Origin of the sequence: Bradyrhizobium sp. CCBAU 53351, from assembly GCF_015291745.1 — a bacterium.
Lineage (GTDB): Bacteria > Pseudomonadota > Alphaproteobacteria > Rhizobiales > Xanthobacteraceae > Bradyrhizobium.
This window is the reverse complement of record NZ_CP030060.1, coordinates 630,880-688,550: the sequence shown is the minus strand read 5'-3', so window position 1 is coordinate 688,550 and position 57,671 is coordinate 630,880. Positions and strand designations below refer to the sequence as shown.

Sequence of the window (57,671 nt, the reverse complement as noted above, 5' to 3'; positions counted from 1 at the left end):
CAAGCCCTCGTGCTTCAAACAGATAAGTGCCATAGACCCAACTGCCCGATCCGATGGCCGTGGCCGCGATGATCGGCTTGGCCCCGTCTGGGCGCTTGTAGGCCGCTAGCTTCTCGAGCGACGTGATGCCGCTTTCATAGAGGTCTTGCCGCACAACAACATTGGCGTACGAGCACGCCATTTCAGTTGCGAGCAGAATTTTGCATGCCTTGCCGCGCGCCGTGAGTTGAAGGGGGTGACTGGCGTCACCGTGGGCGAACATCGCTTGGTCCGAAGCGAGCATCTGGCGACCGAAACTGCCCGAGTTGCCTGTAATCAGTTTCGAATTGAGTCCTTCATCCCTGAAATAGTTCTTGAGCTCGGCGATCATGCCGATGGCATAGATTGGCGTTGTGGGGCCGAAGGCGAGGGTGACCGGCTTGCCTTGAGCGCGCGACTGGCTCGGCAGCAACGAGGTGCCCGCAAATGCGGAGCCCGAAACAAGGACTCGGCGCCGTGTGATGGTCATGCATTACTCCCCTGCTGCTTGTTGCGAACCAGGCGCTTAAGATCCGTCATACGGCCGACGAGGCGATTGTCCCCGCTTTTTCTAACGCAGCGATTTCGTTTGTCGAAAACCCGATATCGCCGAGGATGTCGTGTGTATGTTCGCCGACCTGAGGCGGGTCATTGCCATTTGCGAGGCGGCGGCCGTCGAGCGATATCGGCAGCAAGGGGGTTTTGGTGTTACGGCCATCGGGCAAGCGGATCTCGGTCAAACCACCCGATTTATTGAGGTGGGGATCGCTGAACAAATCACCCGGTTTGTTCACGGGCGCATAGGGCAGCTCAAGTTCTTCCAGCTTCGCGGCAAGTTCGGCCTTGTTCCAGCCGCCAAATATCTTGGCGACTTCCGGGATCAGCCAGTCGCGATGATCAACTCGACCTTGAGCCGTGATGAAACGCGGATCGCTCAGCCAGGCAGCCCGATCAAACGCGAGGCAGAACGCCTGCCATTGCTCCTCCCCAACGACAGTGACGAAAAGCTTTGATCCGTCCTTTGTATCGAACAGGTCATAGATCGGCCAAGGACTGTCCTTCACCGAGTACGGAATTGAAGGGCGTCCGGTGACGACCTCGCACATCATCGCCTGTGCCATTAGAAAGACGTTGTTCTCGAAGAGGGCGCTTTGGATGTAACGACCGCGGCCGGTGCGCTGTCGTTCGGCGAGCGCGGCTTGGATCGCGATCACCCCAAACATGCCACCCATGACGTCATTCACTGAGGCGCCCGCGCGCATTGGCTGGCCCGGCAGGCCGGTCATGTAGGCGAGCCCGCCCATCATCTGAACGACTTCATCGAGCGCAAGACGGTTCTCGTAGGGTCCGGGGAGATATCCCTTGAGTGAGCAATAAATCAGCCGCGGCGCGAATGCGGCCACTGAATTGTAGTCGAGACCGACCCTCTTCATCAAACCCGGTCGGAAGTTTTCGATCAAAACATCGCTGCGCTCAGTGAGCCGGCGCGCCACCTGTTTGCCTCCCGGGCTCGACGTGTCGAGCGCGATGCTGCGTTTGTTCCTGCTGTATGTCGCAAAAAAACCCGCGGCAGGCCCCTTGAAATAGCGAGTGCGATCGCCCTTGAGCGGCTCGACTTTGACCACATCGGCGCCCAGGTCGGCGAGGATGAGCCCACAGGTAGGGCCCATGACCATCTGACTGAATTCAACGACGCGCACGCCTTCGAGGGGGCGGGGAATTGTCGGCCCTGATGTGGGATTGCCGCCCATCATGCCACCCTCCGCAACACCCTTGGAATTCCAGCCTCGTGCAGATGACCTGTCAGGTGCTTCTGCTCAACGTGCCGGGCGAGAATTTCGCGTGTCGCCATCAACCGATCCAGATCGATCCCAGTGGAGAGGCCCATCCGTTCGAGCATGAACACGAGATCCTCAGTCACAATATTGCCCCGTGCGCCCGGTGCGAAGGGACAGCCGCCAAGCCCCGAAACAGCAGCATCGAAGCGCCGGACATCCGCTTCGAGCCCCGCGACGACGTTGGCAAGACCGGCGCCAAGCGTGTCATGCAGATGTAGCCTGAGCATCATTTTTGGGCCGGTCTCGTTGCGAACCGCGCGTACGATCCGCTTAACCTGCGTTGGGGTGCCGTAGCCGACGGTATCTGCTAGTCCGATCTCGTCCGCACCCGCCTCGGCGAAACCCTGCACAAGGCGACACACCGCGGCCTCACTGACGTCGCCTTCCATTGAGCAGCCAAAAGCTGTCGCTACAGCGCCCACAAGATGCGGCCGCTCAGGAGCTTTTTGCGCGTTGATCCTCGCACGAACTACACGGAATGCTTCGAGCTGTTCCTCAATCGTGCGGCGCACATTCGCCCGGTTGTGCGTTTCGCTCGCCGAGATCACGAAATACATGCTGTTGACTCCGGCCGCGAGCGCGCGCTCAGCACCTTTAACGTTCGGTACGACCGCGCCGATGGTCGTAGACTTATGGGTCAACGCGTGCGCAACAACTGCTCCAACGTCGCCGAATTGCGGCACGACCGTAGCCGGTACAAATGAGCCCGCATCGACCTCGCTCACCCCCGCGGCGACGATCGCACTGATCAGCTCGCATTTTGCGCCTGTTGGCACAATGACATCCAAGTTTTGAAGGCCATCGCGCGGTGCAACTTCGCAGATGTGCACATCCGGTGAATTGTCCATTGGCGCCCTATTGTATATTCTTGCATTAAAGAACAATATGTGACATCATCTGTCAATGAAGATTCCGAACCGCTTCGGGGGCCCCGGAACGAGGCTCTGCCGGTGGGCGGCCAGGACATGATCCGCTCGCATTCCGCGGAATTCTATTTTCGGGTGAGGTTTGCATGGATTATCCTGTTGGCTGAACTGCCTGGCGCTGCCTGTTCGCGCGCCGCGCGGCGATATTCATCGGGCGTCCGCTTCAGGGGTGCATCCCGACGGAATCCTTTCGCCCTGCGGTTCTGGCGTAAGCCAAATAGCGTTCTTGGTGAAACGGAAGCGCCGCACCAAGAATGCCTTTCGTCCACGAAGCCACGCCCGTGCCCGATTGAAGAGGCGCGCCAACTCCAGCCCTCATTGCATAGAGCCAATGAGCCGCACAAACGATCGTTCAGTAAGGAGAAGCTATGTTTCAAGCCCTGCCTGATCTGCCGGCCGACGCCGTGTTGGCGTTAGCCGAGGCATGCCGCAACGATCCTCGGCGGGACAAGATCGACCTGAGTGTGGGGGTCTATCGAAACGATAACGGCGTTACGCCCGTCCTGTCCGCGGTGAAGGCCGCCGAACATCTCTTGGTCGAGGGACAGGACACCAAATCATACGTAAGCCCACTCGGTGACACAAAGTTCGTCAGCCTTATCCGCGAGCTCGCGATCGGAAACATCGAGGTGGATCGACTAGGTGGCGTTCAGACACCTGGCGGCGGCGGTGCGGTCCGGTTAGCTTGCGAGGTCATAAAGCTGGCGGCACCCTTTAGCCGGATATTTGTGGGCCTGCCGACATGGGGCAACCACATTCCAATCTTTGAGGCCGTGGGATTGGAAATAGGTACGTACACCTATTACGACGTCATTTCTCAAACGCTTCGCTTCGACGAAATGCTCTCATCGCTCAAGAGCGCAAGGAGAGGGGATATCGTGCTGCTTCACGCGACTTGCCACAATCCATCGGGCACGGATCTTAGCCTTGATCAATGGCGGGCGATCGCGCAACTTGTGGAGGAGAGAGGCCTCATTCCTCTCATCGACTTTGCCTATCAGGGATTCGGTGATGGTTTAGAGCAGGATAGAGAAGGACTAGAAATAGTGCTGTCCAGCGTGAGCGAAGCGTTCGTCGCTTATTCTTGTAGCAAAAACTTCGGACTGTATCGGGAGCGGACCGGAGCGCTCTTCGTCTATGGCACGAACCCGGTCTCAGTAGGGCGGACTGTTCAAGCCATGGCTGCCCTAGCGAGAGTTAACTGGTCCATGCCGCCCGACCATGGTGCTGCGGTCGTCGGCACTATCCTGTCGAACACCGCCCTTCGTCAGGATTGGCTTCGCGAGCTCACGACGATGCGGGAAAGAATTTTAAAAATTCGTGCGGCCGTCGGACGGGGTATGCCCGAATTTTCTCAGCTCGGGGCGCAAAAGGGAATGTTCTCCACCTTACCCTTGCATTCTGCCACGATCGACCGTCTCCGCAAGGATGATGCGATCTATATCGTTGGAAACGGCAGGATCAATCTGGCCGGCCTTACAACTGACGACGTGCCACGCTTTGTCGACAGTGTCCGGCGAGCAGTTTAAGCTGTCGAAATGCAACTCGGAAACGGATCCGCCTGTGGCACCTATCTGAAGACGTACACCTTAAGCGGGCGTCGAATATGACGCATCATCAGAGCCGATGCATCAGCATACCGGCGGGCCTCCAGGACGTCGAGCAGCCTCAGGTGTTCCTTCACGTGCCGGCGCATGCCGTCGCGATCAGCGAAGCTTCGGTATGCAAACAAGCGACGAATCGAATTTACGCGCTTAAGTGACTCGACGAAGAAGGGATTCTTGGCACCGCGCGCGATCTCCTCATGGAAATCACATCCCCATTGAAACACTTCACCTATCGTGAATTTTTCCAGCTCGCCATCAAAAATGCGCAGCTGGCGCTCGCGAAGTCGCTCGATGACCTCTGGCGCCAGAGCGTAACCAGGTTGAGCAATTGCTGCTGGTTCGATCACCGCGCGGAACGCCATAACTTGTGTCTGCGCTTCGGGACTTGATACAGTTTCAGCAAAACGCCACCCGTAGCCCGGTGAGCGCGCGATCCACCCTTCCGCTGCGATCCGATCCAGCAGTCGTTGTAATTCGGTGCGTGTTAGATCGTAACGGCGCAGCAATTCGGCTTCCGTGACATCGGCGGGAAGGCGCTTTGCGACCACGTCCGTTGCAATCGTCGCGTAGGCCTCTTCCGCGCGGCTTACCGCCGCCAGTGTGGATTGTGCGGCTACGCTCGTAGGGTCTCTTGTCAAGACAAAGCCGCGGTGCAATTCACCGCGCGCGAACCCCGCCTCTTCTAGAGCCTTTAAGCCTAGGCGAATTGGCGCGCGCGACAGGCCAAGCGCATCGGCAAGCTTTTGCTCGATGAGGCGATCGCCGGTCTTCATCCCATCGCGACGGACAACGGACAAAATGAGCCCAGCCAAGTGCTCGGCACGACCGAGCGGGCTCTTTTTCTTGGGCCGTCGTGAGATGGGCGACAACGGCCGAGCATCTCGATTCAAAGGTCTTTCTTTCCCGTTTGCCAGCATGTGGATGTAACTCGTGGCCAAGAGCGAAGTCAACTTGGAGCTATTGTACTAAGGATGCGAACATTGCCGCTGTGGCAAGGCTCCAAGTCCGCCGCCTTCCAACTTAAGGAGGCGCAACGCGAAGTTTGGCGAAGCCAGTTGCGGCTTTCGGATGGACGCGTCTGATTTCGCGCTCAATCTCGTCGAGGCGCACTTCGATCCGGCGTACTCCTGGTTCGCGTCCTCCTTTCTACGTAGATGCATCGACAAACTCGGTAACAATCTTATGCGCGAGATGCTGGCATAGCCCTCCTAATCTTGAACGCCTCAAGCCCATCGAGGTAGATTGCGCGACCGTCAACACAAGCCTTCGTCCATGGATCGAGATGAAGCGTCGGCAGATAGAACAGCCGGCGTTCCAGTTCGATGTCCTCTGATGCGGTACTTCCGGCTGCGCTCATGGCACCCCTCAACGTAACCTAATTTTTTGCGAGCAGCGTCAGCTATTTCCCGGAAGGGTATTGCTGCGGCAAGATCGCCAAGAAAGTGCCAGATCCCGAGCTGTCGTTCCAGGAAAGCGGACTTGAGGATGTCAACCATCTGGTTCGGCTGCACCCGTCCTCGGAGCTTGGGTTGCGTCTATGGACTTCTGGCCTGGGCTGCCATTCTTAATGCCGCCCGACCCGCGGGCGCGTCTCACCGCGCCCCAAATACAACCCTCCGCGGACGCACACGCCTGAAGGGGCGGTCGGCTCGGCGAGCCACGGTGAGGAGCAGCCGAATAGTCGCCACTGGTCTGCTGATCTTTCACCGGGAAAATACGGGACCGACGGCATTCATCTCCTGCTGAAATGGCCAAGATTCTGGAGAGGGTAAGATCAAACCGGAAATCAAACGGAATATTTACGCTTCGCCGAAGTGGTCCGGTAACGCATAGAAACTATACTGCCGCTTGTCCGAGTGGCAGGTTGGAATGAACGAGATCGCAGTAACATTAGCTTCCGTCGACGCCTGCGTGAACGGGCGACGGACGCGATCGATCAGATTCCCCCCGGACATCGAACGGCAATTTGAAGCCGACATGCACGACAAGCGGTGTAAGCGCTTGACGATCGGACTGCTCGTTTCGGCTCCCCTCTATAACCTTTTTCTGCTCGGAGATTGGCTGCTGGTCCCGGACGTCGTGCGGCTGGCCATGTGGGTACATTTCTCAATAGTGACTCCGTGGATGCTATTGGTCGCCTGGCTCGTATCGCGCAAACCGAGGCCCTTCGTACGGGAGCTCCTAGCAGCCAGTGTTCCGCTACTCATCATCTTGCAGATCGACCTCGGTTTTGCCCTGACGGCGAGCGAGAGCGCTGCGCACTACCAGTACGTGGTGATTCCAACTTTGCTCTACACCAATGTCTCACTGCACAGACTCGAATTCCGCTTCGCTCGTGTCGTGACTGCCGCGATCCTGTTGCTTCACACCGCGTTCGTCATATCCGCAAGCTACATCTCCGCCCCGATAGCGGTGACCATCATCGTTCAGCTCCTCATCTGCGGTTACATCACTCTGATCGCAAACTATACAATGGAGCGCGATCTCCGTAGAGCCTACCTCTATTCGCTGAGAGATCGGCTCAGGCACGCCGATGCGGACGCCGCTTCACGCCGCGATCCATTGACGGGGTTAGCAAACCGGCTGCATCTTGATGATGAACTGTCGCGAGTTTGGTCTCGCCCCGAGTGCCGAGCATCGCCCGTTTCAGCTGTCATGATCGATATCGACCATTTCAAGCACTTGAACGATCGCTACGGACATGCTGCAGGCGACCTCTGCCTGAAACGAGTCGCCGCCATACTTCAGGCAGAGATACGAAGGACGGGTGACCTCGTCGCCCGATATGGAGGCGAAGAATTCCTGATAATCCTGCCGGATATGGCGATGATGGATGCCGTGCGGCTGGCCGAACGCATTCGCCGATCGATCGAAATTGCTGCGATCCCCAATGAAGGCCGGAGCCTCTTAGGCATCGTCACCGCCAGTTTTGGCGTCGCAGCTTGTTCGCCGTCGGATTTGTCTCCTCTGGAATTAATTGCTGCGGCCGATCACGCCCTGTATGCCGCCAAAGGCAAAGGACGTAATCAGGTCTGGCCTCCACTTGTGGCCGACGCCACCGTTCGCTCGTTGACTGAACCATTGACGTTTATGGCGTCGTCCTCAGAAGCAGCACGAGGGGTTTGATTTTCCTGCTTGGGCAAACCCGTGGGAAGCTGCGTAAGCCAGGGACATACGCTAAGCTCTCGATTGCTTCCGTGCCTCCCCCGATCCGGGCTGGGGTAGCCGATCTCGCGTCGAGTCTGATCCACTTGAGCAGTCATATTCAGATTCCAGGATCTGAAAAAGCGATACTCGCTCGCTGCACGGCAGAGACTTGGCTACGGCTCTGCTTTGCCAAATGAACCTGCGTATAACTGTTCAATCCTCTCGACTTCCTCTTGGGTCAGCGCCGCGAACTCATTGGCTCGTGCGCGGTTTGATAGCTTACCTTGATTTTGCCGAAGAAAGCCGAAGAGGTTATTCAGCGTCCTCTCGGGCATATCGACTAAACGCTCGACGCCGGCGCAGAACGTGTCGAACCCTTGAAGAACTCTGGCTTCATTCGGAAGATCTTTCTCAGTTCAGCTCTCGACCGAGCAGCCACTCATACAGGAACCAGATGCGACGCCTGTAAAGACCGGTCAGCTTCTGTTTGACCAGCTCGACGATTTCGCCTTCGGCCACAGCAAGAAAAAGCCGCTTCAGGACGGCAAGATCCACGCCCTCGTATTTCAGCGCAATGTTAGATGCGCCTCAAGGGAAGCTTCTGGGGCGTGCCGAGGTGTGTAAAGGCGCCAGCCATCCTGCTCTAGGATACGATGCTTGGTCCCGATCGCCGAGAGCGTCCGTGGAATTGGAGCGGAGAGGTGATAAGCGTCGATGAGGGCGGCATAGCCGGCCGGAGCACCGGCTTCGGGCAAACGCCGGTCATGAAAAATCGTCCCTGCTCCTGAAAACTGTGCGCTCAACGACATATTCCCGAAAGTTCAGCGGCATTAGAGGAGGCGGACGTCGCCGATCTTACGAGATGAGATTCTTCAAGGCCGGATAGCTCGCGCCGAACACGAAACCGTCCACGCTGCGGGAATCGAAGGCGAGCAACCAGAGACCTTGGGCTTCATTGCCTGAGAACCTGAGAATTTCAAAGGTGCAAAAGCTGCGCCGTTTGGCCCGGGATTTCAACCTCTTGGATTGATGCGGCACCTCCGGGCACCTTAGGCAGGCCCATCGCTGGTGAGATCCGTCTTTCAAAGGTCGAGCACAATCGAGCTAGCGGACCGGAACGGCAATGGGCGGCGCAATCCGCGCTCGAGCCTCATTGTAGACCTCAATGATGCCTGGCATGGCTACGGTTACAGCAACGCCGAACGGAACTTGCTCGTCTATCTTGCTGCCTCTGTCAGGCTCGCGTTGAATGATCAGCTCGATTTCAGAATCGACTGTCAGAGCCGGCGCCTTGTCGCCCAGCCAGCGCCGAGAGAAAACGGTCCCCTTGCTTGCCTGATTGACATCAGGCTGCGTCTTGGATGGCTGCACGCGGAACTGATCGATCTCATCTGAACTCGCCAAAAGCGAAAGCTTCACTGAGCGATACGATTGTCGACCGGGATGCACGGGCGTGAACCATGCAAGCGTTGCGGTCACCGAGTGGGGGAGAGATTGGCCGCTCATGCAAGCCGGTAACGGAACAACAACCGAACGTCTTGTCTCCTGCGCCAGCGTTCCGACGGCCCAAAACGTCGCCCTGTCGGAAGCGCAATAAATTGCATCGTCCGGACTAACAACGCCGTAGCCTAAGAAGCGCCGGATATTATCCTTCTGCCTGACGAATTGCTTTGCATCAGCTGGACCTAGCACGCTCTTGATGAGCTCGGCGCTATCTTGCGGCCACGAGGCTGTATGCACTAACAGCGCCTTGAGAAGCGCGGCGCGCTGATGGTGGGGCAGGGACAGAAAGTCCTGCCCGTACGTGTCTTCCAAAGCGTCATGAATTCTGTGAGCCGTCCTGGAGGCCAGAGCTGCCGCAGCACTTGTGCCGGAAGTGTAATGCTCCCAATTGCTGCTGCCCTCGCGCGGCGGAGCTGCAACCTTGAGCCCATGCGGTCGAGCAGGTCCACTTGGCCTTACAGCAAGCGCCGTTCCACTGGCCACCATGGTTAAATGCTCACGAGAGCCAGGCATCAAAATATCCGGTTTGACGCCGTTTGCAAATCCTGGACCCAATCCGCTGGATGGATTGGTGATGATCATCGGATGATACGGATCGACCCTGCCTCTAGCGCTACGGCGATCGGCTGCGCTAACGGCGTCGATATTGGCGGAGCCTACCGTGATCCCGTTCACTGTTTCCGACGGTGAAAGCAGCCGGCGAGAAGTGATCAATCGCGACAGCGCGGACAACGTATGTCTGGCCCGATCGGGCTGGTCCGTCGCTTCATAAGCAGCCATGGTGGGGATGGATGCTATCTCGAATGAGCCGGCGTGATTGCCGGCACTCACGCAGAACAGAATTCCATATCGATGGGCCAATCTGTCGACCAACCTCGCCCAGGGCGACAGCCGCCCATGAAATGGCTTTCGGACATTGCCGAGCGAAAGATTGACGATCACAACTGACGGAGCGCTCGGATCGTCGTTGCGCCGCATCGAGACCACAGCTTGATAAACCAGGTCGACAATCAGCCGGTCCTCAGGAAATTGATCAGCAGCCCCCAAGAGCGGTATGCAATGGATGCGGCGCGCCAGCGGCGGCTCATTGGTGTTTCGGTCGCCATGCACGATCAGAGAAGCCATAGCTGTGCCGTGAGCCCTTTCAGCCACGACGGCTGCGCCCTCTAAATCGAATTGATCGTCGACATTCATTCGATCACGAAGCAGAGGGTGCTGGGAAACGGGCACGCCATCCAATAAGGCCAAAATTGGTTGGCCTTCAGAAGGAAGCGGTCCCAGTCCGCCTTGGAGCTGACTGGCGTCTTCGACTTGCACCGGCGCAACAATACTCTGTGGCCGAATGTGCATGACCGGGTCCATGCCGCTCAACCCGGTCGCGGAGCGCTCGGTAATTTGCCGGATCGCGGCAACTGGCAGGTTAGCCAAAAGGGCATGATAGGCGATGTCCGGGATCCGGCACTGCGTCACAAGAGTGCCACCGACCGCCCTAATCTCGCTGATGACTCCTTGTTGGTTCGAAGCCGCCATGTCCTCCGACGATCGAAACACAAGCTCGATCTCAACGGGGAGAATTTCCTCATCTCCCATGAGCTCGATCTCGTGCGCAAGGATCTCTCGATCACCATCTTGAACACGATCTCCCGGCCCCCATACTCTGATGTCACGGAGCGTCGCAAAGACATCCCGCCAGGGTGCGAACCCCTCCCCAATTGCTTGCCCGGATACCCATCTCTTCCAGAGCGACAGGATGTTCTGCAAAGCCGTGACATCTGGCACAAGAAGATAGGCCTCAGGCGACTTGTCCTTCTCATCGCCCTCCAGCTCCTCTTCATCGATGAGCTCCAGACCAGGCACTCTTCGGATCGCATTCGCAAAATTCGCAACTGCCCCCCGAACCTCAAAAACCAGCAGCCGCTCTGGCGCCAGCGCGGACGGGTCTGATCGCAAAGTTAAGCCGCTTGGGTCTCGACCCAAGACTTGTTCGAGGCGACGGAAGCGGGGGCCAAATGCTGCATTCTGTGCAGCAGCCGTGAATTTAGCCGGCCTGGGGATCGGTTGCGGCCTGCCTTTTGGTCTTGCCGCCTGATTGCCTGGCGTCAGTCGCAGCAGAGGCTTCGTTGGATCGGCCGCCATGCAGGTTCTCTGGCTTTACTCTCGATGACCAAAATTCGAGTTCAGTCTTGACCGCAGAATCGATCGAGATCTCACCAAGACCAAGAATTTGTCGCCGTCGAACGTTCTGACAGAAATCAAGCACTTCAGCATAGGAGGTTGCGTCAATCTTTTGCGCGAGTTCAAAAGCCGACAGCGAAGGGCGCTCGGGCCAGCCCATATAAATTCGTTCTATGAAATGTGCGATTTCCGCAACTTGCGGAGCGGGAAATGCAATCTTTATCTGAAAACGTCTCCATACGGCTCGATCAAGCAATTCAGCATGATTCGTAGCCGCTATTGTTACCACGTAACTGGGAAGTTTATCGATCTGCATCAAGAGAAACGAAACAACGCGCTTGATTTCGCCCGTTTCGTGATCATCTCCACGCTCTTTTCCAATCGCATCGAACTCGTCGAAAAACAAAACGCAAGGTTGGGTTCGCGCATAGTCGAATAGCGCGCGAAGACGCGCGTTTGTTTCGCCTAGATAGCTTCCTACGAGCGCGTCGTACCGCACCACGAAAAACGGCAGAGAAAGGCCCTCTGCAATCGCTTCTGCAAAGGAAGTTTTGCCGTTGCCTGGAGGACCAGACAGGAGAACCCGATGCCGCGGCTCATATCCGCTTGCCCGCAGCACGTCTGCCCGCACATGCTCCTCGATCAGCTGCATCCCTTCGGCGCGCGCAGGCAAGGGTAAAACCAGCTCATCGAGAGATATGCGTGGCGTAACTTCTAAAATCGTGTCGCGCCCAGCAGCTTGCGGAGACCGCTGAGAGGCAACCAGACTTGGCGGCGTCACAGCTATCGTCTGCAGCGCTCGCTCAAGCCGATCGGCCAGCGCGTGATGACTCTTTGCGCGCTCATCAGCCACAATCGCTTCGACCGCCGAGCGCATCATTGGCCGATCGCCGGTCACACCGGCGCGCACGAGAGATATGAGTAAGTCGCTCTTGGCCATGACAGACAGCCTATTACAGGATTGCGCGCCCACGCTGCTAGAAATGGTCCCAGCTTGTGAACAACTCGCCGATAACCAAGGTTCCTTGCCGGGGTCGCTCGGCGAGCCTATCCGGCGGGGATTAACATATTGAAAAGCTGCAACAAATAAGACTTCTCGTCCGCCGTCATGACTGGTCGAGTCTGTTCTGCCTGCTCAAGCATTCCCCGTCATCCTGTTGACTGCCTGCCTCTGACAAAACTAGCCAGCCTTCATAGCTAGCGCCGACCGAAAGTCCGGCAGAGCCTTCGAGCACTCGCCTCGCGCGCTTTGGCGCTTTATGCCCATCCGAGAGGGGTCGTCAGGGGATTGTTCACTTTTTGTTCAATGCCGTCAAGTCGCAGTCCAATACCGGCGTTCGACCTGTTCCGGAGCGAGAATCGTGAGCAAATGGATCAAGCCCACCGGGGGCGCCGATGCTCGTATCCGTGCATAGTCGAGCTGCTGCAAGCAATGGATGACCCTAATCCCTAAAAGGCGTTGGAATCGCATGCGCTGAACTTTCTCGCGTCGATGCAAATATTCACGGCCGCCGAGCAAAGTAGCCCCCTATCGAAAGTCATGGTCCCGATTGACCTAAGCCGCAACACTTCCGCTCGCGGAGATCAGCAAATCCGCTGGAATATGGAAACGTTCGCGCAGACGCTTCACCATCGTCATGCTCAATTCGCGCTTGCCGGACATGACCTCACTGACGCGACTAGCAGTGCCCAGAAGCGGCACAAGATCAGCGCGCGTCAAACCATGTTGTTCCACCAGATAGGTTAGCAAATCGGGCAACGGCGGCGCTTTGCGCGGCCAGCGTGCGCGTTCATAAGCCTCGATAAGGCGAGCCTGAGCTACCATACGCGCTCGATCGGCAGCCTCGTTAGATTGCATCAGCTTGCCGACAAGCGCCTTGGCCGCCTCATGATCGGCCTGGTTCTGGATAATTATCAATGTTGCCTTCATCACACCGTCTCCGCGTCCACCTTGTCACAGTCTTCATGACTGCCGAAAAAGCGGATCATCAACACGCCATCACGATATTGAACCATGGCGATCAGGCGGTAGTCATTGGCCTTGATGTTGAACACCACGCGTCCGCCTTTCAGGATGCTTGCCTTGGGATGCGATCGCTTCACCTGTTGCGGCGTCCGCCAGTCCGAAGCCTCAGCAATTGCCAGCCATGCCCTGTATTGAGCGCGCGCTGCATCGATGCCCCGATGACCAGAGCGTTCGGCAAAATAGCGCTCACCAAGGTCCGTGCCGACCACCAGCATGAAGGGATACTACCGTCGATTTCCCAAAAATGGAAGAGGGGAATTTCCATTTTTGGGAAACGCATGCCGCCCGCCGACAGTAAGATAGTCTTGCCACTCGGGGCTAATTCACGATCCGATCGGCTCGCACTTTCGCGGCGAAGCCGAAGCCCGCCGCGAACGCTTCTAGGCACGCCCCGCGGTTGATAAATCAAAATCGCATTTCGAACTCAGAATGACGCGGTCAATTGCGACTGGACAATTTTGTGCGTTAGAAGCAAAAGAATCGTCTCGCCGCAGATGCTCTCAAGACTTCCGCTAGGGAAGATTGGGCGGCTGACCAATTCGCTCCAGATCGGCGAGACACTTGTCCAGGTTGCTTTTGGCGTCCTGCAGGAACCTGCTCGTTTCGGCAAGCCGCCTGAGATCAGGCTTGACCGGTCCCTCGCTCACAGCGCTCAGCTGGTGGCAAACAGTTGCAAGATCACCCGAGATGTCTTCGAGGACGAAGGCGAGGTTTTCCAGCGGCACGAGCTCCGAAAAGAAAGACTTCAAGGCGCTTTCGTCCTGGCCAGAGGGACCTTCGAATCTGACTTCGACCAGTGGCACCAACACCTCGCGGTTGTCGCGCCCGACCCTTCCCATGCTCATGATGAGCGAGCTGAACGTCGTCGAAACAAAGGTCAACCGATCGAGCAGGGTGTTTCCATACAATACTAGCGATTCCGATTCGCCTTGCGCCTGCTCCGTTGTCGAAGCCCCGAGATCCTCATTCGACATGCTCGGAGTCCTCTCCTGCGCTCAAGTGCAGCATACCCGAAGGGAACGAGACGGGCTTTGGACTGTTCACCGCCTCAATCGATGTGGAGGCGCCGTGACCTTCGGCTTTCTTCACCTGCACGACCGTCACCGACGAGCCATGATACGAGCTCTTCGTTCGCGCCTTCATATAGCCGGGAGCTGTCGGTGCCGGCGGATGAAGCAGGTAGTCCTCCATCACCTGACGGACGCCAAGCGGGTCACGCATCACTAGTCCCGCCGCATGCAACGTAGGATGCATCGGGCTCGGCAAATCAAACAGGCTGCGAAGAACGACATTTTCTTCAGCCGTGAGGGCAGGGTGGGTTCTGAGACCCATTTTCCTGCGCATAAGCTGCGCCAATTGGCCAGCGCCCCTTGCTGTGGGCCCTTCGTGCCTTTCAAGCGCCATAAGGCCATCGCGCGTCAGCGCGAAATGAGCAAACTTTCCAGCCGCCGTTCGTTCCACAAAACGCGCATTGGTCATCAGGCGAAGAATGCGGCTGAGATTGGCATCCTTCAGATCCAGTTTCTTAGCAATGACCGTCTTCTCCAGCTGACGCGACGGTGCATCCCGCAACAACCGAAGTATCTCGACGACATGCTGACGGTGCATGACCTCGCTTGGACGAGCAACCTTGGCGGTGTTGATCGACATCTGCAGAAGATCGTAAAACGCTCTGAAGCGCTCGGCATAGGCGGCATTCTTCGGCGCGAGCGAGGCGCTCACCCGACGCAGAATATCAAACCATTCCCGCAGCTCCGGATCGCGGCGCCGGCTCTCCAGAGAATTCCAGAGCCAAGCCCCAAGTGTTGCGTAAATACGCTCCAGGCTGCTTTCGGATCCCTCTTTAAGGAATTCCGAAATGACGCTCCGCGCCTCAGTCGCGGTGGCCTCGCCGCTCTCTATCTTTTCCAATGCTACGTCCGACATGGCCATACCCTACGTCACAACCCTTAAGATCATTTTACAACGCTTTACTCTGATTTTAGTCTCTGAATCTAGGGTGTCACCGGCCCCATTTGTAGGCAGTCCAAACGGTCTTTTGACCGAGTTCCCGGGCGGAAACAGCGTTCGGCTCTTTGAGGAGGGGTAATATAGTACCAAGCCGGCCATCCCCGTAGCGGTTGTGGGTGGGATGTTGCACGACAAAACTTCGCGTGCCGAACTTCACTTCCACCTGGCTCGCAGTCGTCTGGTGGCCCTGCATGGTGCGGTCGTTCCCCATCGAGGGGACCAGCATCACATCGACATCCAGGTCCCTGAAGGGCGTGTCGCAGACGTCACAGAAGTCGAGGCAAATTGCGACGCCAATCAGGGCGCCTTCAGTCGCAAGCACGCACATCCGCTCGCCAGCAGTTATGTTTTCGATCCCCCAGTCGTCATCGGCGTAAGGGGCGATCTTGTCGTAGACGAGCCGCTCCTCGCCATAACCGTCATAAATCCGGGCCCGATTCACAATCTCCTTGCCTGCCACCTCGTGCCACGTTCCCGGAATGACGATCTCCGGAGGCTCCAGCGGGTCGGCCACATCTCGCTCGCGGATGAACTTGACGATCTTTTCTCGCAGTCCTGGTGGTACCGTGAGCTCGGGCCAGACGATTGCGATGCAGTTCTCCTGCAACGCGTTCGCCATCTGAAGCAAGACCGCGTTCCCCGCCGCCGGCGCATCGACGCCGCTGACGATGAAACGCTTGTCCCCGTCTACCGTTGCGAACTCCGCCTCAAGCTTGAGCGCCTCGAAAAGGCAGGCGCCCATTTTCCAATTCGTGGGGTCTTGAGCGGCACTATGCAAGGTACGGCTATCGACCACCTCGACGGCATAGCCGTCAATGAAGGTGGGCAGGATCCGATGAAATAGCAGGCCTCGCTTTGAATAGGCTTGGCTCCGCCGGGCAGGGCGGCCGGCGCTCACGCCCTGTCGCGGAATGAACCAGCATCCGAGCGCCTCCAGGCGCCACTCGCCCGATGCAATCGGCCATTGCGACCGCCGCTCGAGCAGCACGCGGTCGATGGCCCGGATGAGACCTCCAAGCGACACAGCAACCTGCTCGGGGGTCTCCTCGGAAACGGACCAAAGGAGGCGGCCTTCTCCGACGCTGTCACCGAAACTCCGGGCAGATTCTTCAAGACGCCGCTCCGAAAGATTGCGGTAAGCCTTGTACACGCTCGGCGGCGCCTTGCGGAACAACTTGTCGAGCTCGATCAGAGCCTTCCTCAGTTCGTCCCTTCTGGCATGCGTCATCGAGGCCTGTGATTGAGCAAGCTCACCAGCTGCCTTCTTCCACTTGCCGAACTCCGTTGTCTTCAGGCGGCTGTCCGCAGGCCCAGGCAAACGACTCGTCCAAACGACTTCGCCAATATGTGCCATTGATAGGCGTACGGTTCGCTATTTGCAATCGGCCCGACTGTGACTTACGCGCGTCTCATCATCTAGCTGCGGGCGCAGTTGCTCTGAATGTCAGAACGCGCAGAAACTCTGCATCGAATTATACGATGGCAACGAAAAGCTGCATATGGCTTCCGATACTCTTGACGAAGCACGAGCAAAGCATTTCAATCTGGGCGGGAGATCCGCGCGCGAGCGACGCGAAGCGGACAGGGGGCACAATCGATGTGGAAGATCAGCCGGGCCGCGGCTTGCCTTGGCGCCTGCTTTGCGATGGGCGGATGCACCAGCCTGTACTATGTGCACGATCCGCAGACTGGCGTGATCACAGCCGGCGAACTGCCATATTTTCTCAAATCGATCCGGTGCGAGGTCGTCACCTTTTATCAGATCGAGCGCGAAAGGCGGAAGCACTACCTCAAGATCTACAAGACCAGGCCGGAAGAGGCGTTCGACCGCTTCGCCCATTTCGACATCGACCCGTTCCTATACGGCACCTTCTTCCTGGAACTGAAAGTAACCGATACCGGCGGTGTCGGGTCCGGCACCGCCTTCGACTATAAGCGCGTTCTAAGTGCCACCACCGCCGAAGTGACCCATGTCGGCCCCACGGCTTCGGCGCAGGACACCTACGACCTGATCTGGTCATTTCTCTTGAAACAGAATGCCGAGCTTGCGTCTGATACCTTGCCGCTGGCATCTAGCCCGGCAACATATGAGCGCGGCTGCTACCGGGGAACGCCGACCGAGCTCCTCGAGCTCGAAGCTCTCGCCGAAAACAAATATCCGGAACGGGCCGCTTTCAAGCGCATCACCGTCGATGCCTCCAAGCCATTGGCGGCCTGGCTGCGCGACAATGCAATTTTGATCGCCGCCAACAACCTGACGCCGGCTATGCCATCGGAAATAGCTGAGCCAGCGCAGATGACCTATACTTTTTCGATCCAAGTGACCGGAGGCATCGAGGCCAAATACTCCCTTACATCGGCGCGCTGGACACCGGCCGCCATCCAAGCCTCCGCATCTGCGCAGCAATTCAGCAATCTCGGTATCTACATCAATGGGCCGAATGCCGTCTTGGCCAACGGAGCAAAGTCTGGCTCGGCCAGCTATGCAGCCAAACAGCCGGCGCTCGGATCAAAGGACAATCCGATTTACACGACACCAATCCCGGGAGGGGAAAAGTCGCAGGAGTTGCCGGAGAGCGGGGGGGCCGCAGCCCGCCGGCCAAGGGCTGGTGGTGGCCCGCGGACGAACGGCTTTATCTTCGCGCCGGTGCCAGTCTTCCCGCCATCTCCAACGCCTACTCAATAAAACATGACTCGTTACTGCCTGCTCGGATTGCTGGTTCTTCTCGTGCTCCTCCCCTGCAGCAGCGCGAAGGCTCAGCCTGCGCTTCCCTCAGGGGTGTCGGAGATGGAGCTCTTCGGAACTGTGATCCGCAGCTCCAAATGGGACGTGAAGGAAATCCCGGTCTGCTGGGAAAACCTCAATCCTCATGACCAGAAATATGCAGAACTCGTCCGAAAAGCCGTGGCCGAGACCTGGGAAAGCGCAGCACAAGGAGGCGTTTGGTTCGCCAAGACCTGGCCTGCCTGTAAAGAGGGCGCAGCCGGCGTCCATGTGCGCATCGCCGACGAGGGCGCGCACACCGACGTCGTCGGCAAGTATCTCGATGGCAAGTCTTCGGGCATGACCTTGAATTTCAGCTCCAATCATTGGAGTAAAGGATGCATCAATAAGCGCGAATTCTGCATTCGTGCGGTCGCTGTCCACGAATTCGGGCACGCGCTCGGCTTTACTCACGAGCAGAACCGCGACGATGCTCCGGAACAGTGCCGCAACGAGAAATTTTCAGGATCGGTCGGCGACTACAAAGTCACTAAATACGACCCCAATTCCATCATGAACTATTGTAATCCAGCATGGAACGGAAGCGGACAACTCAGCCCACTCGATATCGCAGCCGTCAGAACGTTTTATCCGTCCTGACCCTCGCCTTGCTCTTTGTCATCTCCGGGCAGGCGCTAGCCGATCGCGCCGCGGTGCAGATCGCCGCGCGCTATAACGTCAGGACTGTTCATGTCCAGTTTGTCGGCGTTATGTACAACGGCAAGCAGGAAGTCGGAGGCGGCTCCGGCCTTCTGATCGGCGACAACCTCGTGCTCACCAACAGCCATGTGGTCGGACGCGAGGAAAACTACAAGAGCTTTGAGGTCGATGCTCGCCTTGGCTCGCGCAACGCAAACCCAATCAAAGTCAGCGCGATTCACCGCGACGACGCCAACGATCTTGCCCTTCTCGAGTTGGCCCAGCCGGCCAGCAACAGCGGCGGAGCATCGCGCTGCCCAATGCCGGTCATCAATGAAAGCCAGCAGGCCCCAATGGGAACCCAACTCTATCTGCTCGGCTATCCCCTCGACCTGGATCTGAGCATATCGAGCGGCCTGATCAGCAATCAAACCAGCCCAAATGGGCGCTGGCAAACCGATACTGTCATGAACGTCGGCAACAGCGGAGGTCCCGCGTTCAACGAGTTCGGCGCGCTCCTCGGTATCGCTGTCGGCGGCATCGTCAAATGGAACGATGCCCAGGTCAACGGAGTGAATTTCATCATTCCTGCCACGGTCATAGCCGCGAGTCCGCTCTACAAGCTGATTGCGGCTATCCCCCAACCATCCGTCTGCTGGACCAAATGGGTCGACACTACAATCTCATTCGAGAACTGGAGCAAGCTCAACTCGACCCATGTGCAGACGCAAGCCAATCAGGGCGTGAAAATTCCCGAGATCCTGGCCGGCGCGCTTCACACGTTGCTTCCAGAAGACCGGCGGCTCATCGTCAATGTTCCGCTATCGCAACTCGTCGAGCTCAAGCAGATCGAGCGCTCATACACCGTCGACAAGACCAAGGATGATCATCCCGTCGTGTTTGCCGAGCATTCGGCCGACTACGCCGAGACGTTCCCAGCCGAGCCGGGCTACCGTATCACCGGCTGCTCCTGGCATGTCGAGACGGCAAACGGAGCCGGCAACATTGCTTGCGCCATCAACGATGGCGGTGCAGAGGCGCGCTTCACCTACAAGCTGACCAGTGGACCCGCCGTCGATCGGTACCGTGGATGGCTCGGTGCTACCGTCAATCTATCTCAAGTTCTTGCGAAGTAAGGAGGAGGGGCCATGGTCGTCTCGACATTGCGAGCCGATTCTTCAAATGCGCTGCACTGGCTCTCGTCGTTCCGGCAGCTCCGCGCGGCTTTAATTGCTCTGGTCTGCATGTTTGTCGTCGGCTGCGCTCATCAAGCACCTATCTCGAGACCGTCAAAGCCCCAAGCCCAAAACACGCATCAGCACCACGGGCGTGCATTGACAGGATATCACCATCATGCCGCAAGGTATTACGGCCCGAGGTATTATGGTCCGAGACGCCATGATTATGGCTATCATCGCCCCACAACGGGTGAGGCAAGTGAGGAAGCACCTCCCGAGAAACCGACGCCAACTGGCGCCGAGGCTCCCAACAAGCCCGCCATCAAGGGCTTGGTGCCCGTTTATTTTGCGACCAACCGCGAGGTGATGGGAGGCCCGAATCTGCAGCTGAAACAGATCACCTATGATCGTTCGGCCACGAATACCTATGGCTGCGTGACTGTGAGCATACCGATCGTTCACAAGATGGGCGAAGTCGAAACGCCAAAGACATATCTGTACGGCATTTGGACAGAGGCCGAGCAGGACGGAAAGCACTTTCGAATCCAGACTCTATCGAAGCTCTCACGAGAGGAGTTTGCCTCCGCGATCGCCAATCCTGCCGACAGCCTGATGCTGTTCGTCCATGGCTACAATGTTCCTTTCTCGGATGCAGCGTTCAAGGCCGCTCAGATTGCCTTCGATGCAAATTACAAGGGCCGCGTCATGATTTATTCCTGGCCCTCGAAAGGCGGGTTGGCGGATTACGATTACGACCGCGAAAGTGCTTTGCATGCCACCGATGGATTGTTCGATCTTCTCAAGCTCATCAAGACGGAGGGGAACGTTTCGCGGATCATCCTGATCGCACACAGCCTTGGCAGCGAAGTGGTATTGGGCGCCTTGCAGCAGGCAGCGCTGAGCCAAACAGCGCTTGGCATTACCGAGCTGATTTTCGCAGCACCCGACGTCGACCGTGACCTCTATCTGGAGCGGGCTAACCAGATCAAAGCGGCCGCGGGTGCGGTGACCGTGTACGCCTCGTCAACTGATCTGGCTCTGCTCGCCTCGATGAAGAAGGCGCAGTCGAAATCGCGAATGGGCTATGTGACTAAGAGCGGTCCAACTCTCGTCTCGGGCATCGAGACGATCGATGTCTCTGCGGTCGGAAGCGAAATGTTCGCGCTCAATCATAGTACCTATTCAACGAGCCGGGCGGTCCTCGACGATATCGGCCGGATCATCTCCTCATCTAGCCACCTCAAGCCACCGCAGCGGACCCCAACTTTGCGCTCGATGCCTAACGAGCTCAACGCGACCTATTGGATGTATCCTTACTAGTCATCTGGAACGCAAGTTCATCACATTAGTTGATGGCTCGAATCTTTGTAGAGGAGAGCGCTTGTGGGGAATGCAGGTGTGAGAGGCCGGCCGATCGCGCCGTTAGTGCTCAGTCCGCAGGAGCGCACGTACCTAGAGAGGCAAGTTCGTCGTCATCGTGTCGCGCGGTGCTATCTGAGCGATGCCGCGCGATCCTGCGATGTGCGGATGGCCTGCCAAGCAAGTCTGTGGCTGCTGAACTCGGCATCCATGAACACACCGTTGGCAAGTGGCGCCGTCGGTTTTTTTAGAAGGATCGCTGTGATGGCCTGCTTGATGAAGCCCGCCCGAGCCGCCCTCGCACCATCGACGACGATCAGGTTGCTGAGGTAATCGAGCGGACATTGCGTACGACGCCGGCCGACGCGACGCACTGGTTGATCCGCTCGATGGCTGCGGAAACTGGCTTTTCCCACACCACGATCCGCCGAATGTGGTCGGCGTTCAGCTTGCAACCGCACCGTAGCCAGACATTCAAGTTGTCGAGCGATCCACTGTTCGTCGACAAGGTACATTGTCGGCCTTTATCTATCCCCACCGAACCGAGCCGTTGTCCTCAGCGTTGATGAGAAAGCCAGATCCTGGCACTCGATCGCGAGCAGCCGGTCTTGCCGATGATGCCTGGGATGCCAGAACGTCGCACGCACAGTTATGTGCGACATGGCACGACCACACTGTTTGCCGCGCTCGATGTCGCTTCCGGCTTTGTCATTGGCAAATGCTACAAGCGTCATCGGGCGGTCGAGTTCTTGAAGTTCCTCAAGGAAATCGACGCTCAAATCCCCGAGGGGCTTGCGGTCCACATCGTCATGGACAACTACGCCACCCACAAGACACCTAAGATCAAGGCGTGGCTCGCTCGCCGGCCGCACAACCATGTCCACTTTACGCCGACTTCCGCGTCATGGATCAATCAGAACGAGCGCTGGTTCGCTGAACTCACCAGAAAGCAGATCCAGCGAGGTGTTCACACCTCCGTCAGACAGCTCGAGGCCGACATCCGTACCTTCATCGAACTGCACAACAATAACCCGAGGCCCTTCAAATGGACCAAGTCTGCAGACCAGATCTTGGCTTCCGTCAAACGCTTCTGCCACAAAGCCCAGCAGACTTTATGCGGCGAACTTTAGATTCACGTGACTAGGGGGGCGTGCGCATTAATCCTCGTTGATGTGCGGCTCGTTCCTATTTCGAAGCCTTTATGTAACGGCAGCAAATGTCGCGCAGCTTTCGCGGAATCGAGCAGTCTTGCACGATAGTGAGAAGCGGGCCGTGGTGAGATCGGGGACCGTACATGCATGCGCCCGGGAAGACCACAGTTTGGATCGGGATAGCGCGCATCTCGTCGTACGAGTGCCGCTTACTCAGTTGATGGTAAAAGTCCGTTCGGGCTTTTGATGTTTGAGCGTGCGACGCTCCATCATAACAGCCAGCCTTTGCGCTTTTTAGGTCTTGCCGAAGGAGGCGCCCTCTGGGTCCTCTGGCCGGGTCCGCTCTTCAGCATGAAGCCCATCAGAATGAGAGCTGAATACAGGGCTGCGCCGTCACCGCACTTGATCGCGGGGCGAGCATCTCTGAGGGGCCGCTCAGTCCGTGGTGGCGGCGCAAAGATCCGGCAGGCCAAAAGCATGATGGGCAACGACTGCAGTGTCCGAACGGATCCTCCGCTATTAATACTTCCATTATAATGGGTTGATTCTTGAGCTCACCTGCCATATACATCCCTAAAGGGATTTGTAAATGGACCTGACTGTAGAAACTTTCATAGAAGGCACGTGGCACGAGGCGGCCATTGTCAACTTGGAAGCCCCCGAAAAGGGCTACACGACGCCTTCCAGAACTAGCTACGAAATGGGCTATTTTGCCAAGTTCGGCGCCATTCCATTTGCGGAAGACCGTCCCCTTAAAGGCGTACATGCTTACTCGATCAACGCCCCAGTCGATCTGGTGGATCGCGCAGCAAGCACCTGGCCAGCTTTTCTACTGGACCTAATTCCTCAAGGTCACCACGCCGAGAGGATCGCGCGATTTCTGAACCTTCCGGTCGAGGCGCCTTCTACCCAAGTCCATCTTCTCATGAGAGCTGCGAGTTCTCCCGTCGGCAATATTCGCATCAAAGAAGCATATGATCAGGAGGTCGAACGTCTTCAGGACATATCGGTCGCGGGAATCACTATGGAAGAAATTCTCGATCGGAGCGATGCGTTTCTCGAAGTTGCTGATCGCTTTTCCTTGCTTGCCTCGGGTTCGAGTGGGCTGCAAGGTGACTGGCCCAAGGTGTCACTGACTCGCTCCCGAGACGGACTTTGGTATCCGAATTCGATGGTCCCGGACGCGGACGCCCTCGAATTTATCATCGTAAAGCTTCTGCGTAGTGATGAGCCGGTGGATCAGCGGATCCTGGAGTCTGAATCGGGCTATTCGGTGGTCGCAAAAGAGTTTGGCGTCAACGTCGAACGCACGAGCACCTACGGCAATGGTGTGCTTGTCATTCCACGGTTTGACCGCAGGGTGACGTCGGGTGGTCTAATCCGCTACGGACAAGAGAGTCTGGTCTCTGCGATTGGCGTTGCGGAGTTTGCATTTCAGAGCAGGCACGAAACTTATCTGAAAACAATCCAACAGGTCTCGTCGTGTCCGCTGGAGGACACGACGGAGTATCTGCTGCGAGATGTCTTGAACCTGGCTATGGGCAATCCCGATAATCATGGTCGAAACGCCGCGCTTAGAAAATTCCCGGATGGAAGCATACGTCTCGCCCCCTTGTTCGATTTCGCACCAATGAAGATCGCGACAGCGGGCATCGTCCGTTCCACAAGGTGGGGGTGCATGCTCGATGGTGGAGGACAGGACACCAATCCTGATTGGAGGCTCGTCTGTGAGACAGTTTCTAGCCCCAAGGTGCCCGCCCACAAATTGATGTCCGCTTTGGCAGCTAAGGAAGATCTTCTCCGGGCCCTTCCAGAGATTGCAAGAAAGTGCGGCGTGCCGGTCTCCGTCGTGACGAATGCAATCATTCGCAACGAAGATATGGCGAACGGTGTTGCCAAACTGCGCAATGTGACAGATTAGGCGAGCCTCATGGCCAGATGGCGTAAACCTACGAAAGAGGAGATCCGAGATCGTCGCGCCGCAATTGCAGCCAAAGCGCGCGCGGGTACTCTCCGCTTGCCGGAGGCTGTCGCCGAGATGCGTCAAGCCCTCGGGCTCACCCAGATTGAGTTCGCCCGACTGTTTAAGCTGACACCGCGCCAAGTCGCCGACATTGAAAGAGGAGCGGCCAATCCTACTGCGCAAACGCTAGACAAAATAGGTCGCGCATTCGGTTTCCAAATCGGCTTTATTCCGATCGCTGCTGGGGCGACAACGGCCTCTCGCGAAGATGAGAAATCTGCCGGGCCACATTGATGATGAGCGCGTCTCGAACCGAATAGATTCTTCCGAATGGCCATTCGTGAGGAATCTCTTTGGCGTGTTCGCAAACGGTCCGTAATGCTCTGGAGTTTTGAGGAGGCGCAAATCCGGTACGCTGGTCTATTTCAAGATGACACTGCCGGTGTGCCGGGCGAGCCCTTGGCCGACCAAAGGAGCGACGCTGATCGCAAAAAACAGCGGCAAGAGGTTGCGTCGAAGTGCAATTCTGCGAGATCTTGGCCTCTTTTCATCCACCTTGGTCGCCTTCGAACATCTTCGGCCGGTCGGCTTCCCCGTGGCGTTGCTGCAAGATCTTCGTTCAAACTTGACTGGAGGACGAATGTCTTGAACTGAAGAACTGACCTCGTACCCAGGAGGACAATGTCATAATCTTGAGCCGTGGGGTTCACAAACAAAGACAGCGCTCCATATCCCCAGCGAAAGTCGCGAGGCTTTTCGCATAGGAGAGAAGCCGAGCCCGGGCTGGATGCGCGTTAAACCCAAGCTCGCTCCAAGAGATTCGTATCATCAAATGTCGTGGAATGCGTAACCATTTGCGTCTTTTCGTTTCCGCTAGCGTTCACCGGACGACAGAGCCTTGAATTGCCAAGGCTCCCACCACGAAACTGACGTCATCAGCTCTACGGCGATCGGCCAAAAGATGACGTGGGGCGACGCATCCATGGCCGCGCGACCCCGTCGAAGGCCTCGAATGCGTCGATATCGCTGACATAACGCAGCGTCAGCTGGATATCGTCGAGCCCTTCAAGCAATGCTGTCCGACGCGAAGGCGACACGACAAACGGTATCGATAGCGAACACGACATCCTGATCTCACATCGCTCAAGATCGACCTTAATTTCACGCCCGGGGTCTTTCGCAAGCGCGCCTAGGATTTGCTCATAGTCGGCTTTGGGCAATGTGATCGGAAGAACGCCATTCTTGAAGCAGTTCTCGAAGAATATTTCCCCGAAGCTCTCGCGATAACGCAGCGAATACCAAATTGCTTCAGCGCCCAGACTGCTGCTTCTCGCGAGCTGCCGCAGCCAAAGTTATCGCCTGCCACGAGGATCGAGCTGCTCCGAAATGGCGGAATATTCAGCACAAAGTCGGCGCGTTCGGATCCGTCGTCCTGAAATCGGCTGTTGGCGAACAGGGCCTTACCCAAATTAGCGTTCGCAGAACGCATGAAGCGGGCAGGGATAATTGCATCTGTATCAATATTCGGGTCCGCCAGCACTGCGGCGACACCTTCCAACGTCACAAACTTTTCCATTTGCCGCCTCTATGCGTGCGCGAGCTTGCGAACGTCGGTGATGACACCCGTCACGGCGGCCGCCGCCACCGATGCCGGACTTGCAAGATGCGTGCGGCTATTTGGTCCTTGGCGATGCTCGAAGTTGCGATTAGAGGTCGCCATGCAGCGCTCACCTGGCGCGACTTGGTCGTCGTTGATCCCCAGACACATTGAACACCCGGCCTCTCTCCAGTCGAAGCCTGCATCGAGAAATACTTTGTTTAGACCGAGGGCCTCAGCCGCGCGCTTGACCGACGTCGATCCAGGCACAACCAGCGCCCGCACGCCTTTGGCGACCTTGCGCCCCTTGACGATGGCCGCTGCCGCCTGAAGGTCCGATAGGCGGCTGTTGGTGCAGGATCCAATGAAGGCGACGTTGATCGGAATGCCTTCAAGAGGCTGATTAGGTTTGAGGCCGATATAGTGCAGCGCCTGCTCCGCCATGGCGCGACGGACAGGATCGCCAATCAACACGGGATCTGGGATGTTTTCGTCGATACCTACGACATCGCCAGGTGTTGTCCCCCACGTCACCTGGGGGGCAATCTCGCTACAGTTAACCCTGATTTCCTTGTCGAAGAGAGCTTGCTCGTCTGTGTTAAGAGTGCGCCACTGATCTAATGCGGCCTGCCAATGCGCACCTTTGGGAGCATAGTCGCGGCCAGCGATATATTCATACGTGGTATCGTCCGGCCCGATCATGCCAGCACGTCCACCAAATTCAATGGACATGTTGCAGATCGTCATCCTGCCTTCCATGGACATCGCACGAATGACGGGTCCGCAATATTCGATGGCATATCCGCGCGCCGCCTGTGTTCCCTCTTTGCCGATCAAGTAAAGTATGAGGTCCTTGGCACAGACATCCTTTCCCAGACGTCCGGCGAACGTCACCCGTAGCGCCTTTGGCTTGCGCTGAAGTACGGTTTGGGTTGCTAGAACGTGCTCGACATCGCTTGTGCCAAAACCCCACGCATAGGCACCGAGCGCGCCATTTGTTGGTGTATGGCTGTCTGCGCAAACAACAGTCATCCCTGGCGTGATAAGCCCGAGCTCCGGCGCCACGACGTGTTCGATACCCTGCCTGGCATCAGCCAAGTCAAACAGCTCAATTCCGTGTTCGCTGCAGTTCCGTTCCATCAAGGTGATTAGCTCGCGCCCCTCGGGGTTCGAATCGACCGTGCGCCCAGGACGTGTCGAAACGATGTGATCCGTGACACCGAAAGTGAGATCAGGTCGACGCACAGATCGCGAGGCGCGCCGTAGCCCATCAAATGCTTGTCCGCTCGCCGATTCCTGGATGATGTGGCGATCGACATAGAGCAAGAAGACGCCGTCACCCATTTCCCGGATGACATGACTGTTCCAGATCTTTTCAAAGATAGACCGCGGTTGGATCATGTTACACCATGGCCGAGTTGCTCCCACGCTAAGAGCGGGTAGGCTTCACGCCAATTGCGTGATCGGCGACACCGGTCTTGATGCAGGAGGAGCTCGTCGACTAGTAAGAAATTGCAATTTCGAGCGGATGAGGGCTTATGGTCCGGTCGCCCACTTTTTGATATTTAGTCCTTACCCCTTCAGGCCCGATGCACCGGTAACACGGGACGGCTCTCGACTGAGCAGTCGAAACTTCTCAACCCAAGACTTGGCCTGGAACGCCAATGCGCGAGCGTCAGTGGAAAGCGTGACGAATCGAAAGCCACGCGTGACCATGCGCCACGCTTGTTCGGGACCAGGTGCGAAAATGCCTGCAATCAGACCCTTCTTAATGCACCCCTTCAAAACGCGATCGATGGCAGCGTCCACCTCGGTATCAAACTCCTCCAGCTGCGGCTTCCTGTTCAGGGACAGCGAGAGATCGCCTGGTCCGATATAGACACCATCCAGACCTGGCACATCAAGAATACTCTCGATGTTGGCGACGGCTTCAGCGGTTTCAATCATAGCGATGACGCTGAGCTCCCGGTTCGCATGCGCAGCATAGTCCTCGCCATAGGCCGTCGCCGCACGGACGGGGCCTAAGCTGCGCTGGCCCATCGGTGGATATTTGCAATATTGGACGAGGCGCTCAGCGTCCGCTGCCGTGTTGACCATAGGGCATGTCACACCAAGAGCACCTGCATCAAGCGCTTTCATGATGATTGCCGGGTCGAGCCAGGGGATGCGTACCAACGGGAGCACGTCCACGGCCGTAATGGCTTGTAGCATCGCGACGGCGGCATCGTACCCGATGAGACCATGCTGCAGGTCAAGCGTGATTACGTCGAAGCCTTGTCGAGCATAAAGTTCTGCCGAAAACGCATCGGGGATCGCGCAATAGCCGTTCAGTAAATGGCCATTTTCGGCCATGCGGCGATTTAGTCCTCGAAAGGGGGCCATAAGGAAGCTTTCTTTGCTGTGAATATGACGACTGGCCTCGATATCCTGTTGACGGCTGCTGGCATCGGAATGTCGTCGACGCCGCGCGCAACAAGTACACCACTGACCGCGTGATCACTTGACTGCTCCGATTGCGCCGGCAACCGCGCCTTGTTGTGCGCCGGAGCGGATTAGACCCTCAAGAACTCTAGACAAGCTTTTGCAAAAGGTCTGTCGCCAGTGGCGAACTTCTCATGCGCTCGATTTGCCAGCTAGCTGGTGGCTACCGCAACATAGCGCTTTGGCGTCACGCCGTGGACACGCTTGAAGTGCTTCGTGAAGTGACTTTGGTCAACGAAACCGACCTCGTAAGCTACTTGTGCCGCTGGCTCTCCCTGAAGAAGAAGATCAGCGCCGCGCGCGACGCGCCGTTTTATCAGATAGGCATGGGGCGTTACTCCCAAATCTCTTCGGAATGCCCTAATCAGTTGAAAGATACTTGCGCCCGTCTGACGCTCAAGATCGCGAAGCGTAATCCTGATCTCAGGGCTCTTCTTAATAAACGCGAGCGCAACTTCTGTAATGCTTCCGTCAGGGTCGCCGGGCGGAGCAGAGAATGCGTCTGCCGATACGACTGCCGTTTCCATCCCACAAGTCATGTCCAACTCTTGCTGCAGTGGACGAGTTTCATCGCGGGGCTGAGGATGAAGGCGATCAGCATGCCGCGCAAAGCAAGTTAACTGATGACTTGCATGAGTTTTTGCGATATAAGCGAAAACCTAGGGAGAATAATGGGTTATGGGCCAATACTTGCCCATGAATGCGCTACGAGCCTTCGATGCTGCGGCGCGTCATGGCAATTTCAGTCGAGCGGCGGAAGAGCTTTGCATTACCCAAGGGGCCGTCAGCAGGCATATCGCGGTACTTGAGACCCACCTCGGAATAAAGTTATTTGTTCGTAAGCATCGTCGCATCGAACTGACGGAAGAGGCTCGACGATATCATAAGCGGCTTCAGGTTGCGTTTGACGAGATAAGGTCCGCGACGTCCGAGATCTGCGCGTCGTCAAAACACAATGTCCTAAAGCTTAGGTGTTTACCCACCTTTGCCATGCGCTGGTTGATCCCTCGCCTCGCGAGGTTTCGCGAGCAATATCCGCAGGTGGAAATTCAGGTCTCAACCTCACAACAATCCCCTGCCAATTTTGAAGCGCAAGGCATCGATGCCTCGATCGAGTACGGATTGGGCCAGTGGCCTGGGCTCGAGGCCAAACATCTGTTCGACGAACTGCTCATCGTCGTATGCGGCCCCAAGCTTGCGAATGGAATGCCGGTCCCGCGCTATCCGCACGAACTCGATCATCACGTTCTTCTCCATTCCTTGCAGCGCCCGGATTTTTGGCGGCAATGGCTCCAGACTGCAGGCGCGCCGCAGGTCCCGGCCAACACGGGCCTACGATTTGAAAACTCGGGGCTCGCGTGCCAAGCAGCTATCGACGGCCTTGGTATTGCAATTGTGCATCTTCCCTTGATTGAAAGGGATCTCGAAACCGGCCGACTGATCGCACCGTTCAATCTCATTGTCCGCAACCAGATGGCATTCTATCTCGCTTATCCAACCGAAAAGAGCGATTTGCCGGCACTTGTCGCGTTCCGCGCAATGGCTGCTCGGTGAGGCGGCGGCAACCGTCAGATCCATCGATCTGAAATGGACGGGAAAGAAGCGACTCTCAGCCCCGGACATGGACCTTGTGACATCCGCGTAATATAGCGTGAGCAGCCCTTAACTGGTCTGCCCTCCGCGACCTGCGACTAACAGTCCCGGCGTCCCGCAAGATTATACAAGAATGCACTCCTCTAATGCCCTCTATCTGGGCCGAACGATGGGCGCAGTCGTCGCCTTGCTTGCGGCGCATGGCGGTGCACAAATAGGGGGACGGAAACAATGAAGCGCTTCAGCTTGCTGGCCTTCGCGGCGGTTCTTGCCTCACTGTCCATTTCTACAGATGCGCATTCTGCCGAGGTCAAGATCGGCATCATCGGCTCTTTTAGCGGCCCCTATGCCGAGTGGGGCGTCCAATTCAAACGAGCCGTTGACCTCTATGTCGAGAAGCACGGAGGAAAGCTTGGAGGCCACACCGTTGAGGTCCTCTATCGTGATTCTGGCGGCCCAAATCCCGCTCGAGCGAAACAACTCGCTCAAGAGCTGATCACCCGAGAGGGGGTACAATTTCTCGGCGGTATGGACTTCACGCCTAACGCGGTAGCCGTTGCCGATGTTGTGACGCAAGCGAAAATTCCCTTCGTCATTTTCAACGCAAATACCGCAGATACCACACGTAAATCGCCATATTTTTTAAGAGTGGGCTGCACCATCTGGCAATTGGCGTATGGCATCACGCGCTATGCTATTGATCAGGGCAAGAAGAAAGCTGTTGTCTTTGCCGTCGACTACGCCCCCGGTCACGACGCAATTGCAGCTTATGATGCCAATTACGGCAAGCTCGGCGGCAAGATCGTCGATGTCGTAAAGGTGCCTTTGGATACAACTGACTTCTCCAGCTACTTCCAGCGGCTGCAGGACGCGAACGCTGACGTTCTATTTACGTTCGTCCCGAACGGGCCCATCTCCGTTGCACTGTTCAAAGGGTATTTCGAGCGCGGCTTGGCACAACGGGGCTTGCAGTACTTTGGCCTCGGTGAAACCGAGGAGGCACCCCTCGCGGCATTGGGACAAACCGGCGAACTGGCCATCGGTGTATATTCCTCTCTCTTTTATGGTCCTCATTCGCCAGAAAGCACCGCGAATAAGGAGTTCGTCAATGCGCTGGAAGCAAAATACGGGAAGGGCGCCATACCTAATATCGGGACCGTTGAGGCGTGGGACGGCATACACCTGATCGCCCATATGACCGAAGCAACCGACGGGAAACTTGATGGTGAAAAAGCCTTGGCGGCCGCCAAAGGGTACTCCTGGGAGAGCCCGCGCGGATCGATCCGGTCGAACGGGACCTGATCCAAAACGTCTATATCCGAAAGGTCGAGAAGATCGACGGCGTCCTCGTAAATAAACAGGTCGCCGTAATTCCGAATCTCAAAGATCCCTGGAAGGAGGCCAATCCTGCCTCGCGCTGACGACGTTTAGGCGCGCGAAAATAGGGGAGTAGAATCAGGCCGCATGACTCCAGGCCAATGCGGCGGGACGTAATGGCCATTGGCAGCATGCTTGTGATGCAGGCGGTGTTTGAGGGATCAAGTGAATAGCTACTGGACGACGGGTATATCGCTTTTGATCGACGGCCTGTCCTTCGGGATGATCCTCTTTCTGATCTCCTCTGGCCTGACGATCACGCTCGGCGTGATGCGTCTTCTAAACATTGCACATTGTGGTTTCGCCATGATCGGCGGTTACACTGCACTCTCGCTCGTCAATCATTTTGGCCTGGGTTTGCTCGCCGCGCTTCCGATTGCTGTTGCAATCACGGCGATACTCGGGGCCATTCTTGAACGGACCGTATATCGATGGATCTATGAGACGAGTGCTCTCGGTCAAATCCTGATGACAATTGGCCTCACATTCATAATGATCGCCTCGATCAACGCCGGTTATGGCTCGCTGACGCATACATTACCAACGCCTGAATTCCTGGCGGGAGCATGGCATTTTGAAGAGATATCGATTTCTGCTTACCGTAGCTTTCTTTCAATCGTCAGCCTGACAATCGCAGGCCTGATTTGGTACGTCATCGAACAGACCGATTTTGGCGCCCGCTTGCGCGCCTCCGTCGATAATCCGCGCATGGCTCGCTGTGTCGGGATCAATGTGCGGCGGGTGTTCGCTCAGACCTTCGTTGCTGGGTGCGCGTTAGCGGCCATAGCCGGCGTACTTGGAACGCAGATGCTGCCGCTGCAGCCATACTATGCCACGAACTATATGGTCATGGTTTTGATCGTCGTTGCGGTTGGCGGCTTTGGCAGTCTCAAAGGATCGCTTATCGCCGCGCTCGGCTATAGCATCTTCGATACCTATTTTCGCTATCTCTTTCCGGCGGCCGGCGCTTTCGGCATCTACATTCTTCTGGCCCTCATTCTGTCCATTCGACCTTTTGGGCTTTATGGCCGTGCTTAAGGTAACTCCCTCAAAGGACACACCTAAACGGGACATCGCCGCGTCCTTTGGATCCCACCGCTTGGGACTTAGCGATGCGCTGGTGTGGGCGCTTGCAATTTTCGCTTATTTCTTCTTGGGCGCCTATCACCAGCTCGGCACCCAAGTCATCATCATGATCATCTTGGCTCTGTCGCTCGATCTCGCCATCGGTTACTCTGGAATCGAAAGTTTAGGTCATGCCGTCTTTTTTGGTATCGGAGCCTACGCCGCCGCCCTTTTTGCGCTCAATGTTTTATCTGAACCCTTGACCGGCCTTGTGGTAGGAGGGCTAGCTGCCGGCGCGTTCGGCTTCGTCACGGGTTTGCTGGTTCTTCGTGTTCGCGGCTTGACTCAAGTCATCCTCACGATCGCCATTGGTGCCGTCGTCCTCCAAGTTGCGACAACCTGGAAATCAGTAACGGGCGGAGATGATGGCCTTGCGGGGTATCAGGTCGCACCCATCTTGGGACGTTACTCGTTCGACCTCTATGGCCATACTGCCTATCTCTATTCGCTTTGCGTGCTGGCCTTCGTGTTTGCCCTTGCCCGGATCTTGGTAAACTCGCCATTTGGATATGTTCTGCGTGGGATACGCGACAACGACCAACGCATGCGCATGCTAGGCGTACCGGTCGCCGCACGGTTGCTTCTCATCTATTCGATTTCGGCAGCAATAGCGGGTGTGGCCGGTGCAATTTCCGCACAAGTCACCGGGCTTGTCGCAACCGACTCACTCTCATTCCTGCTATCCGGAAACGTCCTCATCATGTTGCTAATCGGCGGGATGGGGCGCCTGACCGGCGCATTCATTGGGGGCATTATTTTCGTCATTTTTTCTGATCGGGCCGCGGCGATAGACCCCTTCAATTGGTTGTTTATGCTGGGTGGACTCCTCATTCTCGCCGTCAGGTTTACACCTCAAGGCGTTGGTCCCTGGATTGATCGTATGGGTGGCTATCTCCTCGATCGCAGGCGGAAACCATGAATGATACGGTCCTCGAAATCGTCGGTCTGCACAAAAGCTTCGGTGCTCTCGCCGTCACGCGTAATATCAACTTCCGCCTTGAGATTGGTGCAAGACACGCTCTGATTGGTCCGAATGGCGCAGGAAAGACCACCCTTGTAAATCTCATCACGGGAGCGTTGGCTCCATCCTCTGGGTCGATCCGACTTGAAGGACGTGACATCACACGGTATTCGCCGCAACGCCGAGTCTCTCTGGGGCTCGCGCGAACGTTTCAAATAAACTCGCTATTCCCGTCCATGACGGTGGTCGAAAATATTGCCCTCGCGGTCGTTGCAAATATGCATATCGACGCAAAACTGTGGGGCGCGCTCAATAGGCGCAAGCAGGTTCTGATCGAACTCGAGCGGCTCCTAGACGTTTTTAACCTCAGTGGTTCGGCATGCCAATTGATTTCCAATCTCGCATATGGTCAACGGCGGCTCGTTGAGCTCGCGCTGGCGCTGGCTCTCAAGCCAAAGGTGCTCATTCTCGACGAACCTGCTGCTGGCTTGCCGAAAGAAGACAGCGGAAAACTTTCGGAATTGCTGCGGCGGTTGCCCGCCGACCTCGCAGTCATCGTCATCGAGCACGACATGCAGATCGTTTTTGGTTTCGCTGACCGTATCACGGTGTTGGCAGAGGGAAGCGTGCTGACGCAGGGAACCCCGTCCGAGATTCGAGCAGATGCTAAGGTACGAGAGGTTTACCTCGGACAGGCGCGCAATGACTGATTTGCTGAGACTGGAAGCTGTCACCGCAGGATATGGCTATGGCGCCGCGGCTATTGAAAACGTGGCTCTTTCGCTCCCGAGAGGGTCGTCATTGGCCGTGTTGGGACGCAATGGTGTCGGCAAGACGTCCCTGCTTGCGACCATTATGGGCCTAACGCAAATGGCCTCCGGCAAGATCACATTTGACGGCGGCGAGATCGGAGGCATCGATACCTACGAGCGGGCTCGCCTGGGCCTCGGTTACGTGCCTCAGGAACGAGAGATCTTTCCTTCCCTGACGGTAGAGGAAAACCTTTCCGTTGCAAGGGTTGATCGGGGAAAGTGGAACATTGAATCCGTGTTTGAGCTATTCCCCCGGCTTGCTGAGCGACGGCAGAACTTCGGAAATCATTTGTCGGGTGGAGAGCAGCAGATGCTGGCTGTCGGCCGAGCGCTCGTCAGCAATCCCGCTTTGCTTATTCTCGACGAGCCGTTCGAAGGATTGGCTCCGGTCATTGTTGACCAGCTTGTGGAAGCGCTCAAACGCATCAGAAAAGAAAGCGATATGACGTTTATCCTCGTAGAACACCATGTTGATCTAGCGCTGTCACTAACGGTCCAGGCCCTAATTCTGGATCGAGGCCAAGTGGTTTGGAACGGCAAAAGCAACGATCTGGCGGGCAATAAGTCCGTTCTATCGAGCCTCGTTGGCATCAGCTAGGGAGGTAGACGACCTCCGATTACATACCTACCGGCAACGATACCAGTGCCGAGGTTACGGTACGGGACAATTGCCTCCATCGACATTAATGGCTGTTCCCGTTACGAACGAGGCTAGGTCCGAGGCTAGAAAGCAGGCCACATTCGCAACCTCGGTCACAGTTCCAAGCCGACCGAGACGCACGCTCTTTCCTTTCTGCAAAACGAAGTCTTCGTAGCTCGCTTGCGGTGCGGTGGACCGGTGCATTCGTTTCCACTGGTCGGTTTCGATCGATCCAAGGCAGATGGCGTTGATAAGGACGTTATCCGGCGCGCATTCGTTAGCCAGCAGCTTCGTCATGGATAGGCCGGCCGCCCGGCTCAGCGCCGACGGAGCGGCGCCGGTACCGGCCTTTGCCGCAATGCTGAGAATATTGACAACTCGTCCCCAGCGTCTTGCTCGCATTCCAGAGAGGCAACGCTGAGTTAAGTAAAGTGCCCCTCCGACTTTCAGCATGAAATCGGACTGGAGTGCGTCCCACTCAACTCCCGATATTGGCTCGTGGGCAGCGTTGCCTGCGTTGTTAACGAGGACGTCAACATGACTGAAGTCGGGGGAGAGCCTCGACCAGGCCTGGTCAATCTGCAATTTGTTTCCGAGATCACATGAGATTCCAATCACGCGCTGACCGGTTGTGCTACTTATCTGGTCGGCGGTATCACTCACTTGTTGTTTATCTCGGGCGAGAATTGCAACAGAAGCGCCGGCCTCGGCGAACGCCAGAGCTATCGCTCGGCCAATGCCTCGGCTTCCGCCCGTTACGATTGCGGTTCGGCTTTTCAGCGAAATCTGCACTAAACTATCCTTGCTTGCTCTAGCACCGAGATTTCCATCGCAGCAGTCCGAAAATGCGGAACCGCGGACGAGTTACGTGGCGGGCGCAGAGGCCTGGGACCGGGCAACTTTGTCGAGCGCCTGCCAGTCTCGAAGTCCGACCGCCTCAGCAAAGGCCGCGCGAGCCGCCGGAAAATCGGCCAGTGCCGGGAGAGGGGACCCGTCGGCCGTGGACAACAACAACCCTGCGAGCGCGCTCGCCATCGCTTCTGTGGTCCGCAGCATCAAATAACTCGGATAAGCGATAAGATCGTAGCCCATCACAAAGAGATCTTGTGCCCGCGGCAGTTGCGCTTTCCCATCTTCAGTTAGGGCAAGCAGCTGGTGTTTCCCCCGGAAGGCACTCCCAACCGTCACGAGATCGTCATGTGCTTTCAATCCTGGAATAAATACACCATCCGCGCCCGCGGCTAAGCTGCGCTCCGCTCGCTTTAGGGCGCCATCTAGGCCAAGCGTTGTTAAGGAGTCCGTGCGGGCGATAATCAACATGTCGCCTGAACTGCGGGCATCAACAGCTGCCCGAAGCTTTGTTTCGAATTCTGCCATCGCGACAACAGCAGGAGCAGGATTATCGCCGGGTTGCTTGCTCGGGCGAGCCTGGTCCTCCAGGATCACGGCGCCAACACCAAGCGCCTCGTACGCGCGGATCATGCGAACAACGCTCTTGATGTCACCGTAGCCGTCATCGCCATCGGTGATGAAGGGTAGATCGGAGGCCGCCGCAATATCCTGAATACCGGCGACCATCTCGCCAAGCGCCGCAATGCCTAGGTCCGGCAACCCGTAACGGGCAGCAAGCATTGCCGACCCACCAATTGCAAACGCTTTGAACCCAGCCCGCCCTATCAGCCGGGCGGCAAAAGCATCTTGAGCAACCGGAAGGACGAGCGGTCGTCCGGCTTCCATGACCTTGCGCAGAGGAATACGAGCTTTCAAAAGACACCCAATGATGCGAGTACGGCAACGACGCGAGTCCGACAACCGTGAAAGCGGTTAGTGAAGGTCGCTCCAGTGCAGAAGACCATCGTTGGACTCAGCACGTTTCATAAAGCACGTGTACTATCAACCGACAGGCGCCGGCATCACTAGGAGAAAATTGCACGATGGGCTGCCCCGATAGCATTGCAATTTCTTGCTAGCGGATCAGCGCCTAAAACCCTGTACTCGCGCAAAATCCTGTGGCGACACGGCGGGCCTCAGGGCTAGTACTGCTCAAGCCAGAGGAGAACGTCGCACTCTTCTTTCATGGACGAGGTCGCATGACGAGTGGCCACCTTAGCTAGCCAAAGGGTGCGCCATGCCATAGTGCACTCAGCCAAGCGCGTGGTCTCTTGGTTCGCTGGGTCAGTGTCCGACGTGACGACATGGAGTAGATCTCGACAGGCGCCAAGGCCGGTCGAGCCTGGCCTTTTACTCAACCGAGCTCGCAAGGCACACATCTGGGCAGCTCAGACTAATGTTGCGTCCCGATGCGTGTGGCCGGTTCTGTCAACAATCCCATTCAATCGACCAGACACGGAGACTTCCACGATGACAGGACACACCAAACAGGAGCCTCGCCTGGCGGGAGGCGAAGATGCGTCCCTCCGGGGCAAGGTTGCGATCGTAACGGGCGCAAGCCGAGGCATCGGTGCTGCCATTGCGCTCGAGCTCGCGCAAGCAGGCGTCGATTCCGTTATCGTCGCCCGGGATGAGGCCATGCTCAACAGCGTTGCCGAACGCGCACGATCATTTGGAACAAGGGTAGAGGTCGTTGCTGGCGACCTGCGAAACGTGGAAACCGTTTCCTGGACGATCGACCGGGCCTTGGCCGCTTTTCAGAAGATTGATATTCTTGTCAACAACGCCGGTGCGACCACGCGGGGGCACTTCCTGGAGCTGCCCGATAGTGATTGGGAGGATGGTTTCGGCCTAAAATTCTTTGGTGCAATGCGCCTCTGTCGGGCGGCCTGGCCTACACTTGTTCAGACGAGTGGATCCGTCGTGAATATCGCCGGTGCAGGCGGCCGAACACCCGACATCTATTTCGCTATCGGTTCGCCAGTGAATGCCGCACTCAATAGTTTCAGCAAATTCCTCGCCGAGCTTGGCATTAGGGACGGCGTGAGGGTCAATTGTATCAATCCCGGCTTGGTGAGGACAGACAGATTGACAAAGCGCCTGACGCTGGAGAGCCGCGAACGACGCATCGACCCTGCCGAAATGGAATATCAGCTCAGCCGCGAGTTGCGCATTGCGCGAATCGGCGAGCCTGAGGATATCGCGGCGCTGGTTAGATTTGTCTTGTCAGATCGCGGTCGTCTCCTGCAAGGGGCTGCTATCGATGCGGATGCAGGTCTGACAAAAACGCTTTAGATTCGCCTAACCGCGCAACTCTGGTTCGTCGGCCCCACTCAGGGAGAATGCCGAGGTTCAGGTCGCGCGTATAACCAGGGCTGGCACGCTCGGCTCTTCTGCTGGAAGTCCTCAATGTCGGCGACGAATCTTAGCGTTTGACCAATCTCGTCGAGGCCCTCTAGCAGCGTTGCGCGACGGGCAGTTGGAATGTTAAAAGCGATTGTCCTGTCGTTCGGTAATTCGATGGTGCAGCTTTCGAGATCCACCGACATCGTCGGATCGTTCGTGGTCGCCAGGTGGTGATGGATCTCATCAACCTCTGCCTGCGGTAACGTGACGAGTAGCAGCCCGTTCTTGAACGAGTTTTCGTAAAAAATGTCGCCAAAGGTGGGTGCAATCACGCAGCGAATACCGAACCGTACCAGGGCCCAAACCGCGAACTCGCGGGAGCTGCCACAACCAAAATTGGCTCCCGCAACAATAACTTTGCTCTTGCGAAAGGGGGCGCGGTTCAAGATAAAGTCCGGCACCTCTTGGCCTTGCAGATCATACCGCCAGATCGCAAACAGGCCTTCCCCCGGATTGCTCTTCAAGCTGCGTTGCCAAGCGACCGAAATGATCGCGTCTGTATCGATGTTAGGGCGCGGGAAACTGGCCGCGACACCCTCGACACGTGTGTATTTCTCCATACGAATTCTCCGGCGGCCTAGGTTAAGTACCTTCTGACGTCCGTTACCGCCCCGGCAATCGCAGCGGCGGCCACCGAGGCGGGACTGGCTAGGTGGGTGCGACTCTTTTGGCCTTGGCGCCCCTCGAAATTGCGGTTCGACGTAGAGATGCAACGCTTACCGGGTCCTACAAAGTCATCATTGATGGCGACGCACATGGAACATCCGGCCTCCCGCCACTCAAACCCAGCTTCCAGGAAGACTTTGTCGAGCCCCAGAGATTCAGCGGCATGTTTAACCTGCGCTGAGCCGGGTACCACAAGCGCGCGTACATGCGAAGCGACCTTGCGCCCCCGCACGACTTCGGCGGCAGCCTCTATATCGGAAAGGCGGCTGTTGGTGCATGAACCGATAAACGCCACGTCGACGGTGAGCCCTTCGAGAGACTGACCGGCCTCAAGACCGAGATAAGTCAGCGAACGGTCCATTGCGGCGCGACGCGCAAGGTCGTTAACCGCCGCGGGATCAGGAATCGGATCGCTGACGCTGCCAACATCCTCGGGGGTCGTCCCCCAGGTGACCTGCGGGCCGATGCTCGTGCAATCAACATCGACCTCTCGATCGAAAACCGCTTCTGGGTCGGTCGGGAGCGAACGCCAGTAAGCCAATGACTGTTCCCACATTTCTCCCTTGGGCGAATAAGGCAGATCGTGGAGATATTCGAATGTGACGTCATCGGCAGCTATAAGTCCAGCTCTCGCACCGAACTCGATCGACATATTGCAGATGGTTTGGCGTTCTTCTATCGACAAAGACCGTATGACGCTGCCGGCATATTCCACAGCGTAGCCACGTCCCGCCGCAACGCCGATCTGACCAATCAATCTCAAAATGAGATCCTTGGCGTATACCCCTCGGTTGAGCTTGCCTTCGAAATTGATACGCATGCGTTTCGGCCGCCGCTGGACGATTGTCTGGGTCGCGAGCACATGCTCCACCTCGCTGGTGCCAATGCCCCAAGCCCAACAACCAAGTCCTCCACACGTTGCCGTATGGCTGTCGCCGCATACCAGTGTTGTGCCGGGCAAGACGATGCCGAGCTCAGGTGCGATTACATGGACAATGCCTTGCCGAGGATCGTCAACATCAATGAGTTCAATCTTATGAGCCTGACAATTTTCACGTAACAGCTGCACGAATTCCCGACCACCAGCGAACGTCTCTCCCGTACGACCTTTCGCCGTGGAAAGGATGTGATCGACAACAGCATAGGTCAGTTCGGGATTACGGGTCTTGCGGCCAGCACGCTTCAAGCCCTCGAAGGCGGCAGCCGATGTGCATTCATGAACCATGTGCCGGTCCACATGAAGAAGAAACACGCCATCTTCAATCTCCCGGATAACATGCGACAGCCAGATCTTGTCGAACAGAGTTTCGCTGTTTGCCATGGCGCTAATCGACTTGTCCCAAGGGGCTTGAATTCTCACGAGGTGAGCGAGCCGTACACGAGCTTTGGGAAGTTAAGAACCTCGGACATTGCCCAATAGGAGAAAATTGCAAACACCCCTTTTGCCCGGCTAGCAAATCGATGCTGTGCGTCAGATGCGCTTAAGTACTCGCGGTCCACGCAAAATAGAACGATCGGCCTGCATCAGGCCTGCGCTATCTACAAGAGCAACTTTCTGGAAACGCGGAGCGAGCCAACGGGTATTGCCTGCGCAAACAACTACGCCGGGCACAACGATTGCAAGAGGCGAAAGCTGCCTATTGACGTCCGTTCGGATGATCTTCTTGGCGAGCCAAACCGAAAGGTTCCAATATAGGCTGATCGCTTGTCCGGAACAGAATCGATTTCTCATACGCAATATATTCGCACCACGACCAAGCCGGCTCTGCGATCACATCGCGCTCTGACCATTCGTGCTTGACGCCATCGATAATGGTGGCACCGCTTCCCTTCGCAACAACACAAAGACTACTCGATGTGCGTCGTCGTGCCTTCGAGTGGAAGCCTTTACGGAATCCGTTCACGTGACAGGCGATTGTCGGCATGACATGCCCACCCGTGATAGGATTTACGTATTCGTAAACGACACCCTCGTACGGGTCATCATCGTCGCGGTCCAGTCCGGCTTGTATCATTGCTTCGGCGGCAGCCCATTTGTACACCAACTGGGGCGAGGCCGGCGGTTGCGCGCGCGTCCGACCTTGTAGCATTCCGAGCGCGCCAATATCTTCGTAAGAGCCCACAGTATTGGTATAGGGTTCTAAGGATTTGCTAGGATGCATCTCGAAACAATCGGCTCGCATGTATGAAACGAATGGGGTATCGAGCGCATCGAACCAAACCATTGGCTCCGTCCCGCCATTGTGCGCGTGACTATGCCAGCACCCTCCAGGCGTGAGCAAAAGATCAAGCTCGTGCATATCCGCGCGCGTGCCATCGACGACCGTGAACGCACCACTTCCCGACAAGATGAAGCGCAGCGCTGAATAGGTGTGCCGGTGCGCCGGTGCGACTTCGCCAGGTAGGATCATCTGCAACGCGCCATTGAGCGTAGGCGTTGCTGCTGCGGACCGTGGCATCCCGGGATTCTCAAACAGAAGAATTCGGCGCTCAGTGCCCGGCCCGGCCAATGATGTCTTAACAGCTTCCTCGAACTCAGCGTGCAAGTCGCGCCACCGCCATACATGGCCGCGCGCCTTGTAGCCCATCTCTTCGGCGACCCCGCTGGTATTCCAGATGGGAATGATACTCAGCCGCTTCATACGATCGGCCCGCTCGGCTGTGGGATCGGCATGTTTCGGATCTGGCTGAGCCGTGCTGTTCGACATTTTGGTTCCTCAACTTTAGTTCGAGCTTGCCGCCACGCTGCGGTTGATTAGACCTGCCGGCTAGCATGAAATTGCAGGACGAGGACTGCGCCTCCTCTAATTTTTGGCTATGCGCGGTGATCGGAGCATTTCGTCCGCCGACCAATCGCCGGCCTCGATCAGGAGCGTCATTTCGCCAATATCCTGTACGCCAACGACGACGCGGTCGCCCGGTACAATTTCGGATACTCCTTCGGGAGTGCCGCTCATGATGATGTCGCCGGGATGAAGTGTATAATAGGCGGACGCGAACGCGATCAGCTTGGGAACCGACCATATGAGGTGTCGCGTATTCGATCGCTGCTTCTCCTTGCCGTTTATGCTCAGATAAAGGTCAAGAACCCCGGGATCGGGAATCTCATCTCGCGTAACCAACCAGGGTCCCAAGACGGAATAGGTGTCGATTGATTTCCGCAGGCTCCGCTCTTCGGGACCACGGACAACCGCGTCGACAGCAACGGCGTACCCAGCGACATACTGCAAGGCGTCTGCCTGCGGGATGTTGCGACCCCGTCGACCTATAACAACACCCAACTCGGCTTCGGGGTCGTGCCTTCGCGTCGGATCGCCCAGTCTGATCAGCGATCCCGGGCCCACTAGCGAACTATTGGCCTTCAAAAAAAGACCGGCTCTGTCGATCGTCTGAACCTCCGATCGGCCCTGCCGCAATTCTTGATTGTTCGTCCCCTCGTCGAGATGGAGCTGATAGTTGACAGGGGCAGCGATGATCTTAGACGGATTAGCGACGGGGCTATCAAGCCGAACCGAGCTCACGGGAATGCGTCGAGCGCGCCCGGCCAGCTCCTGTGCCTTGGCGATGACGCGGTCCAAATGCTCGATCATGATGTCGTGCTGCGGAAACGGCCACTTGAGGCTGGGCAGCACGTCCAGCGCCTCGGTAACGACGAGAATTTCGCCATCTCGCACGATACCAAGCTGATTTCCATCGAAACGACAGAGCCGCATATTATTCTCTCCTATCCAGATAGAGCGGTTAGGGCAGCCAAGCCGCCGGCTTATGCCCTAACCCTATGGCGTCGCCCCGACGTAAGTGTTGGAGTGGGCGTGGCGCCGAATCGCGCGAAAGAACTCGTCCGTCTCCGGCAGAAACTCGAACAGCGCAAAACTATGAATGCTATCGTCGAACAAGTGCAGTTCGGCATCTCCGCCCGCCGATTTAGCAGCAGCGACCAATGCACGAGCGTCGTCAGCGAGGGCTTCTCCACGCGCCGCAAAGACGCGCATCGGTGGTAGCCCGGCAAGATTTCCGCGAAGCGGCGAAATGGCGGGATCATCGGGCTCTCGGTCTTGGATGAACGCACCAGCCAAAGTCAGTAGTCGCCGCCGGGTCATCCAGGGCTCGGTTCGTCTATTGCCGTCGATACTGGCCGCCGTCAGCGTGAGATCGGCAAAGGGCGACAGGAGATAAAGGGCGGCGGGCCGAGTGACATTCTCGTGACGGAGCTTTGCGGCGAGACTTAAAGCAAGACCACCGCCCGAGCATTCGCCACTGACTGCAACTGGGTCTGCGCGCCGCGAAAGCCACGCAAAGGCCGCTCGCACATCCTCCTGCATTTGCATTGGCGTATGTTCCGGGACAAGTCGGAACTCGGGTACCAACGCCCAGCCACCGATCGCGCGCGCTAGACCAGCTGCAAGCAAAACCGAGCTCTTAGCCGAACCAAACACATATCCTCCCCCATGAAGATGAAGAACGGCAGGACCACTTTTCCCGCCGGGGGGAATGACGCATAACGCAGGCACCCCGTCGCAGTCGACGGTTTCTACCGACACATCCTCTGGCAACGCACATAGACTCGACATGAACCGCTCGTAAGCAGCCCGTTCGCTCATCCAGTCTTCATCTTCGAACTTGAGAGCATTCGACCAAAGATCGAACGCGCGGGCGGCGGCCGGCCGCGACGGCCGCACCAATGGACTGGCGTTAAACAGGTCGAATGGCTTGTTTGATTCGGCGACTTCATCATAGCCATAGAGCCACGCAAACCGCTCATACCCAGCTTGGTCGAGCTTCAGCATGCCCCGCCCCATCCGTCCGTAAGCCGCCTGACGCTCGGGTGCCTTTTCATGAAATGCCGTAAGATCGCCGCGACTTTGGTGAAGCAACCGAGTGGTCCGCGGCTTCCGCCGCGCTTGAAACTCGGAAAAAGCGGCTTCCAAGTTGCTCCCGCTCCGGTGCAAACAAGCCGCCAACGCCACCGAATCTTCGAGCGCCATCGCCGCACCGGAGCCGGATGTCGGCAGCACCGGGTGGGCCGCGTCGCCAATCAGAACTATTCGCCCGCGATGCCATTCTGGCAGGGGATAACGATAATTGATCGCCGTGATGAAAGCTTCGGTTACAGCCTCAGTGATCTCTCGGACGTCTTTGCAGGCGTCCTTAAATGAGGCGCGCAAATCCGCGACATCCCCAGCTGTGGCCCAGTCCTCACGATGGATCTCATCGGCAGGTACGTAGAAGGCTGCATAAAACTGTTTGCCGCGACGAATCGGATAGCAAACCACGTGGCGACCCGCACCGCTCCACACATTGGTATCCAATGTTAGCGCTTTGCTGAGAAGCGTCGTTGGTAGAACGGTCCGCCAGGCGAGGAGGCCCGTAGATATCGACTCGCTTTCTCCAAAAATTGCGCTTCGCACCTTGGAACGCAGGCCATCGGCTCCGATTAGGAGATCGCCAAGAACAGCCTCACCCCTCTCGAGAATGACGGTAACACTTCGATCATCTTGCTTCACATCGACAACAGAGCAGTTGAGCCGGATCTCCGTTCCGTCCAAATGTCTTGCAAGAGCGTCGATCAAATCGCGGCGATGCGTCTTGTAAAGCGGGGCGCCATACAGCTTGGCTCCCGCTTCGCCCAGTTGGGTGCGATTGCGTACCTCACCGCTCACCATATCATAAAATGTAATCGTCTCGGGCGGCTCATCCGAGCGCTTTATCTCCGCCGCAATGCCCAGCGATTCAAGAACGCGCATAGCATGAGGTCCAAGGACAACACCTGCTCCAACCTCGCTTAACTCCGCCGCTCGCTCGATGACGGTCACGTCGATGCCGTTACGACGCAAAGCAACCGCCGTAGCCAGTCCGGCCACTCCGGCTCCGACAATCAGGGCACGCATAGCCATCCTCCCGTAGTTGGACATCTGTGACCGATATCCTTTATTCGCAGGTTAAGCTCACCAGTCGTCGAACCGACCAGAGCGCTGCGGGTTAAGGCGAGCTTTCCGGGCTACTCACTGCCCGGTCAATCATCGACCTACGTCGCGCTGCCGCCTTGTCATTTTGGTAAACGTGTTTCCTATTCTGTCGTTTGTCAAGCAGCGCCCAGTCCTGGCGGCAAACCCCAAGCCAAACTCTTTCCGTCGCACAAGTATGCGGCGCAGTATTGTCCTATTCCGCTAGTCGCACCGATTGTAAGTTCCGGCGATACCCTCAAGCCCTGCGGCATGCATACGCCCGCCGCTACACAACTTTTGCTGACCTATGAAACAGCTGATCTCTCCTGTTCGGTGCAGCTTTCCACTATGCGGGGCCGTTCAAAGCGCACCGCCGCCACATAGCAGTGCGACGTGCACCAATCGATGCGACCCTGCTGCGAGCGAGGTTAAACAATAATGGCTGGCCGTCTGGCTGGACGTCACATTTTGATCTCGGGCGGCGGAAGCGGAATCGGCCATGCCACCGCCATGCGATGCGCCGAGGAAGGAGCGGTGGTGACTGTTGTCGGACGGCGGCTCGATTGCTTGAAAGAGGTCGCCAGGTTGACGCGAGGACACGCTATTGCGGCGGATCTTACCGACGAGGCGCAAGCATTTGCCGCGGTGAACGACGCCGCGGCCCTTATGGGCTGTCTCGATGGTATCATCAATTGCGTCGGCAATGCCGAGGCCGCTGTTCTAGAAGATATCGACTTAGCTCGTTGGGACGCGAGTCTTCGCACCAACCTTACGTCTCACTACCTGGTCTGCAGAGCAGCATTGCCACATCTTCGAAAGACTCGAGCAGCAGCCATCGTCAACGTGTCGGCACTGGCAGGTATACGACCCGGTGTAAGCAGCGCGGCGTACGGAGCCGCAAAGGCCGGCGTCATCCAATTTACCAAGACACTTGCTGCCCAGTTGGCGCCCGATATACGAGTGAACTGCGTCTGCCCGGGGGCCGTCGATACTGAGATGATGGACCGATTTTTGGCCGGAAAGTCAGCCTCGCAACAAGACGCTTTTCTGGCGAGGTACGCGCTGAGGCGGCTGGCAATTCCCCTAGAAATAGCAAATCTCTTGCTGTTCCTGGTCAGTTCGGAGGCTCAGTACATCACAGGCAGCAACTATGTCTGCGACGGAGGTCGGGCCTATCAGTGATAGGGAGGTCCTACCGAACGGAACTTGTCACCTGTCCAGTCGACACTGGATCATGACGGCTAGGCTAAGGCTGGCACGCTTGGATAAGGCGACCAGCCTAATTTGCAGATGAGATCGGGCCTAGACAGGCCCGCGATGGCTCGGTGTCGACAGAGCAGGCATGGCGCGCTGCCAAGCCCGCTCAGCCCTTTTGAAAGATCTGACAGTGCGAACCGCGGGTCGGACCGCTTGAACTAGGTCGGCAGCCGCGAATTCGCGGGGACGATCCGCGGCGGCCCCAGAGCGCCACGCTGGGTGCGCGGCTTCTTCACGAAGTCTGCAAACTCGGCATCGACGCCGTATGGCCAGCTGCGCTTGAGAGGGTCCTCCACTAACGTCGTCAGCCGACCGAGCCCCGTTATTTCCTGAACGATGGTATCGCCATGCTGCATCGGACCTAAACCCTGACGGTTGCAGCCTGTCGCGATTATATCGCCTGGGAAGAACGTATTGAACATCGAGGCCTTGTGAATGAGCGCCGGGATTCGATGGGCCATGTCACTTGTGTGGTAGTCCTGCCGTAGCTCGCCGTTGGCCCAAAGCCGGACCTGCAGATCGTGAGGGTCCCGCACTTCATCCTTTGTCACGACCAAGGGACCAAGAGGCGCAAACGTATCCCAATTCTTTTGCGTGAAAAATGACATCTGACCGTTCGACAATATGCCGCGTGCGGACCCGTCTTGAACGATCGTGTATCCAAAAACATAATCCAACGCTTCGCTCTCCGAGACGTCCTTGCAGGTCTTGCCTATGACCACGCCTAGTTCCAATTCGTGATGGACGATGGTCACTTCGACCTTAGGAAGAATCATTGTGTCGCCATCGCCAATGATCGCAGATGGCGATTTGTGAAAGAACTCAAGATCGCTGATATTGCCTTCGATCCCCTCTTTATAGTTCGCTGCGGCGCACAGAATTTTAGATGGTCGCGGCAGCGGCGCTCTCAGCCGCACTTCGGAGACTGGGCGGCCCTTCGTGCGCGACACGTAATCCTCCAAGAGCGGCCGGTAGGTCGCCCAGTTAGTCATCAGACCTTCCATCAGGTATTGAGGCCCGCATTTCGCGAGCGCGGAAACCGGCTTTGTGATGTCGACAATTTCATTCTCTTTGATTGCCCCGGGTATGAACTCGTTGAACAAAGCTAGTTTCATCGAAGTACTCCTCGCATCCCGCTGAAAGCCGCCGCCTAAGGTGCATAAACCAAGGCGCATCCGACGCTGCACGTCGCGACCGACGCAATGTCACTAGGCGTCAAACCCACCAATCAAAATAGTATGGAATTTTGCAAGCGCTGGAACAGCGCAATTTTTTACTCGAATTGCACAGCGAAGCACCGAATACTCTGATGTAAAGCATGGCAGGTCGGGGCTTGCATGACGGTAAGGAGAGCGGCCTCGGAAAGGCGACCGGACCGTAGCTCGCGGCCAAGTCTCTGACGGGAGGGGAGTGAAGGAGCGAGCCCGCCACCTGCGCTCGGCTTCACCTCGTCTGCGGCCATTGGCTTCCATGACCGAATGTGGACGCTGCGGCGCGGCGTGTCGAGCGGCAAGCCAATGATTGGACTTCCACAACATTCGTCCAACTGCTGGCTCTTGCGAGACCAATGCTCCTAAGTTGGCGGCTCGGCTAGGCCGCCCAGGCGCCGCGAAGCTGCTTGCGCGGCGGCGCGGAGCTTCTTTTGAAGTGCAGGTTCGCTATTGATGGACGAACCATGGACTGACCCAAAAAACGTGAGGGCCATTGGCACACGGCCGCGATGATCGAAAATCGGCGCTGCTGTGGTTTCCAATCCTAGTCTGATGACTGTGGGAAATACGGGGTCGAGCAGACCATTGCGTTGCTGCGATGGAACCGATGCTGAGAGACCGAACTCGCGAACCGCCGCACACATGCGCGTCACGTCCTGGCGCCGAATCTGCTGTTCGGGGTTCTCGCGATTCCACACGGCAAGCTCTTGCTTCACCAGCGGGGCAATTTCCCCTCCCTCGCGATAGGCCATGAGCACGCGCCCGGTTGCCGACCATAAGAGCGGGAGCACGCGGCCTTCGTCGATCCGGAAATGATAGCCCAAGCGTCCGGATTGCCAACGCACCACCGTCGGACCAAATGAGCCCCAAACGGAGAGATGTCCGTCAAAGCCGGTCTCCTCACTGAAGGCGACGAGCGCATCCACGCCGATCCGAATGTGATCCAATTGACCGAGGGCAACCAATCCTAATTCGACAACGGCTTGCCCCAAAGCGTAATGGCCTGATCTGACGTCCTGCTCCATAAAGCCCGCCGCGAGCAGGCTTGACAAATACCTATGAGCCCGGCTCGGGCTGAGTCCGCTGACGGTGGCAACATCCTTAAGCGGAAGCGGCCGGCGCTCCTTCGCGATCGCCTGTAGCATTGATAGACCAACGAGCATGGCACGGATGCCGTTGCCGGCCTCTTCCCCGTCCTCCCGTTCACGCAGCGGCATTCCCTTTGACCGGAGCCTGCCGCCAGCTGGAAGGCCCTTAGCTTTTTTCGGATCCGAGCGGAGGTTCTTTTTTCGGGCCATGTCTTTGATAGCGGTGGCTGCGCCGTGGTTCGGATCAAGATCGTTATTCGGTTCCGTGCCGTGCTTCAAGCGGCGGTCGGTTGAGACTTGGGGAGCGAGTGGCTAAAAGCCCGAGAGAAACTAACCGGCCGCTGGGCTGTTTCAAGCGCCAGGCACAACTGGGCAGCCTATCAAGATTACTGCCGGCTGAATGGCCGTGTGAGAGCGCAAACTTTGGTAGCTCCTCTGCTGGAGTAGCCGATCTGGAAGCGCAAAAGAGCCGATGTCGCCCTGCGCGGTGGCAGGTTTTGCTAGGCTACGTCGGATCAACAAACCGGACCGATGATCGTGACAGCGACGATATCGCGGGCCGTGCCGAGCCTGGAAGGACACGAACCGACGTCACGAACGTCGCACGTAGAAGGCGCCCCAGCCAAGGCCGAGCGTCACGGCTATGGCCGAGCCCAACAACACGCCCAATTTTGCTGCCCTTAAAAAACCTTCACTGGAGAAGGCCAGCATCGAGATGAAGATGGACATGGTGAAGCCGATGCCCGCTAGCAGTCCGACGAGAAAGACGCCGCCCCAAGAAACCCCGGGAGCAAGGCAGCAGAACCCCGATCGTACGGCGATCCAGGCCGCTCCGAAAATGCCAAGCGGCTTTCCCACTATCAAAGCAAGTGCGGTGCCCATCGTCACCAGCAGGCCGGCAGCGGGTAGATCCGCGCCCTTTATGCTGACCCCCGAATTCGCCAGCGCAAACATTGGCATCACTCCGTAAGCTACCCACGGATGAAGTACCATCTGCACGCGCGACGCGGGCGGCAAAATCTCACGGTGAGCTATGCGAAGGTCGCGCAACGGCTGCTGCAACAAATGCAGATCTCCTGTTTTCATCGCATCGCCAGTTTTCAACTGTCCGAGCGCTTGCGACGCCACCTCCAGCGGAGGTTCTCGCATCGCTATGGGGCGAGCCGGAGTCATCAACCCGAGCACCACTCCAGCAAGTGTTGGGTGGACCCCGGCAACGAACAATCCGACCCAAACCAACAAACCTGGCACCACATATGGCGATGCCGCACCGATCCCCATCCGCTGGAATCCCAAGACCCCGAGAACGCCAACGGCTGCGATAGCAAGGCCGCCTAATTGCAGAGTTTCGGTGTAAAAGACGGCGATGATCAAAATCGCAATGATGTCGTCGATGATCGCTAGAGCGAGTAGGAACACTCGCACATTGACCGGGATTCTTCGTCCAAGCAGGGCGAGGACGCCAACAGCAAAGGCGATGTCCGTCGCGGTCGGCACGGCCCAGCCGTGTCCCCGAGCAGCATCATTGTTGAGGCTTAGATAGATAAGCGCGGGAACGAGGACGCCACCGGCCGAAGCAATCAGCGGCAGAACGGCCTGGTCAAAGCGGCTCAGTGCGCCCTCATGAACCTCCCGCCGAATCTCCATGCCCACAACAAGGAAGAAGACGGTCATCAATGCGTCATTCACCCAGAAATGCAGCGACTGGGAAAAGACGTACTCACCAAGGCCAATGGTGACAGGGAGAGTCCAAAAGAGGTGGTAACTCGGGGCCGCGGTCGAATTCGCCCAGATCAAGGCCGCGGCTGCTGCAACGAGAAGCACCGCGCCGCTTACTGCCTCAATATGCAGAAATCGGTTAAGTGTGTTCGCAGCCTGTTCTGCCAATCGCTGAGCTGTCGGAAGATCGCCGAATTTAGGATCGTGGTTCATAGGCGCAGATCGTCCGCGTGGCGGCCCGACCATCGCGTTACCTGACGCCGCCCCAATGCAGCGAACACCCATGCGTCCCTATACAGGGTAATGGTGGCAATTCAACGTCGGGACGAGACCCTGGAACAAGGGCCAGCGGCAGATGGCTGTAAACTGCCGAGGGTCTTCATTTTGACTGTGCTCTAGATGCCTTGGCTGGCTCAGTGGCGCGCGACAATTCGCCGGCCAATTTTCGATAGGCTTCCATAGCCGTCAGCTTCAGGTCGCGCGAGAGTCGAATGGCAGATAGCAGGCAGAATTGGCGATGATTGCTCTGTGCCGGCTCCGGCAAACGGAAACGATCAACAAAATCGACCAAGTGTAGGTTGATGGCCGCTATCTCTCCTTCAACGAGCTCGATTTGCCGGTTGAGCACGGCCACAGCTTCACTGGGCGGAAGCAACCGCAATGCCGCCATCTTTACGCTGAACTCGTCCCGGACAGGCACATGGGTCGGACCTTTTCTCGCCCACTCCTTGAGAGCTTCGAGGCCGCGCTCCGTAACCTCGTAGACCTTCTTGTCCGGTTTGCTTTCCTGCGCAATGTCCTCGAACGTGACATAGCCGTGTTCCGCTAGCAGCTGCAGCGTCGGATAGACTTGGCTGTGCTTGGCCTCCCACATGTAATTGCGCGGGGGGCCCATCAATTGAGTCAGCTCATAACCGGTATGAGGATGGTGGGCCAAGCTCGTCAGAATGACATAACCAAGCGTCGGAATTGCTGGAGGAGTTGCCGCAGGGGCCTTCCGTTTTACGGTCGTCTTCTTCTTCGCCATCGCTAGTTCCAAGCTCGCCTAATCTCCAAGCACAATCACGCTCTTACGGAGCATTCAGTGACCTTGCCCTGACCCTGCATAGTCTGGAGGGCGAGCTTTTACCATCGGCAACATTTGACATATGCACATTCGCCTGTTACTCACATATGTAATATATGACATATGGAGGAAATCGATGCTTCCCGGCGTCGAATGCCCACTAAGCCCCGTTGCGCAGCCGGCGTTCGGGTTATTGCGAGGGCCTCTGAAGAATGAGTGGCATGCCCGCAGAGGGACGTTCCGGAGAGCAGCGCGCCCGGCCAATTCTCAAAAATGCAGGGCAGGGGCATGCCTCTTGGAAAGCCTCGGTCGCTGCCGAAACACCACCTCTAGCGCCGCAGCCCATTGACCGGTGCGGCCAGACGGTCTCCGGCGAGCAGTTCAATTCAGGAGGAATGTCCGTGGAAACGATCGATACGCCCGTCTTGATAGTCGGCGGAGGGCCGGTCGGCTTGTCGCTTGCAATCGATCTCGGTTGGCGCGGTGTCGAAGCGCTGCTCATAGAGCAGGAGCGGCCGACGGCCCGGATGGTTCATCCTCGCATGGACAATGTCGGCATTCGCACTATGGAATTCTGCCGACGCTGGGGAATTGTCGAGGCCATCGAAATGGCCGGGTTTCCTCGCGATCTGCCGGTCAGCATCGTCTATGCGACGGGGGTCCTCGGCCACGAACTGGCGCGCGATGTCTACCCTGATAAAGCGCACGCGGTCCCGCCACCGTTTAGCCCGCAAAAGCACGAGCTATGCCCTCAAAATTTTTTCGACCCCGTACTCCAGAACGCAGCTTCGAGCTACTCGACCAACCAGTTGCTGTATCAGCACCGCCTAGAGGAATTCGAGGACAAGGGCGACCACGTCATCGCTCACGTGCGCCCGCTGCTTGGTGGCGAACCACTATGCGTGCGTGCGCAGTACCTTGCCGCCTGCGATGGGGCAAGCAGCACAGTCGCACAGCGACTCTCGCTTGGTCCGACAAACAGCAAGGTATTGAGTTGTAGCACGAACATCTTCGTTCGGTGTCCGGCTCTGGCGCAGAAGACGCTCGCCCAACGGGCGTATCGGTACGTGTTAGTCGGGCCTGAGGGGGTTTGGGGAAGCTTCGTCAATATAGACGGGCGCGATACCTGGCGGCTTCAACTGCTCGGCGACGAGACCTGGCCCAATTGGAGCGAGGCGCAGATCAACACTTTTGTGCGACGAGGAATCGGAGCCGATGTTGACTACGAGGTGCTCTCTTGGTTGCCGTGGTCCCGTCGTGAGATCACTGCGCCGAAGTTCAGCTCCGGGCGCTGCTTCCTCGTCGGCGATTCGGCCCATCAGCTCTCTCCGACCGGCGGATACGGCATGAATACGGGCATTGCCGAGGCGGTTGATCTGTCATGGAAGATCGCAGCTGTGTTGGAGGGGTGGGGCGGCCCCACACTCCTGGAAAGCTACGACACAGAGCGGCGCCCGATCGCCATGCGCAACGTGTCGCAGGCGTCCGCGAACCTAGCCGCGATGCGCTCGGTTCCTCCAGAGCCGATGCTGCTCGACCAAGGCCCTGCGGGCGAGACGGCGCGGCGCGCAACAGGAGCCTATACCCAGCAGGCCATGCAGCGGGAATGGAGGTCGTTCGGAATTCATCTTGGGGCGGTCTATCGCAATTCGCCGATCGTCGTCGCTGAATCGTTCGAACGAGCCGAGCCCGATGTCGCGAACTTCGTGCAAGTAGCCGAGGCCGGCGGCCGCGCACCTCATGTTTGGCTCTCGCCGGGCCACTCCACGTTAGACTTATTCGGTCGTGGGTTCGTGCTGCTGGAGTTCGCATCGGAGGTGGGTGCTGCTGTGGGCGGTCTGACCCGTGCGGCGCACGCGGTTGGGCTGCCAATCCGTCATCAGCTCATCCCGGAGCCAAACACCATCGCCGTCTACGGGCGCCGCTACGCTTTGGTCCGCCCGGACGGACACATCAGCTGGATTGGGGACGCTATTCCTGAAGAGCCGGCGCGGCTCATTGATCGCATCCGCGGCGCGGGCGGCGTGCAGGGCACGTCGGCATTAAGAACGCTTCCCTTGAGCATGGGCAGCGTGGCCTCATGAGTCTGACCGGCAAAACCCTGTTCATTACCGGCGCAAGCCGAGGCATTGGGCTCGCCATTGCGCTGCGAGCCGCGCAAGACGGCGCCAACGTTGCAATTGCAGCCAAGACTGTCGAGGCGCACCGGCATCTTCCCGGCACGATCTATTCTGCCGCCGAAGCCATCGAGCGAGCTGGGGGCAGGGCGTTGCCGCTGGCCGTCGACGTCCGTGATGAATCCTCCGTCGAGGCCGGCGTTGCCCAAGCGGCAAAGACGTTCGGCGGCATCGACATTTGCATCAATAATGCATCAGCGATCCATCTGGCCGGCACCCTACAAACGGATATCCGGCGCTTCGACTTGATGGCTCAAGTCAACGCACGCGGGACCTTCATCACTACCAAGGCATGCCTTCCGCACCTGATGAAGGCAGCTAATCCGCATGTCTTGATGATATCTCCGCCGCTTGACATGACGCCCAAGTGGTTCGCGCCGCACACCGCCTACACCATGGCGAAGTTCGGCATGAGCATGTGCGTGCTCGGCATGAGCGCGGAATTTGCCGATCGCGGTATTGCTGTCAATGCTCTCTGGCCCCGAACCGCCATTGCGACGGCTGCCATCCAATTTGCATTGCTCGGAGAGAACGGAATGCGTCATTGCCGCAAGCCGGAGAGCATGGCCGACGCAGCCCATGCCATCCTCTCAAAGCCTGCGCGCGCCTTCACGGGCAACTTTCTGATTGACGACACGGTGCTCTATGACGAGGGGGTGCGCGAGTTTACGCATTATAGCGTGGATCCGGCGCTGCCTTTGATGGGAGACATGTTCGTTCCGGGCGACTTGCCGGCCCCACCCGGCGTGCAGATCAGCTCCGCTATCGATACCGCACGGAGCTAATGCCGGCGTGCCGGAAAGTCTTTTGCGCCAGCGCATCCAATGGAGTTGCGAATGAGTAATTCCTCTATCTCGCTCGATGATCGTTATTCCAAGCGCGGCGGAACAGTTCTCCTCGGCGGAGTGCAGGCGCTCGTCCGCCTGATGCTATTACAGGCCGAGCGAGATCGGATGAATGGCTTGTCGAGCGCGGGTTTCGTCAGCGGTTATCGGGGTTCACCCCTTGGTACGCTCGATGCCGCGTTTGCCTCTGCGAAGCGGCTAACGAGCGACCAAAAGATTGTGGTGCAGCCGGCGGTCAATGAAGAACTCGCGGCCACCGCCGTGGCCGGTACGCAGCAGATCCATCAATCACCCGGCGCCCGGGTCGATGGTGTTTTTGCGTTGTGGTACGGCAAGGGCCCTGGACTGGATCGCGCGGCGGACGCGATTAGGCACGGCAACTCGCAAGGTTCTTCGCCGAACGGCGGGGTGGTCGTCGCCGTGGGTGACGATCATCTGGCAAAATCCTCAACGGTCGCCTGCTACAGCGACGAGACTGTCGCCAGTCTCCTCCTCCCGCTGCTCTACCCGGCTGATCCCGGCGAGATCGTCAGCTATGGACTCCACGGCTTTGCCATGTCGCGGCTGACGGGATCTTGGGTTGCGCTAAAAGTGCTGACGGAAGTGGCCGACAGTACACGCACCGTGCCGGCCGCAGAATTAGGTAATTTGCCCGTTCGGCCCGACGTCACTGTGCCGGACATTGGCCTGCATAACCGCTGGCCTGACTTGCCGCTCGATCAGGAACGGCGGCAGCATGAATTCCGTTTGCCGGCTGCGCTTGCTTATGTCCGGGCAAACGGTCTCGATCGCGTCGCGGTGAGGCCTAAGGACGCGCGGGTCGGTTTCGTCGCGGCCGGCAAATCTTGGAATGATTTGCGCGAAGCACTCGACCTGCTGGGCCTTCACGATTCACGGCTGATCGAGCTCGGGCTGGCTCTCTACAAGCCGGCGATGATCTGGCCGCTAGAGCCTCAGGGCCTCACAGCCTTTGCCGAAGGCCTGCAGGAGCTCGTCATCGTGGAGGAGAAGGCGCCGCTGATCGAGCGCCAAGTAAAGTCTATACTCTACGGCCGGTCACAGGCTCCCTCGGTTTGGGGCAAATGTGGACCGGAGCAACACCCGATGTTTTCTGCAACGGGCGATCTAACGCCCGAGCAGATTGCTGTCCAGATCGCGGCGGTCATCGCAAGGATATCCGGTGATCAGGTCGTAGCAGCACGAGGCGAACGCTTGCGCCGGCACACGAACCAACGCGGATTTGCAGATGTGCCCGCATCCCGGCGTCCATTCTTCTGTTCCGGGTGTCCGCATAACCGGTCGACAGCCGTGCCAGATGGCAGTCGAGCTCTCGCTGGGATTGGCTGCCACGGTTTAGCCGCGCGCAATCGCCCTGACACGTTCAGCTATTCCCAGATGGGCGGCGAGGGAATCCACTGGCTCGGCCTCGCTCCGTTCACCGACGAATCGCATGTGTTTTCGAATATGGGCGATGGCACGTATTTCCATTCAGGCCTGCTCGCAATCCGCCAGGCGGTCTCTGCTAAGCTGAACATCACCTACAAGCTGCTCTACAACAGTGCTGTCGCGATGACAGGCGGTCAAGCAGTCGATGGCGACCTTTCCCTCGAGCGGCTTCTGCGCCAGCTCCGGGCCGAGGGCGTCAGCACAATAATTTTGGTCACCGATGATCTGGCGTCCTATCGTGAGCATGCCGAGGTCCACTCCCTGGCGGGAGAGGTGGTGGATCGCGACGAACTTGATGCCGTACAGCTCAAATTGCGAGCCCAACCGGGTGTAAGCATCATCGTATATGACCAGATGTGTGCTACCGAGCGCCGGCGGAAACGCAAACGTGGCCAACTGAAGGAAACCAGCCGCCGCGTCTTCATCAATCAGCTGGTCTGCGAAGGCTGCGGCGATTGCTCGATCAAGTCAAACTGCCTATCCGTGGAGCCGGTCGACACTCCACTAGGTACGAAGCGAAGAATCAATCAATCGAGCTGCAACACCGATCTCAGTTGCATTCGAGGCTTCTGTCCCAGTTTCGTAACTGTCGAGGGTGCCCGTGTGAACCGCGGGCCAAAACCGCAGCTTACGATCGACCAACCATTGCTGCCCCTGGTGAGCGCTGCGCCGCCGCAACACAGCCGCATTCTTCTTGCCGGCGTAGGTGGGACCGGAATCGTGACGACGAGCGCGGTGCTGGCAATGGCCGGACACCTGGCAGGTCGAGGGGCCGCGGTGCTGGACCAGATCGGAATGGCTCAGAAGGGCGGGGCGGTTACAAGTCACGTTCATCTTGGCGGCCCCATTCATGCTTTGCGGATTCCAGCGGAGCACTGTGACCTTCTCCTGGCTTGCGACCAGATCGTCGGCAATGCATCGGACGTGATGGCATCTCTCAACCGAGGGCGGAGCCGCGTCCTCGCCAATGCTGACGTGTCCATCACTGGAGATTTCGTCACTAATCGTCAGGCCGTCGTGAATTCGAGTTTGCTGACGAGACGGCTGAGCACACAAGTTGAACCGGAACATTTCGCGGTGTTTCCCTTCACGGCTTTGGCACAATCTTTGTTCGGCGATTCGATCGCCGCCAATTTCATGATGATCGGGTGCGCTTATCAGAAAGGCTGGCTTGGCCTTAACCTTGAGGACCTCCACCAGGCGATCGAACTCAATGGCGCCGCCAAGGAGGCAAATCTCGCTGCGCTTGAGTGGGGGCGTCGGTTAGCTTCCGACCCTCAATTCGTCTTTGTTGCAGCAGGCCTGGCCGAAAAGACTGAGCAGCGCACCCCTGAGGCGGAGATCCAAGATCTTACGACATTTCTTCGCAACTATCAGAGCAATGACTACAGCCAGCGTTTCCTTGATGTCATCAACCACATCCGTGAGGCGGAGACTAAGGTTCATACTGGCCATTCGCTAACGCTGGCTGCTGCGCGATCCCTGTTCAAGCTGATGGCCTACAAGGATGAGTACGAGGTTGCCAGACTCTATACGAGCGGAGAGTTCGAGCGGGCAGTCCGATCTCAGTTTGATAGCTTCGCAAAGCTGTCAATCTATCTTGCACCGCCTTTTCTGTCTCGCCGCGACAAGACAACGGGAGAGCCGCGCAAGATCCGGTTCGGAGCTTGGATCTTGCCCGTCTTCAGAATCTTGGCGGCCTTGAAGATCTTGCGCGGAACACCCTTCGACGTCTTCGGAAGGAGCGCCGAGCGCCGCACCGAGCGTGCTCTGATCGCCGAATTCATCGATGCCTTGAACCGCTTACCCCGTCGATTGTCAGCGGCATCGCTTCCACAGGCTGTCGCCATTGCTGAGCTACCGCTCGAGGTGCGTGGCTTCGGCCACGTGAAGCAAAAGGCGATCGAATTGTTCCGGCGGCGCCTTGGGGAGGCGCTCGCAGGTTACGAAAATGCGGCGCCTCACTTGGACGCTAGCGCGCGCACTACGCTAAAGGCATGAAAACCGAGGTGACAAATGACGAAGCGTTTCCCTGACGATCCGATTTATCATGGCTTCGACGCT

The 57,671-nt window shown here is 57.5% G+C and carries 45 protein-coding genes and 3 pseudogenes (2 of these 48 only partly in view); 21 read left to right on the top strand and 27 right to left on the bottom strand.

All coding sequences use genetic code 11. The annotated features are described in order from the left end of the window. The 3 genes in view from XH83_RS38210 to XH83_RS38200 are tightly spaced (at most 46 nt apart) and all read right to left on the bottom strand, a layout consistent with a single transcriptional unit that may run on beyond the window. Positions 1-508: the 5' end (the start) of an ABC transporter substrate-binding protein gene (locus tag XH83_RS38210; protein WP_128929961.1), read on the bottom strand. Its footprint begins 539 nt before the window's first position; only the first 508 of its 1,047 coding nucleotides appear in the window; its start codon is at positions 506-508; the stop codon falls past the left edge of the window. A gap of 46 nt (positions 509-554) precedes the next feature. Then, positions 555-1,769 carry a CaiB/BaiF CoA-transferase family protein gene (locus tag XH83_RS38205; protein WP_128955189.1) on the bottom strand — a complete coding sequence of 405 codons (1,215 nt, stop codon included), beginning with the start codon at positions 1,767-1,769 and terminating at the stop codon, positions 555-557. Continuing rightward, complete coding sequence (locus tag XH83_RS38200; RefSeq protein WP_128929962.1) at positions 1,769-2,704, bottom strand: hydroxymethylglutaryl-CoA lyase; 936 nt, start codon at positions 2,702-2,704, stop codon at positions 1,769-1,771. The genes XH83_RS38205 and XH83_RS38200 overlap by 1 nt, the downstream gene beginning before the upstream one ends. A gap of 446 nt (positions 2,705-3,150) precedes the next feature. On the opposite strand from XH83_RS38200, the gene XH83_RS38195 reads away from it, so the two are divergent. Beyond that, positions 3,151-4,311 (top strand): amino acid aminotransferase, encoded by a 1,161-nt coding sequence (locus XH83_RS38195; protein ID WP_128929963.1) that lies wholly within the window; start codon positions 3,151-3,153, stop codon positions 4,309-4,311. Positions 4,312-4,352: 41 nt separating this feature from the next. On the opposite strand, the gene XH83_RS38190 is transcribed toward XH83_RS38195, so the two are convergent. After that, on the bottom strand, positions 4,353-5,162 hold the full coding sequence (locus tag XH83_RS38190) for a GntR family transcriptional regulator (RefSeq protein WP_232995542.1): 810 nt from the start codon (positions 5,160-5,162) through the stop codon (positions 4,353-4,355). Between the two features lie 1,096 nt (positions 5,163-6,258). Here XH83_RS38190 and XH83_RS38185 point away from each other — a divergent pair. Beyond that, positions 6,259-7,515 (top strand): diguanylate cyclase, encoded by a 1,257-nt coding sequence (locus tag XH83_RS38185; protein ID WP_128929965.1) that lies wholly within the window; start codon positions 6,259-6,261, stop codon positions 7,513-7,515. A gap of 435 nt (positions 7,516-7,950) precedes the next feature. Here the strand turns inward: XH83_RS38185 and XH83_RS38180 are convergent. From XH83_RS38180 to XH83_RS38145, 8 genes and pseudogenes are all read right to left on the bottom strand, one after another. Next, positions 7,951-8,345, bottom strand: a pseudogene (locus tag XH83_RS38180) (cell filamentation protein Fic); the annotation flags it as partial. 295 nt (positions 8,346-8,640) lie between these two features. Next, a complete protein-coding gene (locus XH83_RS38175) occupies positions 8,641-11,175 on the bottom strand; it encodes a S8 family serine peptidase (RefSeq protein WP_128929966.1) in 2,535 nt (844 codons plus the stop codon). Beyond that, positions 11,078-12,154 carry an AAA family ATPase gene (locus tag XH83_RS38170; protein ID WP_128929967.1) on the bottom strand — a complete coding sequence of 359 codons (1,077 nt, stop codon included), beginning with the start codon at positions 12,152-12,154 and terminating at the stop codon, positions 11,078-11,080. Before XH83_RS38170 ends, XH83_RS38175 begins: the two co-directional genes overlap by 98 nt. 615 nt (positions 12,155-12,769) lie before the next feature. Beyond that, on the bottom strand, positions 12,770-13,144 hold the full coding sequence (locus tag XH83_RS38165; protein WP_074274398.1) for a type II toxin-antitoxin system HigA family antitoxin: 375 nt from the start codon (positions 13,142-13,144) through the stop codon (positions 12,770-12,772). Continuing rightward, positions 13,144-13,455 (bottom strand): type II toxin-antitoxin system HigB family toxin, encoded by a 312-nt coding sequence (locus XH83_RS38160; RefSeq protein ID WP_128929968.1) that lies wholly within the window; start codon positions 13,453-13,455, stop codon positions 13,144-13,146. Before XH83_RS38160 ends, XH83_RS38165 begins: the two co-directional genes overlap by 1 nt. Before the next feature lie 297 nt (positions 13,456-13,752). Beyond that, positions 13,753-14,214, bottom strand: coding sequence for a hypothetical protein (locus tag XH83_RS38155; protein WP_128929969.1), 462 nt, complete (start codon positions 14,212-14,214; stop codon positions 13,753-13,755). Continuing rightward, positions 14,204-15,166, bottom strand: a complete 963-nt coding sequence (locus XH83_RS38150) for a helix-turn-helix domain-containing protein (RefSeq protein WP_128955131.1) — start codon at positions 15,164-15,166, stop codon at positions 14,204-14,206. Before XH83_RS38150 ends, XH83_RS38155 begins: the two co-directional genes overlap by 11 nt. Positions 15,167-15,242: 76 nt before the next feature. Next, the gene (locus XH83_RS38145; protein ID WP_128929971.1) at positions 15,243-16,568 is read right to left on the bottom strand and encodes a hypothetical protein; all 1,326 of its coding nucleotides are present in this window, start codon (positions 16,566-16,568) and stop codon (positions 15,243-15,245) included. A gap of 279 nt (positions 16,569-16,847) precedes the next feature. On the opposite strand from XH83_RS38145, the gene XH83_RS38140 reads away from it, so the two are divergent. From XH83_RS38140 to XH83_RS38105, 7 genes and pseudogenes are all read left to right on the top strand, one after another. Then, complete coding sequence (locus XH83_RS38140; RefSeq protein ID WP_128955132.1) at positions 16,848-17,936, top strand: hypothetical protein; 1,089 nt, start codon at positions 16,848-16,850, stop codon at positions 17,934-17,936. Between the two features lie 102 nt (positions 17,937-18,038). Then, positions 18,039-18,614, top strand: coding sequence for a M12 family metallopeptidase (locus XH83_RS38135; protein WP_232995544.1), 576 nt, complete (start codon positions 18,039-18,041; stop codon positions 18,612-18,614). A gap of 8 nt (positions 18,615-18,622) precedes the next feature. Next, entirely contained in the window at positions 18,623-19,789 is a 1,167-nt protein-coding gene (locus XH83_RS40040) for a serine protease (RefSeq protein WP_232995545.1), read from the top strand. Between the two features lie 12 nt (positions 19,790-19,801). Continuing rightward, entirely contained in the window at positions 19,802-21,151 is a 1,350-nt protein-coding gene (locus XH83_RS38120; RefSeq protein ID WP_128929974.1) for an alpha/beta hydrolase, read from the top strand. A gap of 63 nt (positions 21,152-21,214) precedes the next feature. Beyond that, positions 21,215-22,320 (top strand): annotated as a pseudogene (locus tag XH83_RS38115) (IS630 family transposase). A 610-nt stretch (positions 22,321-22,930) separates the two neighbouring features. Continuing rightward, positions 22,931-24,262, top strand: coding sequence for a type II toxin-antitoxin system HipA family toxin (locus XH83_RS38110; protein ID WP_128929975.1), 1,332 nt, complete (start codon positions 22,931-22,933; stop codon positions 24,260-24,262). 9 nt (positions 24,263-24,271) lie between these two features. Further along, the gene (locus tag XH83_RS38105) at positions 24,272-24,598 is read left to right on the top strand and encodes a helix-turn-helix domain-containing protein (protein ID WP_128929976.1); all 327 of its coding nucleotides are present in this window, start codon (positions 24,272-24,274) and stop codon (positions 24,596-24,598) included. 647 nt (positions 24,599-25,245) lie between these two features. Here XH83_RS38105 and leuD (XH83_RS38100) read toward each other — a convergent pair. The 4 genes and pseudogenes from leuD (XH83_RS38100) to XH83_RS40545 form a co-directional block, all read right to left on the bottom strand. Next, positions 25,246-25,880 (bottom strand): annotated as a pseudogene (gene leuD / locus XH83_RS38100) (3-isopropylmalate dehydratase small subunit). A gap of 9 nt (positions 25,881-25,889) precedes the next feature. Next, complete coding sequence (gene leuC / locus XH83_RS38095) at positions 25,890-27,299, bottom strand: 3-isopropylmalate dehydratase large subunit (RefSeq protein ID WP_164933598.1); 1,410 nt, start codon at positions 27,297-27,299, stop codon at positions 25,890-25,892. A gap of 174 nt (positions 27,300-27,473) precedes the next feature. Then, positions 27,474-28,253: an HpcH/HpaI aldolase/citrate lyase family protein gene (locus XH83_RS38090; RefSeq protein WP_206733115.1), complete on the bottom strand. Its 780-nt coding sequence runs from the start codon at positions 28,251-28,253 to the stop codon at positions 27,474-27,476. Positions 28,254-28,534: 281 nt separating this feature from the next. Then, entirely contained in the window at positions 28,535-28,909 is a 375-nt protein-coding gene (locus XH83_RS40545; protein WP_164933582.1) for an AraC family transcriptional regulator, read from the bottom strand. Between the two features lie 151 nt (positions 28,910-29,060). On the opposite strand from XH83_RS40545, the gene gcvA reads away from it, so the two are divergent. The 6 genes from gcvA to XH83_RS38055 all read left to right on the top strand — a co-directional run bounded on the left by gcvA (position 29,061) and on the right by XH83_RS38055 (position 34,848). Next, positions 29,061-29,936, top strand: coding sequence for a transcriptional regulator GcvA (gene gcvA, locus XH83_RS38080; RefSeq protein WP_128929980.1), 876 nt, complete (start codon positions 29,061-29,063; stop codon positions 29,934-29,936). Positions 29,937-30,206: 270 nt separating this feature from the next. Next, positions 30,207-31,277: an ABC transporter substrate-binding protein gene (locus tag XH83_RS38075; RefSeq protein ID WP_128929981.1), complete on the top strand. Its 1,071-nt coding sequence runs from the start codon at positions 30,207-30,209 to the stop codon at positions 31,275-31,277. Positions 31,278-31,517: 240 nt separating this feature from the next. Next, positions 31,518-32,390, top strand: a complete 873-nt coding sequence (locus XH83_RS38070; RefSeq protein WP_128955133.1) for a branched-chain amino acid ABC transporter permease — start codon at positions 31,518-31,520, stop codon at positions 32,388-32,390. Between the two features lie 61 nt (positions 32,391-32,451). Beyond that, a complete protein-coding gene (locus XH83_RS38065) occupies positions 32,452-33,396 on the top strand; it encodes a branched-chain amino acid ABC transporter permease (protein ID WP_206733114.1) in 945 nt (314 codons plus the stop codon). Continuing rightward, a complete protein-coding gene (locus XH83_RS38060; RefSeq protein ID WP_128929984.1) occupies positions 33,393-34,148 on the top strand; it encodes an ABC transporter ATP-binding protein in 756 nt (251 codons plus the stop codon). Before XH83_RS38065 ends, XH83_RS38060 begins: the two co-directional genes overlap by 4 nt. Continuing rightward, on the top strand, positions 34,141-34,848 hold the full coding sequence (locus XH83_RS38055) for an ABC transporter ATP-binding protein (protein WP_128929985.1): 708 nt from the start codon (positions 34,141-34,143) through the stop codon (positions 34,846-34,848). Before XH83_RS38060 ends, XH83_RS38055 begins: the two co-directional genes overlap by 8 nt. Before the next feature lie 54 nt (positions 34,849-34,902). Here the strand turns inward: XH83_RS38055 and XH83_RS38050 are convergent, their stop codons facing one another. Together XH83_RS38050 and XH83_RS38045 are read right to left on the bottom strand one after the other, a co-directional pair. After that, positions 34,903-35,682 (bottom strand): SDR family NAD(P)-dependent oxidoreductase, encoded by a 780-nt coding sequence (locus XH83_RS38050; protein WP_128955134.1) that lies wholly within the window; start codon positions 35,680-35,682, stop codon positions 34,903-34,905. 72 nt (positions 35,683-35,754) lie between these two features. After that, on the bottom strand, positions 35,755-36,657 hold the full coding sequence (locus XH83_RS38045) for an oxaloacetate decarboxylase (RefSeq protein WP_128929987.1): 903 nt from the start codon (positions 36,655-36,657) through the stop codon (positions 35,755-35,757). A 594-nt stretch (positions 36,658-37,251) separates the two neighbouring features. Here XH83_RS38045 and XH83_RS38040 point away from each other — a divergent pair. After that, the gene (locus tag XH83_RS38040; protein WP_128929988.1) at positions 37,252-38,076 is read left to right on the top strand and encodes an SDR family NAD(P)-dependent oxidoreductase; all 825 of its coding nucleotides are present in this window, start codon (positions 37,252-37,254) and stop codon (positions 38,074-38,076) included. A gap of 38 nt (positions 38,077-38,114) precedes the next feature. Here XH83_RS38040 and leuD (XH83_RS38035) read toward each other — a convergent pair whose 3' ends face one another. The 5 genes from leuD (XH83_RS38035) to XH83_RS38015 all read right to left on the bottom strand — a co-directional run bounded on the left by leuD (XH83_RS38035) (position 38,115) and on the right by XH83_RS38015 (position 44,741). Next, entirely contained in the window at positions 38,115-38,747 is a 633-nt protein-coding gene (leuD, locus tag XH83_RS38035; RefSeq protein ID WP_128929989.1) for a 3-isopropylmalate dehydratase small subunit, read from the bottom strand. 17 nt (positions 38,748-38,764) lie between these two features. Further along, positions 38,765-40,174 carry a 3-isopropylmalate dehydratase large subunit gene (gene leuC, locus XH83_RS38030; protein ID WP_128929990.1) on the bottom strand — a complete coding sequence of 470 codons (1,410 nt, stop codon included), beginning with the start codon at positions 40,172-40,174 and terminating at the stop codon, positions 38,765-38,767. A 316-nt stretch (positions 40,175-40,490) separates the two neighbouring features. Beyond that, positions 40,491-41,561, bottom strand: a complete 1,071-nt coding sequence (locus XH83_RS38025) for a cupin domain-containing protein (protein WP_128929991.1) — start codon at positions 41,559-41,561, stop codon at positions 40,491-40,493. Between the two features lie 96 nt (positions 41,562-41,657). Further along, positions 41,658-42,566: a fumarylacetoacetate hydrolase family protein gene (locus tag XH83_RS38020; RefSeq protein WP_128929992.1), complete on the bottom strand. Its 909-nt coding sequence runs from the start codon at positions 42,564-42,566 to the stop codon at positions 41,658-41,660. Positions 42,567-42,629: 63 nt separating this feature from the next. Next, on the bottom strand, positions 42,630-44,741 hold the full coding sequence (locus XH83_RS38015) for an alpha/beta hydrolase fold domain-containing protein (protein WP_164933583.1): 2,112 nt from the start codon (positions 44,739-44,741) through the stop codon (positions 42,630-42,632). Between the two features lie 495 nt (positions 44,742-45,236). Here XH83_RS38015 and XH83_RS38010 point away from each other — a divergent pair, with 495 nt between their 5' ends. After that, positions 45,237-45,980 carry an SDR family NAD(P)-dependent oxidoreductase gene (locus XH83_RS38010; protein WP_128929994.1) on the top strand — a complete coding sequence of 248 codons (744 nt, stop codon included), beginning with the start codon at positions 45,237-45,239 and terminating at the stop codon, positions 45,978-45,980. 233 nt (positions 45,981-46,213) lie between these two features. Here the strand turns inward: XH83_RS38010 and XH83_RS38005 are convergent, their stop codons facing one another. From XH83_RS38005 to XH83_RS37990, 4 genes are all read right to left on the bottom strand, one after another. Beyond that, on the bottom strand, positions 46,214-47,170 hold the full coding sequence (locus XH83_RS38005; protein ID WP_164933584.1) for a fumarylacetoacetate hydrolase family protein: 957 nt from the start codon (positions 47,168-47,170) through the stop codon (positions 46,214-46,216). A gap of 458 nt (positions 47,171-47,628) precedes the next feature. Beyond that, positions 47,629-48,633 (bottom strand): IclR family transcriptional regulator, encoded by a 1,005-nt coding sequence (locus tag XH83_RS38000; RefSeq protein ID WP_128929996.1) that lies wholly within the window; start codon positions 48,631-48,633, stop codon positions 47,629-47,631. Positions 48,634-48,945: 312 nt separating this feature from the next. Next, a complete protein-coding gene (nhaA, locus tag XH83_RS37995; RefSeq protein WP_128929997.1) occupies positions 48,946-50,286 on the bottom strand; it encodes a Na+/H+ antiporter NhaA in 1,341 nt (446 codons plus the stop codon). Positions 50,287-50,452: 166 nt separating this feature from the next. Continuing rightward, complete coding sequence (locus tag XH83_RS37990; RefSeq protein WP_128929998.1) at positions 50,453-51,100, bottom strand: PadR family transcriptional regulator; 648 nt, start codon at positions 51,098-51,100, stop codon at positions 50,453-50,455. 440 nt (positions 51,101-51,540) lie between these two features. Here XH83_RS37990 and XH83_RS37985 point away from each other — a divergent pair, with 440 nt between their 5' ends. The 4 genes in view from XH83_RS37985 to XH83_RS40540 are tightly spaced (at most 51 nt apart) and all read left to right on the top strand, a layout consistent with a single transcriptional unit that may run on beyond the window. After that, on the top strand, positions 51,541-53,223 hold the full coding sequence (locus XH83_RS37985) for an FAD-dependent oxidoreductase (RefSeq protein ID WP_164933585.1): 1,683 nt from the start codon (positions 51,541-51,543) through the stop codon (positions 53,221-53,223). After that, a complete protein-coding gene (locus tag XH83_RS37980) occupies positions 53,220-54,101 on the top strand; it encodes an NAD(P)-dependent oxidoreductase (protein WP_128930000.1) in 882 nt (293 codons plus the stop codon). Before XH83_RS37985 ends, XH83_RS37980 begins: the two co-directional genes overlap by 4 nt. A 51-nt stretch (positions 54,102-54,152) precedes the next feature. Beyond that, positions 54,153-57,608, top strand: a complete 3,456-nt coding sequence (locus XH83_RS37975; protein ID WP_164933586.1) for an indolepyruvate ferredoxin oxidoreductase family protein — start codon at positions 54,153-54,155, stop codon at positions 57,606-57,608. Positions 57,609-57,623: 15 nt separating this feature from the next. Beyond that, positions 57,624-57,671 carry the beginning of a hypothetical protein gene (locus XH83_RS40540; protein ID WP_276575769.1) on the top strand. 84 nt of this gene lie beyond the right edge of the window, so the window shows 48 of its 132 coding nt (coding positions 1-48); the start codon lies at positions 57,624-57,626; the stop codon falls past the right edge of the window.

Bases quoted from the DNA above. Each gene is read 5' to 3' on its own strand.
- XH83_RS38205 (WP_128955189.1), bottom strand. From the start codon at position 1,769: ATGGGCGGCAATCCCACATCAGGGCCGACAATTCCCCGCCCCCTCGAA.
- XH83_RS38200 (WP_128929962.1), bottom strand. From the start codon at position 2,704: ATGGACAATTCACCGGATGTGCACATCTGCGAAGTTGCACCGCGCGAT.
- XH83_RS38195 (WP_128929963.1), top strand. From the start codon at position 3,151: ATGTTTCAAGCCCTGCCTGATCTGCCGGCCGACGCCGTGTTGGCGTTA.
- XH83_RS38190 (WP_232995542.1), bottom strand. From the start codon at position 5,162: ATGAAGACCGGCGATCGCCTCATCGAGCAAAAGCTTGCCGATGCGCTT.
- XH83_RS38185 (WP_128929965.1), top strand. From the start codon at position 6,259: ATGAACGAGATCGCAGTAACATTAGCTTCCGTCGACGCCTGCGTGAAC.
- XH83_RS38175 (WP_128929966.1), bottom strand. From the start codon at position 11,175: ATGGCGGCCGATCCAACGAAGCCTCTGCTGCGACTGACGCCAGGCAAT.
- XH83_RS38170 (WP_128929967.1), bottom strand. From the start codon at position 12,154: ATGGCCAAGAGCGACTTACTCATATCTCTCGTGCGCGCCGGTGTGACC.
- XH83_RS38165 (WP_074274398.1), bottom strand. From the start codon at position 13,144: ATGAAGGCAACATTGATAATTATCCAGAACCAGGCCGATCATGAGGCG.
- XH83_RS38160 (WP_128929968.1), bottom strand. From the start codon at position 13,455: ATGCTGGTGGTCGGCACGGACCTTGGTGAGCGCTATTTTGCCGAACGC.
- XH83_RS38155 (WP_128929969.1), bottom strand. From the start codon at position 14,214: ATGTCGAATGAGGATCTCGGGGCTTCGACAACGGAGCAGGCGCAAGGC.
- XH83_RS38150 (WP_128955131.1), bottom strand. From the start codon at position 15,166: ATGTCGGACGTAGCATTGGAAAAGATAGAGAGCGGCGAGGCCACCGCG.
- XH83_RS38140 (WP_128955132.1), top strand. From the start codon at position 16,848: ATGTGGAAGATCAGCCGGGCCGCGGCTTGCCTTGGCGCCTGCTTTGCG.
- XH83_RS38135 (WP_232995544.1), top strand. From the start codon at position 18,039: ATGGAGCTCTTCGGAACTGTGATCCGCAGCTCCAAATGGGACGTGAAG.
- XH83_RS38120 (WP_128929974.1), top strand. From the start codon at position 19,802: ATGGTCGTCTCGACATTGCGAGCCGATTCTTCAAATGCGCTGCACTGG.
- XH83_RS38110 (WP_128929975.1), top strand. From the start codon at position 22,931: ATGGACCTGACTGTAGAAACTTTCATAGAAGGCACGTGGCACGAGGCG.
- XH83_RS38105 (WP_128929976.1), top strand. From the start codon at position 24,272: ATGGCCAGATGGCGTAAACCTACGAAAGAGGAGATCCGAGATCGTCGC.
- XH83_RS38090 (WP_206733115.1), bottom strand. From the start codon at position 28,253: ATGGCCGAAAATGGCCATTTACTGAACGGCTATTGCGCGATCCCCGAT.
- XH83_RS40545 (WP_164933582.1), bottom strand. From the start codon at position 28,909: ATGGAAACGGCAGTCGTATCGGCAGACGCATTCTCTGCTCCGCCCGGC.
- gcvA (WP_128929980.1), top strand. From the start codon at position 29,061: ATGGGCCAATACTTGCCCATGAATGCGCTACGAGCCTTCGATGCTGCG.
- XH83_RS38075 (WP_128929981.1), top strand. From the start codon at position 30,207: ATGAAGCGCTTCAGCTTGCTGGCCTTCGCGGCGGTTCTTGCCTCACTG.
- XH83_RS38060 (WP_128929984.1), top strand. From the start codon at position 33,393: ATGAATGATACGGTCCTCGAAATCGTCGGTCTGCACAAAAGCTTCGGT.
- XH83_RS38055 (WP_128929985.1), top strand. From the start codon at position 34,141: ATGACTGATTTGCTGAGACTGGAAGCTGTCACCGCAGGATATGGCTAT.
- XH83_RS38040 (WP_128929988.1), top strand. From the start codon at position 37,252: ATGACAGGACACACCAAACAGGAGCCTCGCCTGGCGGGAGGCGAAGAT.
- leuD (WP_128929989.1), bottom strand. From the start codon at position 38,747: ATGGAGAAATACACACGTGTCGAGGGTGTCGCGGCCAGTTTCCCGCGC.
- leuC (WP_128929990.1), bottom strand. From the start codon at position 40,174: ATGGCAAACAGCGAAACTCTGTTCGACAAGATCTGGCTGTCGCATGTT.
- XH83_RS38025 (WP_128929991.1), bottom strand. From the start codon at position 41,561: ATGTCGAACAGCACGGCTCAGCCAGATCCGAAACATGCCGATCCCACA.
- XH83_RS38020 (WP_128929992.1), bottom strand. From the start codon at position 42,566: ATGCGGCTCTGTCGTTTCGATGGAAATCAGCTTGGTATCGTGCGAGAT.
- XH83_RS38015 (WP_164933583.1), bottom strand. From the start codon at position 44,741: ATGCGTGCCCTGATTGTCGGAGCCGGAGTGGCCGGACTGGCTACGGCG.
- XH83_RS38010 (WP_128929994.1), top strand. From the start codon at position 45,237: ATGGCTGGCCGTCTGGCTGGACGTCACATTTTGATCTCGGGCGGCGGA.
- XH83_RS38005 (WP_164933584.1), bottom strand. From the start codon at position 47,170: ATGAAACTAGCTTTGTTCAACGAGTTCATACCCGGGGCAATCAAAGAG.
- nhaA (WP_128929997.1), bottom strand. From the start codon at position 50,286: ATGAACCACGATCCTAAATTCGGCGATCTTCCGACAGCTCAGCGATTG.
- XH83_RS37990 (WP_128929998.1), bottom strand. From the start codon at position 51,100: ATGGCGAAGAAGAAGACGACCGTAAAACGGAAGGCCCCTGCGGCAACT.
- XH83_RS37980 (WP_128930000.1), top strand. From the start codon at position 53,220: ATGAGTCTGACCGGCAAAACCCTGTTCATTACCGGCGCAAGCCGAGGC.
- XH83_RS37975 (WP_164933586.1), top strand. From the start codon at position 54,153: ATGAGTAATTCCTCTATCTCGCTCGATGATCGTTATTCCAAGCGCGGC.